Origin of the sequence: Erysipelatoclostridium sp. MSK.7.34, from assembly GCF_019041935.1 — a bacterium.
GTDB lineage: Bacteria > Bacillota_I > Bacilli_A > Erysipelotrichales > Coprobacillaceae > Thomasclavelia > Thomasclavelia ramosa.
On record NZ_JAHPYJ010000013.1, the window covers coordinates 1 to 57,671 of the forward strand.

Genomic DNA, 57,671 nt, shown 5'->3' on the forward strand with positions numbered 1-57,671 from the left:
TTTGGTAGTTAATTTCATTCTACCATTGGAGGATCAGTTTACACAAAATTATTTACACTCGGACTAACTGCTTTCTATATATATTCTTTTCGTTCATCACGCGTATATTATCATAATAACGATTAATCTCTTCTAAATAAATCTCTTGTATATACTTTATCTTCTACATCATCTAAACAGCTGTCATACCTATTAGCAATAATAGCTTGTGATTGTTGTTTAAATTCGTTTAAATTATTTACTACTCTACTTCCAAAGAAAGTTTCACCATCTTTTAAAGTTGGCTCATAAATAATAACTTCAGCACCTTTTGCTTTAATACGTTTCATTACACCTTGAATTGATGATTGTCTAAAGTTATCACTATTAGATTTCATAGTTAATCTATATACACCAATAACTACATTATGTTCTTTTGATTCATCCCATGAGTCATTAGCTTCATATGCTCCAGCAATTTCTAATACTCTATCAGCGATGAAATCTTTTCTGGTTCTATTACTAGCAACTATCGCACTCATCATTTCTTGAGGAACATCCTGATAGTTAGCTACTAATTGTTTAGTATCCTTTGGTAAACAATAACCACCATATCCAAATGATGGATTATTATAATGAGAACCAATTCTAGGATCTAGACATACACCATTAATAATATTTTGGGTATCTAATCCTTTCATTTCTGCATATGTATCTAATTCATTAAAGTATGACACTCTTAAAGCTAAATATGTATTAGCGAATAGTTTAACTGCCTCTGCTTCTGTATATCCCATAATTAATGTATCGATATCTTCTTTAATAGCGCCTTCTTGTAGTAAACCTGCAAAAGTGTTTGCAGCTTCTACTAATCTAGGATCATTCATATCTGTTCCAACAATAATTCTAGATGGATAAAGATTATCATATAACGCTTTTGATTCTCTTAAAAATTCAGGAGAGAAGATAATATTCTTAGATCCTGTTTTTTCTCTAATACTTTGAGTATATCCTACAGGGATAGTACTCTTAATAATCATGACAGCTTCTGGGTTATATTCTATGACTAATTTGATTACTGCTTCCACTGCACTAGTATCAAAGAAGTTCTTCTTTGAATCATAGTTTGTAGGAGCTGCAATTACAACAAAATCTGCATCTTTATATGCTGCTTCTGCATCCAATGTAGCTGTCAGATTCAGTTCTTTTTCCCTTAAGTATTTCTCAATATACTCATCATGAATCGGACTGATTCTTTTATTAATCTTCTCAACTTTCTCTGGAATAATATCTACTGCCATTACCTCATGATTTTGAGATAAAAGTGTGGCAATAGATAATCCCACATATCCTGTTCCTGCTACTGCTATCTTCATTTTAATCTCCTATTGTCATTTATATCTTATGTTTACTCATTTATAGTTTTTAAATATTTCTTAAATCGTCTCTTTCTTGACATATACTTACTTTTAAAATTTGTTGCTTGTGAAATGTGCTTCCCATTTCAGCTATAACAAGAATTTTCTACAATAGATAGTGTTTCTTATCATATCATTTTATTATATTTTCCAAATCCATTAAATAAATTTTCTTATTAAATGTTTATCTTTCTGTCTCGATTCATTAATAATATGCCATTCAGAAAAGCCCAACTTTTCATACATATGTAATGCTGAACTATTTTCTGAATCCGCATACAAATGTACTTCCAACATTCCCGCGCTTTTCGCTTTTTTTAGAAAGCCCTGTACAGCTACTTTTCCGTATCCCTTATTGGAATACTCTGGGAGCACCGCTACTACCGAGATGTATCCACGTCGATTTTGCAGGTCATTTGCGTATCCCGCACACATTGCAACAATCCGATTCTGTTCTTTAACATAGGAAATCGTTCCATATTTTTCCAGTTTTGAAGAAAGAACAGAAAGTGATTCTTTGTCTGATAGCGAAATCGGGAAAAGATTATCAATTCGTGTCAGAAATTGATAGAGTTCTGTGCCCCCCCCCGAAAGATTTTCGAGTTTTTTTAGCATATAGTACGAAGTATCCGAAGCATCACCAATCACTTTATATCCGAACTTGCTGTACAATTTTCGAGCTACCAAATTATGCTTTCTTACTTCAAGTTTCACATAATTCATTTTATTCTTAATTGCATAATCTTCAAATTCAGATAGTAGCGAAGATGCCAATCTTTTTCCTTGATATTCTTCTGCCACTGCAAGCATCGACAGATAGACTGTCCGTGTCGTTTCATCATTAAAATATCCTGCAATGATGGATATAGGCTTCCCCATATCATAATGAATCCATACCTTCCCATATTGTGCCAGTTTTTCGGAATACTGAGAGATATTAATTTTTCTGTCTGTCAGTGATGGCACCAATCTCTTCTCCAAACGTATAACCGCTTCTTCTACGGCTTCTTTATTAGAAGCTTCAGTCAGTCTAATTCCATTCATATAATCGAAAAACAGGGGGGTTCCGCCCGTATGGATAAAGAGTATTTTCTTACCAACTATTTTATTTTTCTTGATATACTCTCGCATTCCCCAGAATGCCTTACCTGTATATGTTGGATCTAGCGGCATTCCATTACAAGTCAATTGTTGATGAATGGTCTTTTCAATCTGACGATTATACGTGCCATAACCATTGCACAAATATTCGTCCTGCACATTTATTTCGCCGTAATCAATTTTCTGAACTCTAGTACTGAAGCACTCTAATGAATTCTTTAAAACACTCGTTTCCTGCATAGAACTTCTTGCAACCGAAATACCAACGATTTTCTCGTCCCCTCCATGTATTGCCTTGCCTGCAAGGAGTCCCCCTTGAGTCATACCCGTTCCTGTCGCTAAAAAAATATAATCAAATTGTGCCTTTATATCTTCATAAACTTTCACATACGCTAACAGCGGTATGTGCTCGTTTCCTTTTCCCGTTGAATCGCCATAAATATAATATGGATTTAGGCCTTTATCTCGTAGTTCCTTAAGCACTCGTTCGACAGATGCTTTTACATTTGTTTTTCGACAATAATGGAACTCAGCATTACACGCCAATGCCATCTTACTGTTATATGTATCAATGTGTGTGCCATCTTCATCTGCTGGAGATATGATATGACATGGAATTTCAAGCTGATAGCAGAGATTTGCCAATGCTCTACTCAAATTAGACCTTGAATTTCCATATCCTACAATACAATCCTTGCCTTGATTTTTCATATCTGCAATAAATTCCAAAGCGATTCTCACTTTATTTCCACCAAACGAAAATGGAAGCAAATCATCTCTCTTGATATAAATCTTATTATCTTTATCTGGAATTTGAACAACCGGTGTTTTATATTGCATCAGCTTAAACTCATCCTGCATACTTATCCCCTTCCATTTTATATTTCTGTAATGTAAATTTCTTTATATCCTGTAATACCTGTTCTAGCAGAGATGGTTTCTTTATCTACAGGCTCACCCTTGGCCCATTCAACAATTGCTTTCGGCAAATTACAACCGCCCATGTGCGAAAACGGATATCCGCCACCAAATCTAGCGTTCATTTCCAAAACATATGGAACACCATTTACCAAGAATATATCACAATCCATATTAGCAATGTGTTTTGTAATTTTTCCCAGACGAACTAATGTCTCCTTGATGCTTGGTTCATCAACTAATTGTGCAATATCGGTTTCTCCGGATCGCATGGCCAACTTCTTTCTTATAATCACATTCTGTGTTTCTCCGTTCAGATCATTGATTATATCTGCTCCATATTCCTGACCTATTAGGCATTCCTGATAAATGACCTTATCATTAGTCACTGCAGACTCATATTTTAAATATGAATTTGCTATATCTTCATTTGCTTTCTTTGTCAAATAGCGCAGATCTTCTTCGTCATAAGCAATTGCAACTGAGATAGAACCACATCCATATCGTGGTTTCACTACAACCGGATACGACAATTTTCTCTCCGAAATCTTTTCAATAACCTCATTCATATCCAAAAAAGACATAGGCGCATGAAAACCATTATCTATCAGAAATTTATAAGTTTTCCACTTGTCATTGCATACTTCTATAATGATTGGATCTGATACAATTACCTTAGTACCGATTTTCTCAAACTGCTTTTTATGCTTTGCCAGCATAAGAAGATCAATATCAAATAGCGAAATAACAATATCAATTCTATTTTCTTTACAATACTCCAACAAAAACAGAATATAGTTGCTATCGTAAATCAATGGCGAAATAACCTTTTCATCTGCATATTTGAATGTAATAGATTTATCATCTGAATTACAAACAAAAACTTTTCCATCATTTCCGAGTACTTCTTTAAAATATTTAACCAAATAGGCACGTCTACCTACAGATGTTAGCATAACATTCATTCTTATTACATTACCTCCAAATTACATCACAAATTCTATCCACTTCTTCCAAAGCCAAATCCGCATACAAAGGAAGTGTCAAAACCCTCAACGCTATGTGTTGTGCAATCGGTGTTTTTTCCGTACCTGCAGTCGGATAGTTACGATAACACTCAAAACTATTCGTTAACGGATAGAAATATTTTCTTGCTCCAATACCAACTTCCGCCAGTTTTTCAAATACTTCATTTCTAGTGTACTTATAACCATCAAAAACAACTGGAAAGTAGGCATAGTTACTTTCCACATCCTTCTGGATAGTAGAAAGTTTGATACCTTCCACCCCCTCCAACCGACTTCTGTAGTGTTCTACTATTTTCTTACGCTTCTCAATTTCGGTATTCAAATGTTTCAGGTTACAAATTCCCATCGCCGCCTGAAATTCATTCATCTTTGCATTTCCACCAACAAACTCCACAGCCTCTGGTCCATGAATACCAAAATTTTTCATATCGTTCAAAAGCTGCACCCACGCATCATTCTTAAAGCACACACAGCCACCCTCAATAGTATTAAACACCTTTGTAGCATGGAAGCTAAACATAGAAGCTTCGCCAAAACAAGCTGAGGATATCCCTTTATATTTTACAGCAAAAGCGTGTGCAGCATCATAGATGACTTTTAAGCCATATTTTTTAGCAATACGGTCTATTTCTTCCACATCACACATATTGCCATAGACATGTACCGGAACAATGGCAACAGTATTATCTGTAATCAACTTTTCAAGTTTCTGCGTATCAATCGTATAGTCATCTTCTTTAATATCACAAAAAACAGGGACTAATCCATTTCTTACAATGGCGTGTGTCGTTGATGCAAAGGTAAACGGAGTAGTAATTACTTCCCCGCCTTTCGGAAGATTTAGTGCCGCAATCGCATTTTCCAATGCTAGATGCCCATTTGTATACAATGCTACATGTGGAATGTCCAGATATTTCTCTAGCTCTTTCTGCAACTCTTTGTGTTTGCTCCCCATATTAGTAAGCCAATGACTATCCCAAATATCTTTGATTTCATCACAATATTCATCAAAAGGCGGCATAGAAGATCTTGTAACCAGTATATTATTCATATGTATTTCCCTCTCTTTATTTATCACTAAAATCTGCTAACAACTTATTCCAATTCTTTATTCTTTCTTCTGTCGAAATAATACATAAATCAGAAGTATAATTTGCCGGATATTTCATTGGCTTTGAAAATTCTTCAAAAGAAATCTTTCCTATATCCGAAATTTTTTTATAATCATTATTTTCACTTTCAAGTGCCTTCGCAATTACACCATTTTCGTTTAAATATACAGTTTTATTAAAAAATAATATTATCCCTAAATTTCCTAATGCATAAGATGTATATCCATCAAAAATCGCAATATCTATTGTCGACAGAAACTCCGCATATTCTGAGAATTTCATGAATTGCTTTATAATCACGATATTTCCCTTAGAATTTTCTTTCACATAATTTTCTACATTTTGAATGTATTTTTTTTCTCCATATGATAAAGGGATAAATATATCAAAGTTTTCTGAATTATATTTACTCAGCCGTTTTAAAATCTCTATATGATTATTTTCTTCTGTACCTCTATGACCTAATAATACTCTTTTCTTATATCTTTTATTAATATCATTTTCTATGTCTAACTTTTGTTTAAGTTTGTTTACTGTATCATAATATTCATTAGATGCATATGATAAACGATAATACTTTGTATCCTTTTTTAATATTCTGGATAAATCAATAATATCTGTTATATTCGCAATTCCTATTGCAGCAAATTCAGAAAAACTCTTTTTTAATATATATTTTTTTACTTTGAGTTTTAAACTTTCTCCAAATGTTTTCGAATTTTCATCATATTGCAGTATTCTCATACCTCCCCAATATCTATAAACAACTTTATTTTTTATCTTCTTAGGAGTTAATAAAATCCTATACAATTCTTCACCGCTATGTGAAATAATCAGATGGCAATGTTTATAATATACTTTATATAAATTTTTATTCGATTCATCTAATAACACATTAGAATACTGTTTCAAATCATCAAAAACATTTTTATACGGTGTAACAAATAAATGCTGATTTATTTCAAATCCATTTTCAGGATTTGAAATAAAATCTAACAGCAACTTACTAAATTTTGTATCATGTCCATACATTAAATGTATATACTTATAGTAGAATTTTTTATTATTTCTCATATCTAATCCTTTATTCTTTCTTCTTATTCAACAATCCTCTAATTATTCCACAGCAATAATCAAAAGATTCAATCTTGAATATAGCAGCTCCCGCAATATAAATTATTCCTCCCAACGGAATCTGTATAAACAAACTAATTATAGGTGATAATTCTAACCAATTAATACTACATACCACAATCCCCATAACTCCTGCTAATAATATATTGGGGAATAAATCTCTTAATTGATCTCGTGTTCCATAATTTAAATATTTTTTATTCGGAAAAGAATTAATAAATAAATTTAATATCGTGCAAACCAACATAGAAAAAGCAATATATATTGGACCAAACCACATTGACACAAGTAATCCAACTAAGCCTATAACAATTTCCAGTATGTCAATTATTAAAAATACTCCACTTTTACCTATGGCTTTTATAGCATTTAGATTTGCTGTTTGGATTGGTGCAAACAAATACATAATGCAAAACATCTGCAAATATGGTACACATGCTATCCATTTATCTGTAAGTATTAACAAGACAACTGATTTGCTTACACACGCCATGCCCACCATTAAAGGAGCCAAAATAAAACTTCCAGTTCGTATCGAACGCCGTGTCATGTTTCTTACTTCAGTAATTTCATCTTGAGCTGCTGACATAGCCGAAAAAACAACATTATCGATTGCTGTATTCAAATTTTGAACTATAATCTGAGGGAAACGATTTCCCTGATTATAGCAGGCAAGATCTGATGATGAATACATTTTTCCTATTATTAACTGTCGGCATTCATTATATATATTATTAATTAAAGATACTAACAATAATTTATATCCATAAGACAACAACCCTTTTAATCGTTTCCAAGAAAAAAGAAGTTTTGGTCTCCATTTTACAGTAAACCAAAGTATTATTGTATCCATCAATAAATTAGTTATATTCTGAATAATGAGTGCCCACGCTCCCTTTCCCAATATAGCTAAGGCAATTCCAATAATACTTGCAGTTAATGTGCCACCTAATGTGGAAAAAAAGAACTTTTTAAACATCATATTTTTGGAAACATAAGCCTGTTGAACATTTTTTATACCAGAAATAATTAAGGTCAAACTAAGCACTCTAATCATCGGAACAATCTCTGGCTTATTATAAAATCTTGAAATAGCTGGTGCTGATACGAACATTATTATGTATAACAAACAACATATCAAAACATTAAAATAAAATACTGATGAGAAATCTACATCATCTGCATTTTTCTTTTGTATTAATGAATTCGCTAACCCACTGTCCACAAAAACATTCAAAACTGCTGTAAAAATTGTTATTAATGCAACTGTTCCATATGCTTCTGGGTCTAATAACCTTGCTAAAATTAAAGAAACAACAAGAGTTACTCCTTGCGCCCCAAATCGCTCAAGCAATCTCCACATTAAATTTGTATATACTGTTTTTGATTTATTCTTCATTGTCAAACCTCTTGTCTTTTCTTAATGATATTGATATTACCAATACTGTTGCTACCCAGAACTTACCCTCAACTAAGTAACTTCCAGAAATAACATATCGTGCCAACATGGATATTATAATAAAAATCATCACTTCTCTTTTTTCTGGTTTCGAAGTTAAAATTCCCTTTAATAATAGTAATGCATATGTGCCTATCAATATAGATCCAATAATCCATCCAAAACTCATTATTAATTCATAAAATATATTATGAGGATAAGCGAATCCTGCACAATACTGTCTATCACCAAAAAATCCACTTATTTCTAATCCCATGGTTGACATTCTGTTCAAACAAGCTTGGTAAAGAATATCTCTGGTATTTGATTCTAAAAGTTGTCCTGATAATAGATTCTTTAAAAGATAAGAATCTTTAAACGCATCCATCTTCACAAGCATTTCTGCAATCGCGTTTATATTACTACTTATTATCCAAACAATTAAAAGAAGAATTATTAAACTAATAATTTTTAATGATAATGTTAAATCATTTCTTAAGATTTCAAAAACAATAATATACACAAATGCAAATCCAACAGCAGCACGTGCACCAAAAACTAAAATCGACACCATTCCAGCAGCAAAAAAAATGCAAGCTATTAACTTTTCCTTAAATTCTTTTTTTATACGTGCAGTTCTATAAAAATTACATACAAATGGAAGTAACGCATATGAAAATCCCATATATACTAAATACTTTTCATAATCCAGAAATAATAATATAAATACAGCTAAAAATATCGCTATCTTTCCCGGTTTAATCAAAGCCTCAAAGAAAAGATCCCACCGTCTTATTTTTCTAATCGAAAATATAGCCAACAAGATAAAAAATAAATACACTATTAGCATTTCTTGTGATATTAATTCTGCTCTAGTGTTTTCAAACCAGAAATAATTCACTCCAAAAGGAAATAACACTAAAAAATACAGTATTATGTCATTTAATATTTCATGTACTGTCACAATTTTAATAAGCTTAATAATAATAACAATTAACGACAATCCATAAAGTGCCATTGTAATAACCGATGAACCGGACATTCCAAATTGTTGAACAATGACGCTCAAAAAATCAATTAATATCGGCATCAACAAAATAAAACCTAAGTTATCTAAATGAATTTTTTGTTTATAATCATCATATGTTAATACGTCCATTAACTACCTCCTCAATAACTTAAGTGCCCCTCTTTTTTCAACCTCTATTTTAAATCTCATAATTATTAAAGCCATCTTTATATGATTTTTTCTTATTAACATCAGTACTATACGTTGGTACCGTCCTAATGTATTTGGAATATCAATATCTAAAACCTCCGCTTTTTCTACTTGCTTTCTTATCCATGGAATTCTGTCAATTGACTTCATATGCATTTTAGGAGAGTATGACATCTCAAGTGATTTTATCACATTACAAATGTATTCATGTTCAATTATCGTTTTCGTTTTCTTATCTTTTTTATTCCAAGTCAATATCGTTTCTTTTTTAGTATTATATAATCCCATTACAGCATCAATATAATCCACTGGATACTTATCCCACTCTTTTTTCAAATCATTCAAATTATGAATATATAGAATTGGTTGAATAAAATGTATATTATTGCAAAAACACATATATCGACTTATAAATCCCTCATCTTGGTGGCGTCTTAAAGGTGGATACTCAATAGAATGCATTTTTATTAGAGACAAATCAAAAAATTTATTCCATGGTGCTCCTTGAATTCCGTACTTTCTTGTTGAGGCAACATAATTGGAATAATCTTGCCGAACATCCTCCCCCTTCTTTTCCATTTCAGGATACTGTTTCAAAAGTACTGTATTACCATTTTTATCTAAACTTTTATATCCAAAAACAACTAAATCATATTTTCCTTTTTGCATTCCAGCTACTAACATAGATATTGCATTTTCTTCAAGTTGATCATCAGCATCTGGAAAATATATATACTGTCCTTTTGCATTTTCAATTCCTGTATTTCGTGCCGGCCCTGATCCTCTATTTTCTGTATGATATACACGAATTCTATTATCTTTATCTTTTAGTTTATTACATTTCTCAAGACTATTATCTTTTGACCCATCATCAACTAATAATATTTCAATATTAGCATAATCCTGCTTTAATAATGAATTGACACATATCTCTATACTATTTCCCATGTTATACACAGGCACAACAATACTTACTAATTCTTCCATTACATTTTTTTCCTTTTTATAAATTTCCTATATTCTTTATTTTCCGCTGCTTCAAATGCTTCTCTTTTTTTCATAGCATAACATTTTCCTTTAACTTCTAAACTATTCCAATTTCCTATTTTTTTGCAGGATTTCCACCTATAATTATATTTTCTTCATTAAAACTGTTACACACTACACTTCCACTCGCAACAATTATATTATTAGCTAATGTTACCCCATACAGCACTGTTACATTTTGCCCTAGGAAACAATTATTTCCAATTTCAACATACCCAAATAAATTGGCATATCTTGTATCTATTTTCGATATGCTATTATCATGTGTAACAAAAGTCACATTTCCTGCAATTGTAACATTATCCCCTATGGAGATTAAATATGGTTCGGAAGTCATAATATTGCAACATATATTACACCCTCCCCCAATTTTCATCCCAGAACTTCTAAAGTATCTACTAATTACTTCCTTATCATTCCTTTTTAGTTTATACAAAAGCTTTGCGCCAAAATATCCTATATTTTTCATAATGCTCCTACTATACACTACTTTTTATTATCTTTTACATATCTGAATAATTTTCAGAAAGGTTTTCTTTAGTGCTAATCCACACGCTTTCGGACTTTTCAATACTGCTTTACAATACCCTAACCCCTGACATTTTTCTCCATTCTTCAGGCATACATAGCCCAATTCATACTTATGCATTGCGTAAATACATTTTCTTTCTTTTTCGCTTAGCGAATCCATCACAGGCTTTATAGATCTAAAAAAAGCTTTTTTATATTGTATTAACTTTTGAGCGTCTGGTCTGTTTTGTGTATCTGAAACGTCCACACAATGCAAATATTGATTTACTTCTTTTAATTTATATTTTGATGTAAAGTCTACTAAAAGCTGCAAATCTTGATGTCTCAACAAGTTTTCATCAAAATATCTAGTTGTATCAAAATAGTCATGTCTCATAAGCAATGTGCCAGTTGCAACATCTGACATAAGATTTAATATATCTTTATAAATATATCCGTCTCTATATTTCTTTGTTTTTCCTATAACATTTCCATTCTGATCATACAATGTAAACTTGCATGACACCGCTCCCCAACTATCATCAAGAGACTTTAGTTCTTTTACCTGTTCTTCCAGTTTATTCAGTTCCCACCAGTCATCATCATCCAAAAAAGCAATATACTGTCCTCTTGCCTGGCGAATACCTACATTTCTTGCAACTGCGCCATTAATATGCTTATCCTGAAGAATCAGACGGAATCTTTCATCATTCGAATATTTCTCTACTCTTTTTTTCAACAATTCCGTATATTCATCAAATGGCTCATTATCATTTACTAGTAGCAATTCTAAATTTTTATATGTTTGATTCAATACACTGTCTATTGCTCTGAGTAATTTTTCTGAACGTTTGTAAGTCGGCATAATAACACTGACAAGACCTTCTACATAATTCATGATACTTTTTTCCTCGCAAATGTTCTAAATACCCAACCTCTTAGCTTGTTAGGCATTAATTTTTGAATAATCAATCTCTTAGCTACATTTTTTATATATGTCGAATGATTAATCATCTTATTCTTCAACATATAATCCTGAAGTCCTTTTTCACTCTCAAAATACTTTGAGCCTCCACGCCTCTGATACATTTCCTCTCCAACACGAACGTTAACCAACACACTTCCTGTATTTGCAAATATAGCTCCATTTAGCCACATACGAATCCACAAATAATAATCTTCATTCCAAAACCAATCCTGATATCCTCCTGCATTTTGTACTGCTGTTTTTTTATACATGACAGATACATGGTTCATTGCACAACGTTCTTTCATATATTCTCTTATTGCTTCATTAGATACTGGAACTAAACGTTGACCAATAATATTATTTTCTTCTCCGATAAATTCTGTAATATTTCCACCTACAATATCTATTTCAGGATTTACTTGAAAATATCTTAATTGTTCTTCAAAACGGGTAGGCAAAGAAACGTCATCACTATCCATTCGTGCAATCAATTCAAATGTTGCATTTTCAACTGCAATTTTTAGTGCATTTCCTAATCCACCATTTTTTTTCAAACGAATAATCTTGAAAATGTCATATTTATTTTCATACTTACTTATAACCTCATTTAGCGAATCACTTACTGAACCGTCAACAACCAGTACAATTTCATTTGGTGTAATTGTTTGATTTTCGGTAATACTATTAAGTGCCCTATCAAAAAAAATAGGATTATCACTCTTATATACTGAAATAGCTACTGAAAAAGGTACATGATGAATTTTATCTATTTCAATATTGTCTTCCACATCCACTTCTCCTTTTAGTATTTTTTTCGCTTTTGTATGTTTTTCAATATATTCTTCTCGATCTACTTTTCCACTTTTTAGCAAATAATCACCTAAATCTTCTGCTGTTGCCATATCTCCATCTGTAATTCCTTCTTGCTTAATAAACGCAGTTTTTACAGTTTTTAATATAATGCTAAAATCTTTTAACAATGTCACATTTTCTATATACTTCAAATCCCAGTTCAATTTATCTTCCCACTTAATCGCATTTCGTCCATTTACCTGAGCTAAGCCACTCAACCCAGGTTTTGCAGTATGACGCATACGTTGTTCCTTTGTCATAAATGTAAGATCTCTGACCAACTGCGGACGTGGTCCGCAAATCGAAAGTGTCCCATTTAAAATATTAAAAGCCTCTGGAAGTTCGTCAAGACTTGTACTTCTAAGCCACTTACCAAATGAAGTTAAACGTACTTCATCTGGTAAAAGCTCTCCGTTTTCATCTCTTTCGTCTGTCATAGTACGAAATTTGTACATTTTAAAAATAGTTTCTTTTCCATCTTCTCCAATCAACCCTGGACGATCCTGCGTGAACAACACTGGGCTTCCCAGTTTGAATTTGACAAGAATTGCAACACCTATATACAACGGACTAAAACATATAATTGCTACAGACGCACAAACAACATCTATCGCTCTTTTAACATATTTTTCATAAAATCCCATTTTACGTGTCGGAATCGCTTCTATATTTTCAGCTTTATAAGTTGTTTTTTTCGCCTTCTTTTTCATAATCCAAGTTACTATCGCTGTTCCACCAATAATAGATGATGCTATAATTCCAACTATTTTTTTCTTTGACACAATAATCTCTCCCACAATATATTTCTATTCAAAGCAAGCTCTAATCACTTCAATAATTCTATCCTGCTGCTCTACTATCATTTTATTATCACTCGGCAGACATAAGCCTCTTGTAAAAATATCCATTCCTACATCAGCTACACCACCTGCAATGTAAGCATTTGATCTGGCACGTCCATTTCCATCTCTGACAACAAATGGATTCAAACGATAAATCGGCTGCATATGCATTGGTTTCCAAATCGGACGTCCTTCAGCATTAATAGATGTAATCGCCTCTAATATTTCAGTTGGACAACTTTTACCTGGCTCACTAATATATAACACACCACTATCATTGCTTACTTGCTTACACATCGCTTCCTTGTTGATTAATAAACAACTCAACCAAAAGTTTGGCTCCATAATATCTTCAATATATGGATTCATTTTTACCGGTAAATCTTTTAAACCTTCTTTATATCTTTCATAGATCGCTTTTTTTTGTGCAATGTGTTCATCAAGATACTTATATTGCCCTCTAACAACACCTGCTATTACATTTGACATTCGATAGTTATAACCAATTTCTTCATGCTGATACCATGGCGCATTTTCCCTTGACTGTGTTGACCATTTCCTTACTTTGTTTGCCGCTTCTAAATCATCAGTTAATAACATACCACCTGCTGATCCCGTAATAATTTTATTACCATTAAAGCTGATAATATTATATTTTCCAAATGTACCTGTTTGTTGCCCTTTATATGTAGCCCCTAATGATTCGGCTGCATCTTCAATTAATACTGCATTATGCTTATCACAAATATCTTTAATTTCATCTAACTTACTTGGCGTTCCATATAAATTTGCAATAACAACTACTTTGACTTCTGAATAAATTTCAAATGCTTTTTCTAACGCTTTTGGATCCATATTCCAAGTTTCATATTCACTATCAATAAACACTGGTATACCACCCTCATAAACTACTGGATTAACAGTTGCAGCAAATGTCATATCAGAGCAGAATACTTTCTTTCCTTCTAACGCACCATATCCAACCTTTGGCATACCATATACTTTGATACCCGCCAGTTTCATGGCTAAATGAAGTGCAGCAGTCCCCGCTGATAAAGCAACTGCATATTTACTTCCAATCTTTTCACAGGTAAGTTTTTCTACTTCATTGATATTTACCCCAACAGTAGACATCCAGTTAGTTTCATAAGCCTCTTTTACATATTCTAATTCTTCACCATGCATTGTTGGTGAAGATAACCATACCTTATTGTCAAAAGGTTTAAATTTCATGTTTTTTTCATCTCCCTCATCAAAATAATTTGAGTAACCAAAAAAGAACTCTTTATAGAAAAAGTCCTAATCTTAATATTAATTTCCCCTCCATAATAAAAAACTGCTTTATGCAGTTAAATTGTACAAAAAAAGAATATAGTTCCCCCCTACCCCAAGTAGAAGAAACTATATTCAAATTATTAAAATGTGCGGTAAACCAGCTACATTTATTAAATTTTACTTTTTATTTCAAGCCCAGCTAAGATATGTCGATTTAAAAACTCGATATCTAAAACCGCTATTCTGTTGTGCTTATCAATCTTAACAATATGATCTTGATAATGAATTAATGGTCCATATATAACTTTAGCTTTATTATCTTCTATAAATGCTTGGGACATTTCTAAGATACCTTCGCTATTGAGTAGTTTATTAAACATCTCGATTTCTTCATCTCTTAAAGCTGTAACTCCATCATCTTTAAGCTGCTTAATCAAACCATCTCTCTGTTCCCCTAATTCATATAACAGATTATCAAAATCACTTTGCTTCATTTCACTTCTAACAAAAATATATCCTGGAAATAACATTTTTAATGTATTTCCTTTAATATCTCGACGATAGTATTCAATCTTTGGAATAAAAGCATCAAGACCTTTTCTTCTTAGAACTGAACACAACTTATTTTCTTTTGCAACTAATGCAAATAATACATACCAGTTATCTTTCATAACAACTCCTATGTTTTACTTGTAACTTCCAAAGGAACTTTCATTGTTTTACCAAAAACATCACCAATAAAAGCAACTCTTTTATGACGATCAATTTTCTTAATCATTTCCTCTTTACCAACTAATGGTCCTTTTTGAACTATTAACTTAGAATCAGTAATAGTTCCCATTGAACGGGTTATTAAATGATCATCATTAAATAACGATTCTAAAAGTTCTTTTTCATTATTGGCTAATGATAAAACTTTTTGTTCATCACTTTGCATAATTCTCATCGTAGAATCCATATCTTTTTCTAAACTTTCAATAATCTGATAAAACTCCTGTGAATTAAATTCACTTTCAATAAAGATATAATTAGGAAACATCGGCACTTCTGCAAATACCTTCTTTCCATCTTTTTTCATTAACTTTTCAATTTTTGGTACAAAAGCAGTCATCTCAGGATGATTATTAAAATAAAGTAAAAGATCATTGATCTTATTATCATTTGCAAAAATAATATACCAATTCATCATAATCCTCCTTACAATATAAACTAACTTTTGGTCACAAAACTGTCTTATATTAAAGTACTCTACGAACAAAAAAATTCTATAGTTACGTAAGCATTTTATCATTATCGAACAAAAAATGATAGGATAAATTGTCAAAAAACACCGATAAAACTAAATTATAAATTTATTTACCAAATAATTAATGTTTTAAATAGATTTAAGTACTATTTCTAGTCATTTTTTTGGTCAAAAGAATCTAAAAGAAAGAAGAGTATAATATATGCCAAGAAGAGGAGAAAATATTTTTAGAAGAAAAGATGGCAGATGGGAAGCCCGATATGTTAAAGCAATAAGTACTAATAATAAAAAACTATATGGAAGTGTTTATGCTAGCACATATACTGAAGTAAAACAAAAAAGAAATAATATTTGTAATTCTTTAAACAAAGAAAAAGTAAATAAACAAAATATTAATTATCAGGTCTTAGGATATTATATAGTTGAATGGTTAAATGTATATCGGATTAAATTCAAAGTTCCCACCTATGTTAAATATTATAATACAATTTATAATTATTTATTACCTTATTTTAAGGAAATAAGAGTAGATCAATTAAGTACAAAACACATTGAATTATTTACTGCTTCATTATTAAAAGAAGGAAAAAATGGTAAACCACTGTCACCTAAGACAGTAAAAGATATTCTTTCTTTGTTTAAATCTATTATAAGATATATTGAATCCGAACATAATATTAATATAAATACTAAAATAATTTATCCTAAAAAACAAAGAGAAAAAGAAAAAGTACTATCTAAAGAAGAATTTATGAATTTAAATCAAATTTTACTAAAAGATATTGATCCATGTAAATTTGGGGTTTTAGTAGCTATGCAACTGGACTTAGAATCGGTGAATTATGCGCTTTGAAATGGAAAGATATTTCTTTAAATGAAAACTACATATTTGTCAATAAAACAATGCAAAGAATTAAAAATATTTATAGTGATTCCCCAAAAACAATAATAATCGAGGAAGCACCAAAAAGTTCTACTTCAAGTAGAAAGATTCCTATCCCTGGTAATCTTATTTCGCTATTTAGAATATTTCACAGTAGTGATGATTGTTATTTATTAACAGGTAGAGCAGATAGGTTTGTTGAACCACGATCTTTAGAACGAAAATTTAGAAACTATATTAAAACTGCCGGAATTAAAAAAGCTAATTTTCATATGCTAAGACACACCTTTGCGACTATGTGCATTGAAGGTGGTTTTGAAATTAAATGTCTTAGTGAAATTTTAGGTCATAGCGGTTCACAAATTACTTTAGATCGTTATGTTCATTCTTCGTTTGATCTAAAAAAAAGCTGGATCGATAAATTCTCAAATCAAAATATTACTTGTCATTAATTATGACCAAATAAAAAAGTGCTGATCCTTACGCACTTTTTTTTATAAATCGTAGAGTACTTTACTCTACGATTTTTTATTATTTTATTTGATTGACCATCAGACACATGGTGAAAAATAAGACTTGGATAAATCCAAAATTTGTGATAGTTTCTCCATATTGATTGGGAATGATTTTGTTATATATTTACTTACTTTTTCCATGATTGATTTACCTGTGTTTCTATGATTGAATCGCCATTCCTGTTCATGCAAAAATAACGGTAATGAACCTTTGGTCACACCATGATATATTCCTGTTATATTGTTCTTAATATTTCCTGATATGATATTTAGCCATTTTAATCGGTGATTATCTTCATCATAGTTTATTTTCTCTGATTTTAATGTTATGTCTTTTGATAAATCTGAAAATGTTGTTTTTCCATCTGTATTTAATATTCTTTCCTTTGATGCTTTTGCCTTCATATGGAAAAATTTGTTTATGAATTCTTTGTTATCTACGGGTATAACTGCTAATTTGATAAATCTAGGGTATTTATTTTCTTTATCTGTTGATAAAATCATGAAAACTGGCTGCTGTTCAGTTGCCATTCCTCGGTTTATTTGATGTTTTAGCTCCAATGTAAAGAGTATCTGCTTCATAAAACATACTATCAAGTATTCTTTCACTGTTGGATAAAGTCATTAAAACTCTGCATTTTTTGCATAATTTTAATGCAGTCTTATAATTGACATCTAATTCAGAAGCGAGTTCTACCGCTGAACAGCCTTTATTTGCAGAAAAGAAAAGGTACAATCCTAAGATTAGTTTGAACAAAGGAAGTTTATTATCCTGGAAAATAGTACCAGCAAATAAATAGTGTTGATGACCGCAATCAGCACACTCAAAAAGGGTTCTTTTTTCATTGAAGTAGTAATGAGTACAGCCACATTTATCGCAATAGAAACCAGTAGGCCATTTAATATTAAAGAAATATTGAACACAAGCTAAATGATCATGACTGTATTTATTAATAAGATCGATCATAGAATCCTTTTTAGGTTTACGTTTTATATGAGACATAGTTATCACCTCAAGGATATGATACCAAAGAAAAAGATAATATGAGTTATATCAAAGGTTTTTAACTCCGTTTTTTAAGGAGCTAAAATGAAATTTTCTATTTTTTATAAAAATATTTTTAATCATGTGTCATGTGGTCAATCAAATTATTTTAAACATTCATGATTATTTTATTCATATAAATAAAAAATATTGAATTTAATAGTCTCATCTTAAAGCAAAATACTAAAATATGATGCATTAAATAAAAAATATATTAATATTTTTCTATGATTAAATTAATTATTTGATAAAATATAAGTAGATATAATAGCGGGGTGATAAAAATGGAATTAACAAAAGAAATATTATTTGGTATTTTAGACGCTTATGCTTATGAAATTGTATTTGTCGATAGAAACCATATCGTTCAATATATGAATAAAACTGCTAAGCAAAGATATGGCAATAGAGTTAAAATCGGTAACAGCCTTTTTAATTGTCATAATGAAAATTAAAAAGAAAAAATAGAAAATTTTTTAAATAGAGCTGATGCTGGTGAAAATGAGATGTTTGAAGTTCTTAATGGAAAAACTGGAGAGCGGGAATTCTTTGTACCAGTAAGAAATGCTTCTGGAACGGTTATTGGTTATTTTGAAAGACACGAAGCCTTTTGGACTGAAGAAAATCCAGCTGCCCCAATAACTGAATATTGGAAATCAAAAAAATAATCAATTCCAATATAATTATATTTAGAGTCGATTGAGGACTTTTAATTTTTTCTTTTACTTATTGTCTCCTAATGACGATCGATAACTTAATAAGCTTAATATATTTACAATCAAAGGTATAACTTAAAGAAAATTCTTTAAAATTATACCTTTATTTCTTATATTTATAATTTATTTAAAAATAAAACACCTATATAACGGTGCTTTATTTCAATAATACGCGATCCGTATATTCTTGAGAAGAAGTAGAATACAAATGAATCAAGCCCTCTACGGTCATTTCTTCTCTTTCTTTGCCTTCAATCATTGCAATGATTTGTCCATCTTTCATAATCATTGTTTTATTACCATATTTCAAGGCATCCTCCATATTATGAGTAATCATCAGTGTAGTAATCTGATGCTCTTCAACAATTTTTTGTGATAATTCTAAAACCTTTAATGCCGTTTTTGGATCTAAAGCAGCTGTATGCTCGTCCAATAACAATAAATCTGGAGTTACTAAAGTTGCCATTAATAACGTCAATGCTTGTCGCTGTCCTCCAGACAACAATCCAACTTTAGAATCTAATCGTTCTTCCAAACCTAACTCTAATTCCATCAGTGCCTTTTTAAACTCTTCACGATGACGATGAGACATTAGACTTAAACTAAAATGTTTACCTCTTTGATTTGACAAATGAAGATTTTCTTCAATTGTCATATTTGGGGCTGTACCCTTTAAAGGATCTTGAAACAATCTTCCAATCCCTTTTGAGCGCTTGTACTCAGGCTCAAAAGTAATATCACGACCATTTAAAATAATATTTCCTCGTTTTGTATCAACTGCTCCAGAAATAGCTTGAAATAAAGTTGATTTACCAGCACCATTACTTCCAATGATTGTAACAAAATCCCCTTTATCAAGTGCAAGATTAATATTATTAAGGGCGACTTTTTCATTAACTGTACCTTCATTAAAAACAACTGATACATCCTTTAATTCTAACATTAATTGCGCCCCCTTTTCTTACTTCTAAATGCTCCATTAGTTGAAGCAATTGCCACAATAACAAGAACTGCTGATAACAGCTTTAAATATCCTGAAGGAAGTCCCAGCTGTAGAGCAACTGTTAGGACTGCACGATAGAAAATTGCTCCAAATACAACTGCAACTAACTGAAAAATAATTTTTTCTTTCTTTATAAATGTTGTTCCGACAATAATACTAGCTAAGCCAATTACCATCATTCCTGTTCCACTGCTAATATCTGCAAAGCTTTGATGTTGGGCAAATACAGCACCACTCATAGCGACTAAACCATTTGCTAATGCTAAACCTAAAATCTTCATTTTATCAGTATCAATAGAGCTTGCTCGAACCATATCTTCATTATCACCACAGGCTCTAAGTGATAATCCTAGCTGAGTTCTTAAGAAAAAATCTAAAATCACACAAATAACAATTACAATCAAATATATTAAAATAATTTTCCCATAAGGATCAAATGCAGTAAAACTGCTAAAAATAGTATTATTACCAAACAGTGATAAATTAGGAGTATCATTCATAATTGCTAAATTAATTGAATATAATCCAGTCATTGTTAAAATCCCAGATAAAAGCGGCATAATTTTGAATTTTGTAATTAATAGACCAGTAACTACCCCAGCTGCTGCACCAATCACAAATGAACCTATTAATCCTACATATGGCATTGAATTAATCGTAAACATCCCGCTAACAGCACATCCCAAAGCGAAACTTCCATCAACCGTTAAATCTGGCAAATTTAACACTTTATAACTGATATATAAACCAAGTGAGAGAATGGCAAAAATTCCTCCTAACTCCAGTGCTCCTAAAATAACCGTCTGATTCATAAAACTACTCCTTTATTTCTACATATGCTTTATCATTTTTAATTTCATTAGGCAAAGTAATACCTAATTGTTTTAATACTTTTGTATTTACATAAACACTTAAATTTTCTTTAAATACTTTAACTGGAATATTTTCCACTTTTTCACCTTTTAAGATTTTATCAACCATATTTGCAGTTTCTTTTCCAAGATCTTCGTAATTAATTCCAACACTTAAAAAACCACCATCTTGAACCATTGAATCAGCGCCTACATATAAAGGTACTTTTGCTTTAGCACAAGCAGGTCCTACCATATCCATTGCATTTGCTACAGTATTATCATTTGGAGCAAAGACTGCATCACATTTACTAGTTAATACATCAATTGCACTTTGCACTTCATTTACTCCAGTAACAGTTGTTTCAATCATTTCAATTCCTTTATCATCACAAAAAGCTTTTGCTTTAGCAATATTAGTAACTGAATTTACTTCACCTTTATTATAAATGACTCCTATTTTTTTCAAATCCGGATTAACTTGTAAAGCTCTTTCTAAAATCATTTCAACTTGAATCTCATCACTCGTTCCCGTAATATTTTTATCTGGTTTTTCAAGAGATGTAGTTAAACCAGCTTTAATTGGATCAGTTACCGCTGCAAAAACAACTGGTGTATCAGTTGACATTTCAGCTGCTGTTTGAGCTACAGGAGTTGCGATTGCAACTACACAATCTTTTTTACTAGATTTAAAATCTTGAATAATCGACGGAGCTGTGTTCATATCTCCTTGAGCATTTTTAAAAGTATACTTAATATTTTCACCTTCTTTATATCCCAAAGCCTCCATCTGTTCATCAAAAGCATCTTTAATTGTATTTAATGATGTATGTTCAACATATTGAATAATCGCTACCTCTTTTACATCACCATTACTACTGCTATTTCCGCATCCTGTTAAAGCTGTCATTGTTAAAGCTGATACTGCCATTAATTTAAATAGTTTATTAATTCTCATTTTTATGTTCCCCTTTTTCTTTATAGTTTTTATCTTTTAAATTATAAAGAGCTACACCATCGCTTATCTAATCTCATTTTTCTTCCCCTTTCGAAATCACATTTAAACAAAAAACACCTGTCCTAAAAGGACAGATGTTAAAATCTGCTATACCACCTTATGGTCTTTGTCAAATGCTATCACATTTTTGCTTTGTAACGTAAGCTAACGTCAAAAGATACTCAAATTACTTCTTTCCCCTTTGCCTTCATGGGTCCATTTACCAAAGTCGCATCTCTATCTAGCTTCCACCACCCTAGACTCTCTACAAGCGCGTTCGATGTTTTATCTCCCAATCACAAGTTTATCTATGAATAAAATCTATCACACATATTTCTCTTTGTCAATACGATTGAATGCAAAAGCAGACTAATTATTAGTTTTAATCTGATATAGTTTCTCTAATTCATTAATCATTTGAATTGATGTAAACCTTTTTTATTTCCTAAAAGAAGACTGGCTTTAAAAAGATAATAAAAGAATTAAACTTAAATTCCTTTCCTAAAAACATCTCAAGAGAATATTTTAAATAGACTTTTAAAAGTATTTTTAATAAATCAAGAATAAGATAAAAATTTAATGAAATAGTTGATTAAAATATAATTTATTAAAGTCTATGTATCAAATATGATAAAAAATCGACTTAAACAGTTTAAAGATCAGCTTAATTATTTCAATCACATTTACTATCTAAGACTTTTGTCAGTATAGATTTACACCTATACTATTATAATGCCTTCGATATCTGTCATCACTATTCAGTAAATATTCTACCAAATAGCAATTAACCTATAATTACAAAAAGCTCTAACGGGCAGTGCTATTACAATTAGAAAAAATATATTATTAGAACAAAAAAGTCTTCAGAATATGGATCAGATCATGAATATTATTCCCTTATTCCGTTAGAAATAACGAAACTAGAAAACTTCAAGCTTTAATAACTTATTTGGATTGCATATAAAAATACAGTGTTTTAGCAACTTACAATCAGTTAATAAGCACTGTATTTTATTTGCGACTATTAAAAGTTTGACTAATCTCCAAAAATTCACGTTTTCCTATTATATAATCATAATAAACTTCCTGCGGTGAAGTACCTGCAAAAATCTTACAAACTCCACAATTTTCACAGTCCCCATTTTTACATGCAAAAAGCTTGTTAAGATAGTTTTCTCGTTCACTTTTAGTAGTTTCTTTAATCAATTTAGCCATTTTCCTATCTCCTTAATTCAATTATAGCAAAAGCACGCAATTAATTCGCGTGCTTTGCTCTATAAAACGGCTATTAAATAACGTAAATAGATTTTTTTGAACAAATTTGCTTGTTTAAAATATGCATTTGTTTTATCTTGATAAAACTGCTCTACTATTTCAAGTTCTTCAATAGATATTTGATGTTGTGAAAAACGAGCTTTATCAATTATTGTCTTTATCTCATCACAATTAATTTTCAATTTAGTTAAATAGTAATAATAATAACAGACTTTTTGATTACTATTAGCAGCTCCTTTAAACATTCGTTTTTTACGAATTCTTGCTTGAAATAAAACTATAAAGATAAAGATCATCCCTCCTGCTAAATAATAAATATAAACAGGAATTTGAAAACTATCATTTTGAGAAATTTGTTGAATATTCGGTTTTTCTGGCTCCACTGGCTGTGGTGTTTTATCACCTTGGTTAGGTGCAGGAGTAATTGTATCAGTTGGTGTATTCGGATTTTCACTACTTGTTGGAGTCGCTTCAATTGGTATCCAGCCCAAATATTCATCATAAATTTCAACCCAAGCATGAGCATTACTATCCCTAACTATCAATTTACCAGCATTGTTCTTACTTCCCGGCACTTGATAGCCAACAACAAAACGTGCGGGATATCCCCTACTTCTTAACATTAATGCTAATGTTGAAGCATAGTGAACACAATACCCTTTCTTATTAGTATTTAAAAAATAATCAACAACATCCACATTATCAGGTGTATTTCCCGGTCTCAAGGTATAAGAAGTATTAGCCGCTAAAGCATTTGTACACTGTGTAATATAATTGAAAATATTACCATTATCAATAACATTATGCTGCTTTAAAAAATTCTCAATAATCGATTTTGTTTCCTCAGGAACTGATGTTAATTTTTCATCATCTTCATTCCCTTGTCCAAAATATTCATCGTAGTAGTCCTGTGTTCCATTACGCTCGGCTATTTCCTTTAATAATTCTCCTTTGGCTTTATAATCGATCGTTGATAATAGAGCATTAAAATCATCATTAGGTATAATCATCTCATATGTTTGAGGGTTTTTACCCTCATAGTGGTCACCATAATATGTCATATCGTCATTAATGATAAAGTATGGTGTATAATTACGTTGACTATAACCACTGATTTGATTAACTTCAATAACTTGACGAGAAGTCTTTGTAATATTTGCAATCTTCTCTAGGTTATTTTTAAACCATTCTGTTTCAACGCGACTATGAGAAGTCCCCCATTTACCATCTTCATACAAGTCATAAGCAATTCCTCGAATCTTGAAATTATTTAAAGTCACTTCACCAGCAATTGTAAAATCTAATGAGTTACGATAATGACGATCCCCTTGGCTATTGACATTGTATTCCTCTTTTATATTTCCAGGAGTTGAAATTGGTGTTCTGGCATTATCAAACAAACTATACTTTGAAGGACGATATGTACTTATTGGAAATGATATATATGTTATTGCCATGGCAACTACACTAATGATAATCATTGGTATTTTTAATATAGCCCCTTTTTGCAAAGCACCAATCAATAAAATCAAAACATATAAAACATAACATGCTAGAAAATACCATGGTGGTGTAATCGTAAATAATAATTCAATAAAAACACCTGGTAATAAAGCCAAAATAGCTAATGTATATTTTTGTTTATCAATTGCAATTACAGCTGATAAAAATAATGGGATAAAAATCAGCAAAAAAGCTAAGATACAAATTTGGGGATCATCATAAAAAATATACGTACTTTCAAAATTAAAATCATATACAGAAACTTCACGATACTTATAAATAATAATTGAAGTTATGTATGTTAAACAATCCATCGTACTAGGAATCAATAATAAGATTCCATCAGCAATAATACTCCCGATAACAAACTTCTTTTTACCTTGAATATAATTAAATCCCAAATATATTAACAAACCTACTATAATACAAGAAATAAAAATAAAATGATTGTTCGAACTAAAATTAAAAGAATAAACTAACGAGCCTACTGAACCAATAATTCCTAATAAATAAATTAATAACTTCATCAGCGGCCACCTTCCACTTTCATGATTCCATTATAGCTAATAACAAACTCATAATTATGTTTAGAAATATCTGACTGATACTCTTTATTCCATAACAAATATTTAAACATTTCGTCATATTCTTGAATACTTTTAATTTCCTTATTTGATAATAGAAAGCCAATTTGTCGTTTTAATAAAAAACCACAAAAGGTATCAAGATAACCAAAAACTAAATCATTATGATCATCATTGTCATCAAAACTAACATACAGATTAATTACTTCACCTACTAACATCGCATTATCTTTAACTAAAATATCTTGATAACGGGCACTAAGTTTCCAGTGAATATTTTTCAACTGATCCCCCTCTTGATATTTGTGAATATCATATATTTCTGTAGGATCATCTCCTTTACGATTCACAGCATAAACTTCGTCACCAACTCGTGGTAGTTGATGTGCGTACTCTTTGAAATCTAATTCTACCCTCTTTGGATAAATAGTAATTGGTATCTCATAATGGCATCTCTTTTTTATGCAAAATAGATTTAGACAATCGTATTGGTAGTATGTATTAATAATAAAATTTCTTCCCCCACAATGTTTAAATACTAAAGTTAATCCGTCTTGATTTCCCTTGATCAAATACTTTTGATCCTCAACAACAAACCTTATTGCTCCAAGCCCTAAATTATCCTTAATTATTTTAATCTTTACAAAGTCATCTTGAATAACTTTTTGATTCAAAATAGCAAAATCCAGCTTAGTAAATTTAAAACTCATAACTAAATAAAAAAGTGATAAAACTGGTAAAATCAGAATCAATAAAAGAAAATAATATGAAAAATATCCAACAAAAGCAATATAGAAAAATACCCCAAATCCAATTAATAACAAATAAGCAAGACGATAGCGAAACATAACTACTTATATGCAATTGGTGCAATCTTCATCATGATATCTTCCATAATTATTTGAAAATTTTCACGATTCTTTTTAACACTTGGCATTAAGAAAATCCGATGATTTAGGGTTTCATATAAGTTTTCGTTAATATCTTCAACAATAACATAGTCCCGACCATTTAAATATGCACTAGCTTGAGCCGCTTTCATCAATGCAATCGAAGCACGAGGAGAAGCCCCTAATTCAATTTTTTCATGAATTCTTGTCTGTTGAACGATTTGAACAATATATTTCACTAAACTTTCATCTAAATGAATTTTAGTAACTGCTTCTTGCATCATGAGCAATTCCTGAGGCGATAAAACTGGGTTGATTGAATTAATTGGATTTCCACTTTTTTTTCGATTTATAATTTCAATCTCACTCATTTCATCAGGATAACCTAATGATAAACGCATCATAAAACGATCCAACTGAGAATCTGGTAACATTTGTGTTCCAGCACTTCCAAACGGATTTTGTGTTGCAATAACAATAAACGGCTTAGCAGTTGGATAAGTTAACCCATCAACACTAATCATTCCTTCTTCCATAACCTGCAATAGTGCTGATTGTGTTTTACTTGACGTCCGATTAATTTCATCAGCCAAAAAGATATTTGTAAATAGCGGTCCTTTTTTAAAAGTCATTTCTTTTGTTTCAAAATCATAAACAGAATACCCTAATAAATCACTTGGTAAAACATCAGAGGTTAATTGAACCCGCTGATAATCTAACTGTATTGCCTTTGTTAAAGCAACCGCTAAATTAGTTTTCCCGACCCCAGGAATATCTTCAAGTAGAATATGTCCATTAGCTAATAGAGCAATAACTACTTTTTTTAAAACATCATCTTTTCCTAATACAGCCTTTTTTACTTCATTAATCAATAGTTCTAATTTTTCATTCATAGTCCCTCTCCTTATATTTCTACTACAATATCTAAACTAAACCCTAAGTTAATGCCATTACTATAAGACTATTTTATCATATTATTAGATTATTTAATTATTAATTTGTCTTAACAAAAAAATATCTCACCTTCACCACATCAAAAAAGCAACAGATGCAACTGTTGCCCATTATTATCTTTATGCGAATAGTTTCTCCCATAATCCAAATAGAAAAATAAAAATAACAATTAGGGGGAGAATCCAACTAATGTAAAATTTGGCTTTTTCAGGAAAATGCAAGCCCTCACCGGCATTAGCCTCGGTCATAAACTTCTTCCAACCCCAACCTAGACGCCGAGTACAGAAAAACAAAAATACAAGTGATCCTAATGGCATAATTACATTAGAAACTAAAAAGTCTAATAAATCTAAAACTGCACTCCCCGGTCCAAATGGCTGAAATCCGGATAAAACACTATATCCAACTGCACAAGGAATACTACCAAAAACAATAATAATAAAATTTAAAATGACACTTTTCTTCCTTGACCAATTTAATAGATCCATTGAAAATGAAACAATATTTTCAAATACGGCAATAATCGTAGAGAGAGCCGCAAAATTCATAAAAACAAAAAACAAGGTACCCCAAATTTGACCATTTTCCATAACATTAAAAATATTTGGCAGTGTCACAAAAACTAATCCCGGTCCACTTCCTGCATCCACCCCAAAAGACATACAAGCTGGAAAAATAATCAATCCTGCCATTGTTGCAACAAAAGTATCTAGCGCTAAAACACGTAACCCTTCGCCAGTTAAAGAATGTTCTCTACCAATATAACTACCAAAAATAGCCATTCCCCCCATTCCAATACTCAAAGTAAAAAATGCTTGTCCCATTGCACCATAAACAGCATTAAAGATTCCATTTTCCATCAATAAATTAAAATCTGGAACTAAGTAAAATTCAACTCCTTTTATTGCACCGTCTAAACTCAAAGACTTCACAACTAATAAGAGCATCACTCCTAGCAATAATCCCATCATTACTTTCGTTACTTTTTCAACACCTCGTTGAAGACCAACAGCACAAATTCCACAGCCGATCACAACAATCAAGATCATCCAAAAAATACTAGCTTGTGGATCTGCTTGAAGACTGACAAAAACATTGTTGACTTCACTTGGATTTAGTCCAATAAAATCACCATTCAACATTTTAACAAAATAGGCTAGCATCCAGCCGGCAATAGTCGTATAAAACATTACTAACAAATAATTTCCCACCATTGCGACATACGAAAATATGTGCCATTTTTGTCCTTTCTTTTCTAAAACATGAAAACTTTTAGCAATACTCTTTTGAGAAGCGCGTCCAACTGAGTATTCCATTACAATGATTGGTAAACCTAATATGATTAGGAAAAATAAATAGACTAATACAAATGCCCCTCCACCGTATTTTCCAACCATATACGGAAAACGCCAAATATTTCCTAATCCAATCGCACATCCAGCAGATAATAAAATAAAACCTAGACGTGATGATAATCTTTCTCTGTTCATCAAATTGTCTCCTTTTTAAAACAATGTCTTAATTGTAAAGGAAATCATAAAATCCGTCAATCAATAAGAAAAAGTTATGATAACGATTTAATTTATCATAACTTAAATATAATAATTATTTTTTCTTTACCGGAATCCAAATTTCTGAATAATAATTTTCATCATGATTGCCTCGTGGATAGTCCTCACACGGTGTATACATTTCAATATTATAATGCTCAGCAACTTCGTATGTATCATTATTTGGTAACCATTCAGAAAAAATCTTTGTATTCACTTCTTGCAATGATTTAGGTACAGCACCATGACAAGCAAATACTGCCCATGTTAATTGTGGAATTTCACAAACTTCATACCCATCTGGAATTTCACTGTCCAAAACATACTCATCAGCAATCAAATATTTAAATCCTTCATCTTTTTCATCTTCAATGCAAACCCCGTATACACCACACACTTTTTTATCAGCGGACTGCATATGCTCTCCCCAAAATTTAGGAATCTCATTAAATGCACAATCAAAATCAAACCTTCTTGCCTTACCTAAGACTGTAAATACTTCTTTTTCAATAATTTTGTAATCCATGGTTGAACCACCTTTCAAAGTAAACTGTATTTTTAACGGAGCAAAAGATTTAATCATCAATTGCTCTTTTCTTGCGACAGTCGGAGTAACTCCGTGAAATCGAGTGAATGCTTTAGTAAAACTATCTGGTGAATCATAACCATATTCTAATGCAATTTCAATAATCTTCTTATTCGTAGTAATGACCTCACTACCGGCTAGTGATAATCTTCGATAACGAATATACTCTGCAACACTAAAACCACATAGAATTCTAAATGCTTTTTGAAAATAAAAACTTGAAACATATGCTTCATTTGCAACATCTACAATCTTAATATCTTCTTTAAGATGCTCTTCAATGTATTTTAAAGCGTTACTAATTCTATCAGTCCAATTCATTGTGTTTCTCCTTTGTCAAATCAATCATAACAAATCTTCAATCCTAACATCCCGACATTTCTTGCTCACTTTTGTCTAGTTGATTCATATACATATTATAGTGAATTATTTCATAATCAATGAAATATTTAGAAGATTATTTGGCGATAATTTATCTAATGATTAAATTTAACTATTTTTTTATCATTTTCTAACAAAACATAGGGGTAAAATTGATAAATTTGTGATATAATTAACCGTCGAAAGAAGGTGTTTTTATGTCCCCTGTGCCCGAGCGATTGTGCGCTAAGAAAAAGAAAATAAAATAGAGAAACAGGAGGCATAAACATGAACCTCCTGTAAGTGGAGGTTATTATGTTAGAATTTTACAAAACTTTTGGAACTGAAACAAAAAAGATCGATAAACCAGAACCAGGCAGCTGGATCAGCGCTATTGCTCCAACTGAAGAAGAAAAAAACTATTTGATTGAAGAAATGGGAATTCTACCGGAATTTGTTAAATCTTCATTAGATGCTGAAGAAAGCTCGCATATCGACTATGACGAAGATTATAATCAGACTCTAGTAATCGTTGACTATCCTAGTGCTGAAGAAGTAGAAGATGGTTACGATAAAAATATGTTACAATATACGACATTGCCCTTAGGTATTGTGATCATGAAAGGATACGTTGTTACCATTTCCTTATATGAAAACTTAAATATCGATGATATGGCACAAGGTCGGATCAAAGGTGTCAATACTGATTTAAAAACAAGATTTTTATTACTATTATTATTACGAATTTCTCAACGATATTTAATTTATCTGCGCCAAATTGATCGGATCTCTTCTCGAACTGAACAAAGATTACACAAATCAATGCAAAATAAAGAATTGATTCAAATGTTAGGACTAGAAAAATCATTAGTATATTTTTCTACCTCATTAAAAACGGACGAAATAACATTAAATAAAATTATGCGTGGGAAAGCTATTAAATTATATGATGAAGATCAAGACCTATTAGATGACGTTTTGATTGAAATCCATCAGGCAATTGAAATGTGTAATATCTATTCAAATATTTTATCAGGAACAATGGATGCATTTGCTTCAGTTATTTCCAATAACCTGAATATTGTTATGAAAGTATTAACAGTTATTACGATCGTTATGGCTATTCCAAATATTATTTTCAGTTTTTATGGAATGAATGTTGCAGGTTTACCATTTCCACAATGGTGGTTCCCAACGGGACTAGCAATAGTTGCCTGTATTATCGCCACAATTATTTTCATCAAAAAAGATATGTTTCATTAAATAAATTCTAGATTATATGTATTTATAATCTAGTTTTTTATACTTGTTAAACATAAATGTACTATAATATAACTATGGGGTGATATTAATGGAAATTAGAACACTACAATATTTTCTTACCATCGCAAGGGAAGAAAGTATTTCTGGGGCAGCTGAATATCTACATGTAACGCAGCCAACATTATCAAGACAAATGAAAGAGTTAGAAGAAGAATTAGGAAAACAATTATTTATCCGGGGAAAACGTCGTATTACTTTGACTGATGAAGGCATGATCTTAAGAAAACGGGCAGAAGAAATTCTTGGACTTGTTGAAAGGGCAGAAGCTGAAGTCAAAGCTAATGAAGAACTATTAACAGGTGATATTTATCTAGGATGTGGTGAGAGTGAAGGAATGCGTCCGATTGCCAAGACAATTGCAACGATGTTGGAAAAATACCCTCATGTAAAATTTCATTTGCATAGTGGAAAAGCTGAAGAGGTAATGGAAAAAATTGATGCTGGAGTTCTAGATTTTGGAATCGTTATTGAGCCTGTTGATTTAAATAAGTACGATTATTTAAGGCTTCCTTATAGCAATGCTTGGGGGATTTTAATGAAGCGGGATAGTACTCTAGCATCACTTGACAAAATAACCCCTGATGATCTACGTGGAAAACCTCTTCTTTGTTCAAATCAAGGGATGGTAAAAAATGAATTAGCTGGATGGATTGGTGGAAATCAAAGGAAATTAAATATTGTAGGAACTTATAATTTATTATTTAATGCATCTTTAATAGTTGAAGAAGGAAATTTATATGCTTTATGCTTAGATAAAATTTTTAATTCTAATAATAGTTCATTATGCTTTAGACCACTTGAACCAAAATTAGAAGCGAATATGCTAATAATTTGGAAAAAATACCAACTCTTTACCAAAAGTGCTGAAACATTTTTAAATATGATAAAAGATAATATTACATAAAGATAAAAAGAGAACTAAAATTGTTATTTCTCTTTTTACAATAAATTATTTTTTCGTTTCGCAATAATGTCACTTATATCAAATGGTGTTTCATCTTTAGGTAATGATCATACATCTAAAAATGGAACATCTGCAACTGACCTTATTGGAAATTCAGACTTCGCTGTAACATTCTTCATTTTACATTCAATCACTCCGATATATATTGGGAGTATCGTCTTTCTACTTTCCAAAAGGACAATTTCACGATGGTTGCAGGTGGATAATAAATTATATCCTTTTTTAATTTTGTAATCATCATTACCATCAATTAACTTGATAGTTCCTTTAGCAATTATTGAACGATAATCATGATAACGCCCTTTATACTTGTGGTCTGGAAAATCATGAAACAAACCAAATTCAATACACAACAAATAAGATATTATTCAAAAAAATCTAAATTATTTTCCTAAATAAAAATCGACTATTAAACTTTAAAATTAAAAGCCTATTCAGTCGATTCGTAAATCCTATTCAATCTAAATAATTTGGAAAATATAAAATTTTAAATATGACGTTTCTTCCATTGTCCATAAAATTGGATGGTCTGGGTTTTGTTGAGTAACTGATACTTGTTTAAGGGTTACTCCAGCCTCATGCGCTGATTCACGAAGCATCTTTTCAAAATTATCAGTCTCCATAAAACGTGAACAACTACATGTAATTAAGTATCCACCTCTGCCTAATAATTTCATTGCTTTCATATTGATTTTCTTATAACCATTATAAGCATGATCTACCGTTCTTCTCGATTTCGTAAAAGCAGGTGGATCTAAAACAATAATATCAAACTGTCCCTTTTTACATTTATCTAGATAGTCAAAAACATCATCTTTTACAAAAGAAATACATCCTTGTAAATTATTTAGTTTAGCATTAGCATATCCCTGATCAAGAGCAGTTTGTGATACATCTACTGCAACCACTTCTTTAGCTTTACCATAAGCCGCATTTAATGCAAAGCCCCCAGTATGACTAAAGCAATCCAAAACTTTTTTTCCATACACTATATTTCTAAGTAAAACACGATTTGCTTTTTGATCTAAAAAGTAACCTGTTTTTTGACCATTTTCAACATCAACACTTAAATTGATTCCATTTTCATTAATAATCGTCGTTGTCGGTAAATTAATATTTCTCCAATATCCTTTTTCTAAAGGCAGTCCTTCTTTTACTCTAACCTTAATATCATTTCTTTCATAGATACCTTTAACATCTTGCCCATCTTCTGTTAAAACCTCTAGTAATATTTCATAGATCATATCTTTGATTTTATCTAATCCGTATGAACTAATTTGGCAAACTAAAATATCATTATAGCGATCAACTGTTAATCCCGGCAGTTCATCTGCTTCTCCAAAAACCAAACGACAATTAGTTAAATTTTCTTTTTCTACTGTCTTGCGAAAGTCATAAGCAAATTGTATTCTTCGCTTAAAAAAGTTTCGATCAAATATTTCATTTATATCTTTAGATAAAATTCTTACCGTAATGTGACTATTTTTAGAAATAAAACCTGTTCCAAGGTAACGGCCAGTAGTAGTAATGATATCTACCAACGCTCCATTTTCAATTGTTTCATCAATATTAACAGCATTATTTCTATACATCCACATCTGACCTTTATCAAGCCATTTTTCTCCTTCTTCAGATATAATGACCTTAGGATATTTTCTTTTCATTAATGTACCTCTCTTATAAATATTTTCTTCTTCACTATTCTACTATAGTTCGATTTCATAAACAAATATATTTCTTATTTATCAATAGATTCTTCGATATTAATCACTAAATATCCAATACTTAATGATTTTCATTATTAATTCAGTGTTTTTATAATTTAGATATGATAGAATTAATAAAATAATAATATTTTAGGGAGGTGGTCATGATGATTCTAGGTTATGTTTGCCGTAGAGTCGAAGGCACTGTGCTTCGTACAGAGTCTGTTAATCAATAGGCTAGGCGATCAGAGTATAATGCTCTAGCTGTGCGAAGCGATTAGAAACAATCGCCTGATCCTATTAATCTTAGGCTCTGTTTATTTTAAATAAATTTATAAAATAAAGGAGCAAATATACAATGATTGAAATAGGAATGCATAAAATTTATAAAAATTTTGGTTATAAACAAGTATTAAAAGATATTAATTTTGAGATTTTAACTGGTGATCGTGTGGGAATTGTAGGCAAAAATGGTAGTGGCAAATCTACACTGTTTAAAATGATCATGAAAAAAGAATTCCCTGATACAGGAAATATTACTATTCGCAAACAAGCTACTATTGGCTATTTAGAACAAATTCCAACAATCAGTGATAATGATATAACAGTAAAAGATATGCTGATGTCATCTTTTTTCGAAATTCATGCTATTGAACAACGAATGCGAGCACTTGAACAAGATATGATGCATAATAATGTCGATGAAGCGATATTAAACAAATATGCTAAAATACAAGATCAATACATAGCCCTGGGCGGCTATGAAGTTGAAGAAAAACTAAACAAAGTCATTACCGGCTTTAAATTGCATAGTATTTTAGATAAGCCGTTTGCTATCTTGAGCGGTGGTCAAAAAACAATTATTAATTTAGCCCAATTAATTTTAACTGAACCTGATATCTTATTATTAGATGAACCAACTAATCATTTAGATATTACAATGTTAGAATGGCTAGAAAATTATTTAAATAAGTATCGTGGGACTATTGTGATTATTTCACATGATCGCTATTTTTTGGATCGAGTAACTAATAAAACTATTCTTTTAGATAACAGTGAAAATCGTTTATTCCACGGTAATTACTCATACACCTTAAAAGAACAAGAAAGATTATTATTACAAGAATTTGAACAATACAAAACTCAACAGAAGAAAATCGAAGCAATAAAAGCTTCTATCAAGCGTTATCGAGATTGGGGTAATCAAGGTGATAATGAAAAATTCTTTAAAAAAGCCAAAGAATTAGAAAAACGTTTAGAAAAGATAGAAATCCTCGATAAACCACAATTAGAAAAAAAGAAACTGCCACTTAACTTTTTGGGTGAACGCAGTAGCAAAGAAGTGCTTAAAGTCATTGATTTTGGAATATCTTTTAATAATCTATCTTTATTTTCAAAAGTGAATTTTACACTTTATTATCAGGAAAAAACAGTCCTACTAGGAAATAATGGTTCAGGTAAAACATCATTTATTAAAGCTCTTCTTGGAAACCTTAATAATTATCAAGGTGAGTTAAAAATGGCGGAAACAGTCTTAATTGGATATATACCTCAAGAAATAAATTTTATCAATAACAATGATTCAATTCTTCAAACATTTTGTCATGAATATCCTTGTTTGGAAGGTGAGGCTAGAGGGATTCTAGCTAAATATTCTTTTTATCAAGATCAGGTTTTCAAACGAGTAGGAAACTTATCTGGTGGTGAAAAAGTATTATTAAAAATGGCTATTTTAATGCAACATAAAGTCAACTTATTAATTTTAGATGAACCAACTAATCATATTGATATTGAAACTCGTGAAATTTTAGAAGATGCACTTTCAAATTATTCAGGAACATTATTATTTGTATCACACGATCGTTATTTCATCGACAAACTAGCTCAACGTAAATTAGTTATCGAAAATAATACAATCAACAGTGTTTATTGTGACTACAAATAAACTATAAAAAAGGACGACTAATGAAGTGAATCTCCCTTATTTGGACATGATAGGGAAGGTTCATTTCTTAACATCCTCCTTTTTTTGTTATTCTTCTCTAACTACCGCTAAATAAATTATTTACTTATTCATACCAGCTAAATAAGCTACAATCACAATCTAATAATTCAATTTCTTTCATTTCATCATTTGTTAATTCAAAATCAAAAATCTCCCAATTTTCCTTTATTCTATCTTTATGGATCGATTTAGGTATAATCGCAATACCTTTTTGATTTAAAAATCTTAAAGCAACCTGAGCTGTTGATTTACGATGTGATTTAGCTATTTTTTCTAATATTAAATTGCCAAAGATATTATTTTTTCCACATGCCAGTGGTGACCACGCTTCAAGCTTGATTCCATATTGGTTCATATCTTTTTGAAAAACTTTTCTTTGATGAAAAATATGTGCTTCAACTTGATTGACCATAGGAATTATTGTACATGAACTAATAACAGTATTAAAATCATGAATAAAAAAATTTGATAAGCCAATCGCTTTTAACTTGCCGGCCTTATAATAATCTTCCATCGCTCGATATGTTTCTGTTATATTTCCAGATGGCCAATGAAACAACATTAAATCAATGTATTTTGTCTGTAATTTATTTAATGCTTCATCAATATACTGACATGCTTGACGATAACTATCAGCCCCATATATCTTAGTTGTTAGAAAGATTTCAGCTCTCGAAATACCTGAATCTATAAGCGCCTCTCCAACTTCTCTTTCATTACCATAGTTCCTTGCGGTATCAATATGTCGATACCCAATTGCTAAAGCATCTAAGACACATTGCTTTGTCATTAATAATGGAATTTGGTATACACCAAAGCCTATACTTGGCATTTTAATACCATTATTTAATTGTATATATTCCATATTCAATCTTTCTCCTAATTTTTAATTTATATTCTTATCAAAAGGTCAAATGGACTATTATTTATCTTAAAGCTCCTCTAAATCAATAAGAAAGCACGCTTATTTTAAGCAATAAAAATAACAACCAAAGTATAGACGATCAGTGTAATAATCATAAAGATAGAAACAAAGGCACTTGTAAATGAGGCATCATCTTCATCTTTATATAATGGGGCAATAACAGGCATCAATCCAAATCCAGTGGGACACATAAAATAGATAATTGGAGCCATCATAAAAGTCTTATCGGCCATTTGGGCAGGAAATAAAATAAAGAATCCCGCAATAACCATCGCATAATAAACAATTTTAATTCCCATTAACTTAAGAATCGGTACTAATGTTTTTTTATCAACATTTAAATCATAGCCTAAAATAAATAAAATCATTGAAACGATCGGTGTTGTGGCTTGTGATAATGTTCCTGTAATCATTTCACCAAATTGCGATGCTATCAGTAAATCATAAATCCCCGTAAAATTCAAAACAAGACCGACAATCACAGCAATAACAAAAGAATTTGTAAAAATACTTTTAATCATCTCTTTCATCGAAGAACCTGTTGCCGCTTCTTTAGCTATTAAAACTGGAAAAACAATAAAAGCAATAACTGTTCCAGCAATATCAAAAATAACAGTATTACTAGATTTTCCAACAATAGAAAGATATAACGGTAATGCCACATTTCCTCCCTCTACTACTGTAAGTAAATAAGGTGAAAAATGAGCATATTTCTTGCCCGCAAGTGGTGCAAGTAATTTACCTGCAACTAAAGCTAGAAGGTAAACACCAAAAACATAACCAATAATTTTAATATGGTCTGTTTCAATCGTTGCTGTACACATCAAATTAAGGACTAAAATAGGAAATAAAATTTTAAATATTATTGCATTAGCTCCATTTTTCTGTTCAAGTGTGATCCATCCCTTTACTCGTGCGATAAAGCCTAGTGCCAGCATAAAAAATACTGGAAATAACGTTGTTAAAGCTGCCATAATAATCTCCCTTCATTTATATAATTTCTTCTTTATGAGTTAAATTTTCCCATATACCGGAAATACACTAAACTCTCCATAATTTTTAATTTTATTAATATTTTTTAAAAGCATCATATCTTCATCACTGATAATAAAATCTAAATCCGCATTATTTTGCATATGTCCTGGATCAGCAGTTTTAGGTAGTGGTAAGGTATCTAACTGTAAACAATACTTAATACACAATTGAGGAATTGTAACCCCATATTTATCAGCAATTAATTTAACTTCATTATTTTTTAACATTTCTCCATGACCTACTGGTGAATAAGCTTCAACTAAAATATCATGTGCTTGACAATAATTAATTATATCAAATGGGGTATTAGAAATATGTGCCAAAATTTGATTAACCGCAGGTTTTATTTCACAATTATTTAAAATGTTTTCAATATCTACGATTTCAAAATTTGATAAACCGATTGCTCTAATTTTCCCCATTTTATAAAACTCTTCCAGTGCTTTCCAAACATCTATATTTTCTTTAAAATAATGATTTTCTTCTCTGAATTTTGTCCATGGTTGTGGTGCATGAATGATCATTAAATCAATATATTCAAGCTCTAATCTCTTTAATGAATCAATAATAGATCGTCTCGCTTCTTCATATGTTTTAAAATCTGCTTGAATCTTTGTTGTTATAAAAAGATTCTCTCGCTCAACACCACAAGTTTTAATTCCAATTCCAACACCATTTTCATTCTCATATCCTTGGGCAGTATCGATATGGCGATACCCTAGTTTAACAGCTTTCTTTACTGCATCAGCTACTTTATTATCAGCAATTTCCCAAGTTCCTAACCCTAATTTAGGTATTTCTACCCCATTATTTAATTTATAATTTTCCTTTAAGATCATAATTTTTCCTCCATTATTTTTTATCAAATATTCCTGCCTGATTGAGTGTTCTAGTTAAATAATCTAAACAATATAATTTCTCTTGACCATCTCGAATCTTTAATAATAATTCAGCTCTTTGGCTTAATAAAATATTTTTACTTTTTTGAAAATATTCTGAGTTAATACTTTCAATAAATTCATTGATTTTTTCCGTATCCATACCAGCATCGAGCAGTGCTATAACAATTTCTTTTTCACTAATTTTCTGCACATTCAATTTAACCATCTCCTTTCAAGCCGTTTTATTCTACACTTATAATTATCCAATAAAAGCCATGAAAATACAAATACTTATATTTTATGGTTTTCCATGCTTTTTATTTATGCAAAAAACTGTATCGTCATCTTTATATGACAATACAGTTAATCATTACTTATAAAATTAAATACTCAATTAATCTAAATCTTGACCATTACTTTGTATTACTTTTTGATACCAATAGAAAGAATCTTTAGGACTACGTTTCATCGTTCCAGTTCCATCATCATGTTTATCAACATAGATAAAACCATAACGTTTTCTCATTTCACCAGTGCCTGCCGAAACTAGATCGATACAGCCCCAAGTCGTATATGCAATTAAATCAACACCATTATTAATTGCTTTATCCATAGCCAAGATATGATCTCGATAATAATCGATACGATAATCATCATGGATTGTTCCATCTTCCTCAACTGTATCAAAAGCTCCTAAACCATTTTCTACAACCATCAACGGCCTTTGATAACGATCATAAATCATTTCAAGATAATATTGTAATCCATCTGGATCAAACGCCCATCCCCAATCAGAATATTGAAGATATTCATTTCGTGCTCCTGTTGTAAAGTTTCCACCTACTGCATCAGCAATCTCATGAGTTGTAATCAAAGAAGACATATAATAAGAGAAAGTATACATATCAACAGTACCTTCTTTTAAATCGATTAAATCTTGTTCTGTAATATCTAATTTAACATTATGTTCATCCCATAAACGTTTAGCATAAGTCGGATATTTACCAAAACATTGGACATCACCGCAATAGAAGATTGATTTTTCCCATTGATGACGATTTGCTAAAACATCCTTAGGATCACATGTTGCTGGATAACTTGTAATACCGCAAATCATACAACCAATCTTATTTTCGGAATCAATTTCATGACCTATCTTAACCGCATGAGCACTTGCAACAAATTGATGATGTAAATGTTGATAAGCACGTTGATAATCCTCTTCTTTAGCCTCATAGAATAAACCTAATCCCATGATTGTATTATTAATTTCATTAAAAGTTAACCAATATTTAACTAAACCTTTAAACTCTGTAAAAACTGTTCGTGCATAATGATCAAAAAACTTGATCAATTTTCTATTTGACCATCCTCCATATTTTTCAATTAAATATAAAGGTGTATCAAAATGCCAAATTGTAACTAAAGGCTCAATATTATATTTTCTTAATTCCTTGAAAACACTACGATAAAATTCGATTCCCTTTTGATTAGGGGTCTCTTCATCACCATGAGGAAATAGTCTTGACCATGAAATAGACATTCTAAAAGTTTTAAAACCCATTTCCGCAAACATCTTAATATCTTCTTTATAATGATGATAAAAATCAATACCATCATGGTTAGGGTATAAACATTCATCTAAACAAGCAAAATGGGCTCCTTCAGGTAATTGAACCTGCCCTTCACTAGTAACGATCTTACAATGTTTACCATCCTTGTCAATATAAGTAACCTGTCTACTTTCTTTAACTGATCCTCCTGTAGTAACATCTGTTAAAGCAGGACCACGTCCATCTTCATTCCAGGCTCCTTCACATTGGTTCGCAGCAGTAGCTCCGCCCCATAAAAAATTCTTTGGAAAACTCATTTTTTCTCCTCCTTTATTTATCTTTTCTATAATTATCTCACAATTTAAAAAAACTACAAATGCTTATATTATATATATTATTATACCTTTTCTTTATGGTATAATTTTTTAAATGGAGGTGCAATATTAATGGAAATACGTATTTTAAAATACTTTCTTGCAGTAGCTCAAGAAGAAAGTATCACAAAAGCCGCTGAAATTTTACACACTACCCAGCCAAATTTATCCCGTCAATTAAATATGCTTGAAGCAGAGGTTGGAAAAAAATTATTTGAAAGAGGTAGCCGAAAAGTTACTCTAACAGAAGAAGGGATGTTTCTTAGAAAACGAGCGAAAGAAATAATTGATTTAACTGAACGAACTGAATCAGAACTTAGCACCTATGGGGAAACAACATCCGGTGATATCTATATTGGCGCCCCAGAAACTTATGTAATGCATTCAATTGCTGAAATTTTTAAAAGGATGCACATCCAATACCCTAATATTAAGTATCATATTTTTAGCGGAAGTACTTTAGAAGTTTCAGAACAGTTAAATAAAGGTCTCCTAGACTTTGCCATCTTAATTGAACCAATCGATCTAGAAAAATATAATTATCTTAAGTTACCATATACAGATACTTGGGGTGTACTGATGCGAAGAGATAGTCCATTAGCAAAACTAAATGCAATCACTCCAGAAGATATCAAAGACGAACCTATTTTCCTTGCCCATCAACAATCAAGTGCAAACGTATTATCAGGCTGGTTTAAAGAATATTATCGTAATCTAAATGTGATTGGCAGCTTTAATCTTATCACTACCCCAGCAATGATCGTAGAAAGTGGTTTAGGCTATGTTTTTACATTTGATAAATTAATTAATACAACCGGTGATTGTAACCTCTGCTTCCGACCATTAGAACCAAATTTTGAAACTGGATTTTATCTTGTCTGGAAAAAATATCAAATTTTCAGCCGTTCTGCTAAAATGTTTTTAGAGGAACTGCAAAAAGTTCTATTTTAATTAATTATTCACAAAGAAAGCTAACAAAGCAGCACTCTGTTAGCTTTTTAATATGAGCTTACCAATATCCATATACTAGATTATTCTTCTAATTCATAATTAATATGTTCTAATGTCATTTGCAGCTTTTCTTTTTTATTATCATTGTTATAATTAAGATAATGTGAATATAAGATATCAACCACGATCAAGGCGGGAATTTGGGGTGAGATTTTATCAGAAATAGCTAAATTTTTTAACCCCCCAATCAAGATCAGTTCATCATAATAAGAACGATATTCATATACCCGAGCAGCAGATAACATAATTGTTTTAGCTCCTTTTTCTTTTGCTTCTCGTAATCCTTCTATAACTTCTTCGGTTTTTCCACTTACACTGATTCCAATCACTAATGATTCTTGATTTACTCGGGTAATATTCATCCGAATAGAATGTGATTCTGCTAAATAATCAACATCTAATCCTAATCTCATAAACCTTAATTTAAATTCTCTTGCAACAACTGACGATGAGCCAATTCCATAAATATAAACTCGATTATATTCATCCAGCATCTTAGCTATTCTAACCATTTGGTCATTATCAATCAATGAATAAGTTTTCTCTAAAACTTTTTGATAAGAGTTTAAAACTTGTTTAGTTAATAAATCTAAATGCCGGCTTGATTGGTGAGAATCTTGATAAGCAAATAGAAATTGTCGATATCCACTAAACCCTAACTTTTTAGCAAACCGTGATAAGGATGCTTCAGATACATATAATCTTTGAGAAACCGCTTTTGATGATAAATCTTCATCTTCAACTTGATCAATGAAATAATTAGCAATATTTTTTTCCACATTCGTTAGTTCTTCATAAGCTGATTCAATAATTGGAATCACACTTCTATTATAAGATAACACCTAACCCCTCCTTTACTATACAAATGATTATAGCATAAAAAGGAAACTTACGTTTCCTATAACTTAATTTCCATTCCAATTTCAAACATCCGTTTCCACGGCATATATATTTTTGTTATATTAAAAGGATAGCGCTGACTAAGATGAAGATGTCCAAAATTAGTCTGTAACTTCTTTTTAATAATATTCTCTACATCCGTTTGTTGATCTTTAAAATCATAATAAGATAATCCTTTATGTGGTAAATCATTTTCGACAACTTCTTTTCTAACTATTGCTTGATAAAAAACATCTTCGATAAGACGATAACATAAATTATTAATTACGTTTTCCTGACCAATAAAAGCTTGAGATAAAGTTGTTCCTAAGGAATTACAATTTGTATTCCATCCTGCATAGCTTACTAATTGATCTAAAATATTTAGCTCATCTAAATATTCAATTAATTGTAGATCACCACCATTACTAAAAGCACTGTCGCATAACGCCACATGATAACCACTATTTATATAATCTTGAATTTGTTCAGCAAAAGCCAATAAATAACGATAACTTGTATAAGTTACATCTAAATCATTTTTATCAATAAAAGCTTCTTGCATGATCTTACCTGGCGAATTTATCGCTAAAACCACATCAGCATCTTGAGGATTGTTGACCAGCTTAGCTTTACATACGCGTACATGTGATTTTAGACTTTCATACATTGGTCGATCTTCATATTTAGGAATAATCATTGGTCCTAATACCGAAGCGTAAAAAGGATAAACTTTTGGTTCTAAATGATAGTATTCATGATAAGCACGTGCTAATAATGACAGACCTACTTCGTCAGCTCCAGGATAGATCATTACTTTCTGATCTAATCTTTTTTCCTTTAAAGCATTAATAACGATTTTTTGGGATATTGCAGTATATCCATAAGGTGACGAGTCATCTTGTGGAATAACCAGAAAATCAAGATAGCCAGCTTCAAGAAAATCAATAACCTTTAAATTAATCTTAGTATTAAACAAACGACGCTGCTCATAATCAGTTATAATTTCCTGAGGAATATCAATACCGAGAAGTTCATCTTTTTCTTTTTGATTTAACCCATGTCTTTTTTTTAGATCAAGAAGATATTTTCTTCGAAAAAGAGCAAAGCCGTAACTTTCATAATAATCAGGTTCTTCTTCACTCGAATTATAACTTGGTGCACGCATAATACAATGATAAGCATATATTTTTATTTGAGGTTTCAACTGTTTTAGATATTTAATTAGTTCTAAACGTTGAAGCGCATCTGTTTCACTCAAATAGTGTAATCGTGATGGAATCAATCCACCATATACGATCATATCTATCGAGATAATACAATTATCACATCCTTCAATATTTTCATCGATAAATTGTTTAAAATATTCCACCTGAGCCGGCTTCTTTTTATGACCTAAAAAACTTTTATCCGGTTCAACTAATTCGATTTGTTGATTTGACTGGGCAATCATTAAAGGAAAATTATAATTGCATGGTCGTTCATCTAAAGGAATAAATAATGTTTTCATTTTATCTGTCCTCTTTATTTATTTTTATTATATCTTTTAACGCTTCTAAAATACTTTCTTTTTGAGCACAGGGAAATTGACAAGGCTTATTTGCAACCAAGTAACCCTTTTTAGCAATTGGAAACATATCAAAGTCATTTGGGGAATCGCCTATTGCATATACTTCACTTTTAGGATATAGCATTTTTACGGCATTTCCTTTTGAGGCATCTTTATGCATGATTTCCAAAGATGTTGAAGAAGTCATCACTGCTTTTGTCTTTTGGTATGTTGTATTTATATATGTTTCTATTGAGCGAAGTTTATCTTCAGTACCAATAACAAGAAACAAAACTGCTGGCTGATACAGTATAAGTTTATCAAAATCTTTACAAATGATATGGGAATCATATAATTCACTAGGGAAAGCTGGATCTCTTTCACTTTTCCAATAACGATTAGATACTGTATTTAACTCGATTCGAATATCTTCTTTTTGAATCTCCTTATAGATATTTATAGCTTCTTGTTTATCAATCAAGGTAGCTATCAATTGTTGTCCTTTCATACAAACCGCACCGTTTTGAGAAATACGATGCTCTATTTTAAGTTTGTATTGTTCTTCTATTTTTAAAATATCATGATCTAACCGACCTGTACATATTGCTAATGTCCATCCCATTTGTTGGAGAGAATCAAGACAATTCAATGTCTCGGTTCCTCCAATGATTTCATTATTGGCACCTAAAAGTGTACCGTCTAGATCAAAAACAATAACTTTATTCTTCAATACTCTCAATTCCTTCTTTATTCATAACTTTTACAAATGGGATATAGATAAGAACAGATACTACCAAAATAAGTAGACCAATGACCCCTGACATAATATCTCCTCCAGTAGCTAGAAACGCACTGATTACTGGTGGTGTCGTCCAAGGGATCAATACGTAAGTATGAGCCATAATACCAATTTGTGTAGCTAACGCTCCAATTCCTAAACCAGCAAGAGTTGTTAAAATCATTGGAATGATCAAGATAGGATTCATAACAACAGGTAATCCAAACATCAGCGGTTCTGAAATATTAAATAATGCTGGTACAAAACCTAATTTTCCAATCACCTTATAATCATCTCTTTTAGAAACTATAAAAATAGCAATTACAAGCGCTAACATATTACCAGCGCCACCCATAAATGCAACGGAATCAATAAATGGTTTAGTAATAATTTCGGTAGCTGCTGTTCCACTTGTAATAGCAGCTTCATTGATTGCTAGACTTGCCAAATAGATTGGTTCTAAGATTGGATTAAAAATATATGCCGAATGAATTCCAAAGCCCCATAAAAGCATATACAAAACATAAATAACAATCAATCCGACCGGTGATGAAACAATTGCAGTAAAAGGTGTTTGAATCCAGTTAAAAATCAAATCATTAAGCGGCGCCCCTATTGCATCGGTTATAATTCTCAGGATTGCAAAAATAATAACCGTTAAAGCTACAGGAATAATTGCATTAAATGATCTAGCAATTCCAGTAGGTACACTTTCCGGCATTTTAATAACCAGTGCTTTGAACCCAAGCAAAAATCTCATTAATTCAACTGAAATCAAGGCAGAAATAAATGCTGTAAACATCCCAGCTGCCCCTAAATAATAAGTAGTCACATATTCACCAATTTTTGCATCACTTACAAATGGTGTTAGACATAAAAAGCAAACAACTGCTGTTGCTCCAGCAACCGAAGTATCCATTTTATATTCATTAGCTAAAGCTTTAGCAGTAGTAAAAACTAGCAAAATTGCCATAATTGACATTGAGGCTGAACTAATTACACTACCGATTTTAGCAAAATCATTACATGGTGCTCCAAACCATTGATCAAAGTAATGCCCCTCACCTACAAATACACTATTGATCAATGTAAATAAAGACGCAGTAATTACTAGCGGCATGATTGAAACAAAACCATCCCTAATTGCTGTCAAATAACGATTTTTAGAAAGTTTCTCAGCAATCGGCAATAACACATTAGACAATTTATCCATCATAATCTCTTTCCTCCCTTATCTTGAAATCTCATCTACAAATTTCTTTGTAATTAACTGTGGTCTTGTAATCATTGATCCTACAACCACACTATAACAACCTAATTCTAATGCCCTTTTTACTTTAGAAGGAGTATCTATATTTCCCTCACCAATCACAGGATGCTTAACATTCTTCACTATCTCTCTAATAATTTTAAAATCATTAGCATCAATTCGACTATTTTGGCTTTGTGGTGTGTATCCGACTAAAGTTGTTCCAATAAAATCAAATCCAATATTATCAGCATGGATTGCCTCTTCCACAGTGGAGCAATCAGCCATAAACAATTGATGAGGATTTTTTGCTTTTACCTCCTTAAAAAATTCAGTAATTGTTTGATTATGAGGTCTTAACTGCATTGTCGCATCCATCGCAATAATATCTACCCCTTCTGCCACTAGAGCATCCACCTCTTTCATCGTTGTAGTAATATAAATATCTGTATCCTCATAATCTTTCTTGATGATACCAATAATTGGCAAATCCACTTCCTTTTTAATTTCATGGATATCTTGAACACTATTTGCTCTTATTCCTTTTGCTCCCCCCATCTTTGCAGCAAGTGCCATTTTTGACATGATCAATGATGAATGCAGCGGTTCATCTTCTAATGCCTGACATGAAACGATCAAACTATTTTGAATCCTCTTCATTAAATCTCTCCTCCTTGTTTATAACTTTAATGGCTTTTATTTTATTAAGCAATATATTCACTTGCTTTAGTAATTACTTTCATTTTTATTTTTTATTCCAACTTATTTTTAATGTTTTTGAAAGTACTTTTAAAATAAAAATTAAAAAAATGGCTTATTCAGCCATTTAATTCCAATCTTTATATATTTATAATCTCTATTTTTTTAATAATCTTGTAAGAGTATTTTTATCTAGCAGATTCACAGTTTCAAATTCCCCATGATAAAACACTGCCCAATTATTAAAAACACAAGGTAAATCTTTAGCTTTTTGTAAAGTATCAACTTGAATCATCAGAATAGGTACATTATTAATCTCACAATACTGTTTGACTATTTCAAGACTTTGATAAACAAAAGGGCATTGCATATCATAATAAATAGTTAGTTCTTTATTTTCAATCTTTTGCTTTTTAGCCTTTTGAGTAAATCGAGGGAAAGTTCCATCAAAAGACAACGCTAATAGTTCATATCCATCATCAGTAGTATCAACGACCTCAAAGCCATTACTTTTAGCAAATGACTGATCTGTAAGCCAATGTTTTTGTTTTTTTGAACCTAGTAAACAGACACCTGATTTTCCTTTTGCTTTAGCATCCGCCAAACAATAATCCATCAGTGACTTACCATACCCTTTGCCTTTATAGCTTCCCATAACCCACAAGCAATATATGTAGAAATAATTATCACCAACAATAGGAACCCATGCTTTTTCCAATGGGGCATATTCAATAAAAACAGTACCCCTTTCATTCAATTTTCTAAAAACATGTCCTTCATTTAAGCGTTTTGAAAGCCATTGGCGCTTTGCATCTATTCCAGGATGAAACTTTTTACTCCGTATAATACAACATAAGTGTTCATTAAAAACATTTTCTGTCGTTATATTAATAAATTCATCATCCATATTTTACCCCCTTAGTTTTATTATCAGAACACTAAACTTTCTCATTTATTGGCGATCTTATAATACCATTCCTTGTAATAAGACAATATTGTAAAAATTCATCTAATGGTACTGCCTTAGCATAATAGTAGCCTTGATAAATCTTACATCCAGCTTCTTTTAATACATTAATCTGTTCCTCTGTTTCAACAAATTCTGCAACTACACTAAAATTTAACCGCTTGGCTATTTGAGTAATACTCATAATAATTTCGCGTGTTCTGTCATTTTCCAATAGATGCTGTACCAAACTACCATCCAACTTAACTTCATCAAATATATTTTCCTGCAAATAAGTTATTGAACTGTGTCCCATTCCAAAATCATCTATACTCAACTTAATCCCACTATCTCGCAATTCTAATATGCGCTTTGTAATAATATTAGTAGTATTCAATAAAGCTCGTTCAGTAACCTCAAAAACCAGTTCTATATATTGCAAATGATACTTATTAATAATTTTAAGTACGTTAGAAACAAAATCAGCATCCTCCAGCTGCTTTGGAGAAATATTGATTGACAAATTCATCTTCATCGCTAATCTATCTATCTGCTCAGCATCTTGACAAGCCTTTTCTATAATATATAAACCTAGTTCATTCAAAAAACCACCTTGGTAAGCCAAAGAAATCAATAATGAAGGTGCAACAAAACCACAAACTGGATGATTCCATCGCAACAACGCTTCTACACCATATACTTGTTCCTCCGCAGTCATTTGTACCTGATAATATAATTGCAGCTGATGTAAATACATCGCATTACGCAAATCCATAGCAAGTGTTTTGGCGGGAAAATGATAGTGATAATGATCTGATAAAAAAACGGGGATACTACCATTTTGTTCTCCTTCAATCATATCATTTTCTAAGGCAAGAATAGATTCTTCAAATTCTTTACTTTGGATCTGCTCACTATACTTTACAAATGGAATATAAAGCATTGTTCCGATAATAATATTAAATATTTGGAGAAAACTACCTGCGATAGATCCCGTTGCCTGATATCCACTTAAAATAATCGGAACTGTCCATTCAACCGATTGACTTATATACGGAACTATACCAGTTGACATTGCAATACTACTGATTATTGTTAAAACTAACGGTATCAAAATAAAAGGAATCAGCATAATAGGATTAAAAATAACAGGAAAACCAAAAATAACAATTTCATTAATGTTGAAAAAAACAGATATACCTGCAACCTTCGCAAGTTTCTTATTATTACTTTTTTTAGCAGCAATAAAGATTGCTAAAATTAAACATAATGCTGTTCCACAACCGCCAATAAAAACAAATATATCTAGAAATGTTTTTGAAAATAATTCTGTTGGTAATTGACCATTTTGTATTAACGCTTGATTAATTTGTACTCCCGGCTCAAACAACTGCTTAGCAACCATATCCAGTGTATTAGTCCCATGTATTCCAAAAAACCATAAAAAATGTACAAAAAATACATATAACAAGGTCCCAATAATTCCATTACCAAACCAGCTAAACAAATATATAAAGAAATATGAGCCAAAATTAACAATATTGATATCACCTAATAAACCTTTCATAATCTGCCCAGCACTCGTAAATATAATAATGATAAAGACTATCGGGAAAATTCCTTGTATTGCTCGATTAAAAATATAATTTGTCCCTACCGTATACAATTTTTCTAAATGATTTACAAGGTGCATTCCCTTTTTTAACATCGCACAAGTTAAAAGGGTTATGCACATTGCCGTAAAGACCCAGTCAGATTGAAAAATATATGTCTTTTCATGCAATCCGCCACAAAAAGAAAGGTATGAAATTATTGCTGTAATAGGATAAAAAAAGACATCATCTTGACCATTTAATTTTCCGTATGAAAGTGAGATAGTAATAATTAAAATTAACGCAATAGAACCTAAGGAACAGTTATAAATAATGCTTAATCCGTCTTTTAAGCCTCCATCTAGAAAAGCCGCTAAAAAGACTTGATAATCGGGGATTGGAAAGCTATTAAACAACAAAGCAAAAGAGCCAAGAATGAGGAATGGTATTGCTAGCATTAATCCGTGTTTAATTGCCAAAATATAAATCGAGTCATAAAATTGCCGTCTTGTTTTCTTAACTTTCATATTCCCATCCCTCTACTTAATTACTACCGTAAGACATAAAATCAATATATTATAATCTATCAAATAACAATAAATCTGTTGTCCCAAACTAGTTAAATAGACCTGAATTATTTTTACAAAGTAATTACCAGGCACATCCCCTTATCTAATCCATAATTATTCTTTTAGTTTTTCTCTCTTATTTAAAAAATGTGCTTATTAAAATTTTCAATCATGAGCCAGTATTGTCTAACTCCTTTATTCACTTAAACTAATATTTTCTTTCATCTATACATTAATTTTTTGTTCTATTTATCTACCATTTCTATAATTATATCAAGTAGCAAAAATTTAGTAAATGACCTTCACTAAATAAACCATTAAAAATAGAACAATAAAAAATTTAAGAATAGTATAAATATTAATTTGATTCTTATAGCATAAACAATAATTATTATAAATCAATATCTATTTTATATGGATCGTCAATAAGTATGTAATTCATCTTACTTTTTTGGGCAAGTTTAGAAAACTGAGCATTATCCTTCAACACACTATTCAGAGTACAATTTTCATCATCTAGACGATTTTCAATGACATTACCATATTTTTTGATGTCATCAAAATGATTTCTAATATAATTTTCACGCATTATAAGACAATAATACCTTATATTATCCAAATATTTTTTTGTGAAATTTTTCTTCCAGTCAAAAGGAATATAACATCCTTCAATAATAAGGCTTTGCTTATTTTCAATAACGGTCTTAATCATTTCACAAACAATTGGCCATAAATATTTAGTTAGAGCATCATTATCACTCATAGGTGTTAATTCAGTGTTTCCGCTACGAATTAGCCCCATTTTCAGATGATCATGGAAATTTATACTTTTCAAGCAGCTTTTGAGCAAGCGCTGTCTTACCTGTATGCGAAGCTCCTGTGATTAAGACTATCATCTTTATCCATCCCTTTTTTTAAAATGAACACTCATACAAGAACATTTCTGTATGATTATTTTTAGCAATTATTTTTTCATACGATGAATACACTGTTATACTTGTAAATCCTATATCCTGTAAATGTTGTTCTAGTTCACCCAATTCATATAAATGTGTCTGAAAATCCATAATTTCTTGTTGCAACAGTTCTGCTCCTTTATATAGTTCATAAATACTTGGAGAAAACTGGGTATGCGTTTTTTCATCGTAATAGTTTTTATTTTTAAGAATCAAATCATACCTTTCTTTAGTCTTTATAGCTATTGCAGTCCGATAATCAGAATCATCAGGACATCTATTCGCTACTGTATCAACTGCAAAAACAAATTTGCCACCTTTTTTTAACAACCACTTCATTTTTTTCAAAATTTTTCTACATAATACCATATCTGTAAATAATGATACAGAACCAGAAGAAATAAAGATGTAATCATATTTTTCTACAGTATCATACTCCAGTATATCACTTTGAAACACTTTAGCATTAGGTGACTTTTCCTTTAATTTTGCAAGCATTTCTTTAGATAAGTCTATTCCCTTAATATCATATCCTCTTTCTAGAAATGGAACTAAAAATCTTCCACTACCACATAAAGGTTCTAAAATTGACATATCTTTTCTAGTATAAGATAGATAAAAATCTAATTCGTCTTCTGGTGCATCCTTATGCAAGATCTCATACATTTCTGTACACAAACTACCATAATAATTTTTCATATCTATATCCCCATAATTTATACTTCTTAATTCTATAATACTATATTTAATTCCAAACAATAATTTATTTCGTCTAATTTTCTAAAAAATATTTTCATATAAAAGTTACTAACAGATTTTTAAATTAATGCTATATATTTTCTTTTAAGACTTATCTCTTAACCTCGAACTCTATTTTGAATATCATATCTTCACTTACCAAATCATAATCTATCATTTGTATTTCCATAAAATATATTTTTTACAAAGATAAATCAGCTAAAAAAGATTAACATTTAATCCTTTTCACTTTTACCTCAACCATCAATTTCTTAATACTCAGTTTAGATATTATTAAGACATAATAGCCCATAAAAAAAGAATAATCTTATTGATCTAATAATATTACTCTTTCTTGAATTAGCTTTTCTAATTGTTTTAAACGTTTATTTGATAATTTATATTTTGTTTTTCTATCAAACTTATAATTTATTAACTTTCCAAGTTTATTTTTGCCTGTTTGACATTAGTGATTCAACAAATCCTATAAAATTTTGATAGGTTGCTGGAAGACGAGTTGAAACATAAGTATTTATGTCTTTAAAATCACTGTCCATTGCATAACTATAAGTTCTTGATAATAATCATCTCCAATATTTTTATAATAATCTATAACTGCTTCGATACTACCAGTTTTAACTAATCTACCAATAGGGGTAAATGAAATATCTTGACTTATAAAGCATCGCCTTGCCTTTTTAATTTTGCAAGCATACCATTAGTTGTAAACTCAGGTGATAAACGGAAGGAAGATCTAGTATAGCTTCCTTACCTAGTAAATGTAATAGAAGCAATTTTTGTATTAAATGAATTTATATATAGATTTTTATCACTAAATATATCTAGATAATCTTCTTTAACAAACCAATAACTATTATTAAGTCATAATCCTTGACATATTTCAATAATTCCTTTTGTATCTTTTTCGTTTAAACCTAGTAGTTTGATACATATGCTCTATTTCTTAGAATAGTTCTTTTCTCCAAACATCGTTTGTATAATCCAATGAAAAATACAATGAATCATTATCAAATTAGTTTAAAATATAATTCATGAGAAACACATTCTTTTTATATAAAAAAACGAATAGATTGGTTATCTATTCGGTCAATTGCTTTATTGGTGGAGGTGAGGGGAATCGAACCCCTGTCCAAGCATAATCCCTCCAAAGCGTCTACAGTTTATCTCATTGAATTAATTTAATTAGGCTACAATCAATGAGCAATTTTCCACCTAACGAGCTTATGAGATTTTCGAAGTATTTAGCTAAGCAATAAATACCCTTATCCTATGAGTTTATGATACCAGTTAAATAGCTATAGGCACGCTAAATAGTGGCAGCTTTCATGTCTATGTCGACTAAGCGAAAGCGTAATTAGTTTGTCTGTTTCCAGTTATTTGTTTGTGCATTTAACGAATGCCTTCGACTGCAGCTAAGGTCAGACATACACCTGTCGAACCCAGGACACCCCCAGATCAGTAATTCTTAAGAGCTTTTTCAATTTCTCTTTTAGAATCTCTTTCTTTTAAATCTTGGCGCTTGTCGTATAATTTCTTACCGCGAGCAATTCCAATCTCCAATTTTACTTTACTTCCTGTATTAAAGTATAACTTAGTTGGTACAACTGTCAAGCCATCTTCTTTTAATTTATTTGAAATTTTTAAAATTTCTTTTTTATGAAGTAATAGTTTTCGATTACGTAACGGCTCATGATTAAATTGATTACCATGGCTATAAGGAGAAATGTGCATATTTTCAATATAAGCTTCATTATCTTTAATTCTTACAAAAGCATCTTTAAGATTTACATTACCTAAACGGACCGATTTAATTTCTGTTCCTTTTAGTTCAATCCCTGCTTCATATGTATCTAAGATAAAATAATCATGATAAGCTTTCTTGTTATTTGATACAATTTTCATGCCCATTTCCCCTTTCTGATTAATTAAGCGCGACGCTTAGATTTACCCTTTTTAGAGCGTTTAAAATGATTATTTGTAAAACGTGGTTCTTCATGACGCTTTTTACGACGATCATTCCGTTTTCGATTGTTTTTACGATCATTATCTTTGCGCTTATTTATTATAACAGTTTTTGTTGTCTTTTTGTTGGATTTCATGCCAACAATTTCAAAATCTACTGATTTATCTTTTTTAGATGCACTTGATACTCGAACTTTAACTCGATCAGACATCTTAAACACCTTGCCTGTTCGCTGACCAATATAACGAAGATTCTTCTCATCAAAGAAATAAAAATCATCAGTCAAATCAGTTACATGGACTAACCCATCAATTGTATTATCAAGTTCAACAAAGAAACCAAAATTAGTAACTGAACTAATAATTCCTTCAAATTCCTCACCAATTTGTTTTTCCATAAACTCCGCAATTTTCATATCATCAACTTCACGTTCAATCATAATCGCTTCACGTTCACGAGCCGAAGTTTGTAGTGCTATTTCAGGCATCAATTCTTGATAATGCATGATAGTACGACGATCTAAACGATTTTCGAACATGTACTTTCTAATTAAACGATGAACGATTAAATCTGGATAACGTCTAATTGGTGAAGTAAAATGTGTATAATATTCATCAGCTAATCCAAAGTGTCCTAGACACTGTTCATCATAACGCGCTTTTTGCATACAACGCAATAATAAAGTTGCAATAATTGTATGTTCCGGAGTATCCTTACTAACTTCTATGATATTGCTTAATTCACCCGGATAAACATTTTCTAATGAACCTTTGATTGTATAGCCTAAAGTTTTAGCAATTCCACTAAATTGTAATAACTTTTTCGGTTTAGGATTTTCATGAACCCGATAAATGAACGGCAGCTCTAACCATTTAAAATGCTCTGCAACTGTTTCATTTGCCAATAACATAAATTCTTCAATAATACGATCACTTGCCCCACGTTCTCTCAATACAACATCAGTAGTATTACCTTTACTATCAACTAGTACTTTTGCTTCTTTAACATCAAAATCAATCGCACCACGTCTAGCTTTTTTCGCTTGAAGAATCATTGCTAATTCCTGCATTAAGAAAAATAAATCTTTGACATGACTATACTGTAACTGAAGCGTCTGATCACCATCAAGAATTTTATTTACATTAGTATAAGTCATCCGTTCTGTCGAATTAATTACTGCTGGAACAATATCATGTTCTACAACCTCACCATTTTCATCAATTTCCATAAAACAAGAAATTGTGAAACGATCAACATGCGGGTTTAATGAACAAATGCCGTTTGATAACTTATGTGGCAGCATTGGGATAACACGATCAGCTAAATAAATTGATGTTCCACGTGCAAATGCTTCTTTATCAAGCGGTGATTCTTCTGTAACATAATAAGAAACATCGGCAATATGCACCCCTAAATGATAATGACCATTATCTAATTTTTTTAATGAAATACCATCATCTAAGTCTTTGGCGTCATCACCATCAATAGTAACAACGACCTCATCACGCAAATCAATCCGTTGACCAATATCAATTCCTTCCAAACTATCAGGAATATTCTCTATTTGATCATAGACAGCTTGAGGAAACTCAACTGGCGCATCGTGTTCATATACTATCGATAAGATATCAATCCCAGGATCATTGCGATGCCCTAAAATCTTTACAACATCACCTTTTAAAATCGGTTTATAAGTCTTAATTTCAACTTGAACTTTGTGTCCCGGCATCGCTCCGTGTAAATGAGCGCGATCTACAAAAATCGGTTTATCGAACATCGGATCATCAACATCAACAAAGCAATCACGTTTTCCTTTTTTGATTTCACCAACTAATCTTGTCTGTCCTCTTTTTATAACCCTGATAACTCGCCCCTCAGGACGTTCCTCATCACTGTGCTTCTTTAATTCAACTAATACAGTATCCTTATTAAACGCATCCTTTAAGTCATCGGGACTAATAAAAATATCTTTCTCTTGATCTTCAACGACTACAAACCCAAAACCACGTTTATTAATCGTTAATGTTCCTAGAATCATGCCAAACTGATTTGGAAGATAATAATGATTATATTTATTTCTAACTACTTTACCTTCATCTTCCAACTCATTCATAAGTTTAACTAAGTTTACAAATTTATCACTTTTATTACAATTTAATTTAGCAGCGATCAAATCAATAGAACGCTCTAAATAATTTTCATCACTTAACAATTCCAAAATCTTTTCTTTCATTCATTCACCTCCCGATTCCAAAATAAAAATAGGACCTTAGCCCTATTATTTATGACATTCTTAGAATGATTGCAATAACGAAAAATGCAATTGCTAAACCAGTAGTAACTCTTGTCATCACTAAATCTGCACCACGTTCTTTTTGCTGTGCAAACAAGTTTGAGCTTTGACCAGTTAAAGCATTTACAATTCCATCAGATTTACCACTTTGTAATAGACATAATATAATAAGTGCTATTGAAATAACAACTAATAAAACATTTAGAATAGTCCCAAACATAATATACCTCCTATTAGATACTTTGATACATCGCTAGAACATAATAACATAATATTTTTAAAATTACAATGATTTCATCGACACTTTAATCAAATCTTCTTGACAGCTGCCTACTATATTCTTTTCTCTAATACAATTACTGGTAAATCACCATATTTAGAATTACCAATCTCATTAAATCCACACTTTTTCCAAAATACTAAACCAGCTTCATTCCTCACTAAACAAGCCAATTGGATCCGTTCACAACGTCGCTTAAATTTTTTTAAACAGTCATTAAACAGCCTCTTCCCCAATCCACAATTTTGTTTATCCTGATCAATTAAAAATAATCCAATCCATACACATTCATCATCATGAATCATCGAATAACGATAGCCATATTGATAATCGACTAATCCAACTAGTTCACCTTCTAAATAACATTTTTCTATATAATGATCTATTTCATCAAAACCGTCAGGACATCGCATCTCATTAATAAGATATTCTCTAGTAACTACCTGTCCTTCCAAAGAATAATAATTCTTTTGACGTAAATGAAATTCAATCAATTCATTATCAATATTCTCTACTTTTAAATAACTAAGCATTATCAACACCAACTACATAAAAACGATCATTATCTAAAACTAAAACTATATTTACACTTTTAGGTAATTCGTCAACCTTACGATTGAATTCCATTGAGATTAATACGTTATAATATTCATTATCATCTAGATCATCAATCACTACCTTAGATGGTGCAAAAGAAATAATTTCATAATTCTTAACTTCTAATTTTGGATACGTTTCTCTATATGTATAAAATGATTTTGAAGCAAATGAGCTAAATTCACTCTGCAAGCTTGGATAAATATAATCTAAACCACCAATTTCACCATCTTTTTTATCTTTTAAAGTAAAATAATCAACAGCAAAATAAGATGCTACTAATTGACATTCCTCGCTTGTTAAATTATTTTTATAAGCTTTATCAAGTCGAACATATATATCATTTAAAAGCTCATTTCCTTCCTCATGTATATACGGCGTCTCAACAGGAACCGTCGCAGGGTTATTTTTAGAAGCTCCTTCACGACTATAAAGAATATAAGTACCTGCTCCCCCAATTACTATGAGTAAACAACAAAGCATTACAACATGATCAATAACTTTTCGTTTTTCACTGCGATTAGCCCGATATCTTTCTAAGAATTTAATCTTAGGCAAGCGGTCGCTCTGAATAAAGACATTTGCTAATGTTAATACCGGTTTATACTTTTGACTTACCATACTTGTTGTTTCAATGAATAATTCAAAAATAAACATTAGAATGACAAACATTAAAGTTCCTAAAGTTGCATCATATAGATAAATATATGATGTTAAAGAGAACAAAAAAGTAACACCGTATAAAACTAAAACACTTTTACGATGCCCTAGTTTCAATTTGAACATTAAATTATGATGTAAATGCGCCCGATCAGCTTCACTAAATTTTTTATGATTAACTTTTCGTCGAATGATTGCAATCAACGTATCCATTATCGGAACCATCAAAACAACAATCGGTGCCCCTAAGGTAAAAAATGTCGATACATTATAACCAAAACCTAATAATGAAATAACAGAAATCATAAAACCAATATATAAAGC

General features: G+C 31.0%; 54 protein-coding genes and 1 other RNA gene (1 of these 55 running past the window's edge). 8 read left to right on the forward strand and 47 right to left on the reverse strand.

Annotated elements, in window-relative coordinates; genetic code table 11:
• Nucleotides 1-122: 122 nt before the first annotated feature.
• The 14 genes from KTF99_RS09850 to KTF99_RS09915 form a co-directional block, all read right to left on the reverse strand.
• Nucleotides 123-1,355 carry a nucleotide sugar dehydrogenase gene (locus KTF99_RS09850; protein ID WP_009010090.1) on the reverse strand — a complete coding sequence of 411 codons (1,233 nt, stop codon included), beginning with the start codon at nucleotides 1,353-1,355 and terminating at the stop codon, nucleotides 123-125.
• 201 nt (nucleotides 1,356-1,556) lie between these two features.
• Complete coding sequence (locus KTF99_RS09855; RefSeq protein WP_217215547.1) at nucleotides 1,557-3,359, reverse strand: GNAT family N-acetyltransferase; 1,803 nt, start codon at nucleotides 3,357-3,359, stop codon at nucleotides 1,557-1,559.
• A 17-nt stretch (nucleotides 3,360-3,376) separates the two neighbouring features.
• Nucleotides 3,377-4,372: an ATP-grasp domain-containing protein gene (locus tag KTF99_RS09860; protein WP_254210130.1), complete on the reverse strand. Its 996-nt coding sequence runs from the start codon at nucleotides 4,370-4,372 to the stop codon at nucleotides 3,377-3,379.
• A 19-nt stretch (nucleotides 4,373-4,391) separates the two neighbouring features.
• Entirely contained in the window at nucleotides 4,392-5,495 is a 1,104-nt protein-coding gene (locus KTF99_RS09865; protein ID WP_009010086.1) for a DegT/DnrJ/EryC1/StrS family aminotransferase, read from the reverse strand.
• Nucleotides 5,496-5,511: 16 nt separating this feature from the next.
• On the reverse strand, nucleotides 5,512-6,588 hold the full coding sequence (locus tag KTF99_RS09870; RefSeq protein WP_217215548.1) for a TDP-N-acetylfucosamine:lipid II N-acetylfucosaminyltransferase: 1,077 nt from the start codon (nucleotides 6,586-6,588) through the stop codon (nucleotides 5,512-5,514).
• 52 nt (nucleotides 6,589-6,640) lie between these two features.
• A complete protein-coding gene (locus tag KTF99_RS09875; RefSeq protein WP_009010084.1) occupies nucleotides 6,641-8,089 on the reverse strand; it encodes a lipopolysaccharide biosynthesis protein in 1,449 nt (482 codons plus the stop codon).
• Complete coding sequence (locus KTF99_RS09880) at nucleotides 8,079-9,287, reverse strand: hypothetical protein (RefSeq protein ID WP_009010083.1); 1,209 nt, start codon at nucleotides 9,285-9,287, stop codon at nucleotides 8,079-8,081. Before KTF99_RS09880 ends, KTF99_RS09875 begins: the two co-directional genes overlap by 11 nt.
• A 3-nt stretch (nucleotides 9,288-9,290) precedes the next feature.
• Nucleotides 9,291-10,334: a glycosyltransferase family 2 protein gene (locus KTF99_RS09885; protein ID WP_020994190.1), complete on the reverse strand. Its 1,044-nt coding sequence runs from the start codon at nucleotides 10,332-10,334 to the stop codon at nucleotides 9,291-9,293.
• A 115-nt stretch (nucleotides 10,335-10,449) separates the two neighbouring features.
• Nucleotides 10,450-10,863 (reverse strand): acyltransferase, encoded by a 414-nt coding sequence (locus tag KTF99_RS09890; protein ID WP_051397569.1) that lies wholly within the window; start codon nucleotides 10,861-10,863, stop codon nucleotides 10,450-10,452.
• Nucleotides 10,864-10,890: 27 nt separating this feature from the next.
• Entirely contained in the window at nucleotides 10,891-11,802 is a 912-nt protein-coding gene (locus tag KTF99_RS09895) for a glycosyltransferase family 2 protein (RefSeq protein ID WP_009009281.1), read from the reverse strand.
• Nucleotides 11,799-13,508 carry a sugar transferase gene (locus KTF99_RS17490; RefSeq protein ID WP_009009280.1) on the reverse strand — a complete coding sequence of 570 codons (1,710 nt, stop codon included), beginning with the start codon at nucleotides 13,506-13,508 and terminating at the stop codon, nucleotides 11,799-11,801. The genes KTF99_RS09895 and KTF99_RS17490 overlap by 4 nt, the downstream gene beginning before the upstream one ends.
• Nucleotides 13,509-13,532: 24 nt before the next feature.
• Nucleotides 13,533-14,801: a DegT/DnrJ/EryC1/StrS family aminotransferase gene (locus KTF99_RS09905; protein WP_009009279.1), complete on the reverse strand. Its 1,269-nt coding sequence runs from the start codon at nucleotides 14,799-14,801 to the stop codon at nucleotides 13,533-13,535.
• A gap of 212 nt (nucleotides 14,802-15,013) precedes the next feature.
• Complete coding sequence (locus tag KTF99_RS09910; RefSeq protein WP_003535892.1) at nucleotides 15,014-15,514, reverse strand: transcription termination/antitermination NusG family protein; 501 nt, start codon at nucleotides 15,512-15,514, stop codon at nucleotides 15,014-15,016.
• Nucleotides 15,515-15,522: 8 nt separating this feature from the next.
• Nucleotides 15,523-16,029 (reverse strand): transcription termination/antitermination NusG family protein, encoded by a 507-nt coding sequence (locus KTF99_RS09915; protein ID WP_008791227.1) that lies wholly within the window; start codon nucleotides 16,027-16,029, stop codon nucleotides 15,523-15,525.
• 262 nt (nucleotides 16,030-16,291) lie between these two features.
• On the opposite strand from KTF99_RS09915, the gene KTF99_RS17160 reads away from it, so the two are divergent.
• Nucleotides 16,292-16,942 (forward strand): phage integrase N-terminal SAM-like domain-containing protein, encoded by a 651-nt coding sequence (locus KTF99_RS17160; RefSeq protein ID WP_254210131.1) that lies wholly within the window; start codon nucleotides 16,292-16,294, stop codon nucleotides 16,940-16,942.
• Nucleotides 16,939-17,424, forward strand: a complete 486-nt coding sequence (locus KTF99_RS17165; protein ID WP_233524200.1) for a site-specific integrase — start codon at nucleotides 16,939-16,941, stop codon at nucleotides 17,422-17,424. The genes KTF99_RS17160 and KTF99_RS17165 overlap by 4 nt, the downstream gene beginning before the upstream one ends.
• A gap of 99 nt (nucleotides 17,425-17,523) precedes the next feature.
• Here the strand turns inward: KTF99_RS17165 and KTF99_RS09925 are convergent, their stop codons facing one another.
• Nucleotides 17,524-18,018: a transposase gene (locus KTF99_RS09925; RefSeq protein WP_020994187.1), complete on the reverse strand. Its 495-nt coding sequence runs from the start codon at nucleotides 18,016-18,018 to the stop codon at nucleotides 17,524-17,526.
• The gene (locus KTF99_RS09930) at nucleotides 18,008-18,490 is read right to left on the reverse strand and encodes a transposase (RefSeq protein WP_020994186.1); all 483 of its coding nucleotides are present in this window, start codon (nucleotides 18,488-18,490) and stop codon (nucleotides 18,008-18,010) included. The genes KTF99_RS09925 and KTF99_RS09930 overlap by 11 nt, the downstream gene beginning before the upstream one ends.
• 326 nt (nucleotides 18,491-18,816) lie before the next feature.
• Between KTF99_RS09930 and KTF99_RS17170 the strand changes: the two genes are divergently transcribed.
• Together KTF99_RS17170 and KTF99_RS17175 are read left to right on the forward strand one after the other, a co-directional pair.
• Nucleotides 18,817-18,987: a hypothetical protein gene (locus tag KTF99_RS17170; RefSeq protein ID WP_009009275.1), complete on the forward strand. Its 171-nt coding sequence runs from the start codon at nucleotides 18,817-18,819 to the stop codon at nucleotides 18,985-18,987.
• A 51-nt stretch (nucleotides 18,988-19,038) separates the two neighbouring features.
• Nucleotides 19,039-19,200, forward strand: coding sequence for a hypothetical protein (locus KTF99_RS17175; protein WP_009009274.1), 162 nt, complete (start codon nucleotides 19,039-19,041; stop codon nucleotides 19,198-19,200).
• 205 nt (nucleotides 19,201-19,405) lie between these two features.
• On the opposite strand, the gene KTF99_RS09940 is transcribed toward KTF99_RS17175, so the two are convergent.
• From KTF99_RS09940 to KTF99_RS09980, 9 genes are all read right to left on the reverse strand, one after another.
• Nucleotides 19,406-20,191, reverse strand: coding sequence for an ABC transporter ATP-binding protein (locus tag KTF99_RS09940; RefSeq protein ID WP_003535880.1), 786 nt, complete (start codon nucleotides 20,189-20,191; stop codon nucleotides 19,406-19,408).
• The gene (locus KTF99_RS09945) at nucleotides 20,191-21,063 is read right to left on the reverse strand and encodes an ABC transporter permease (protein ID WP_003535879.1); all 873 of its coding nucleotides are present in this window, start codon (nucleotides 21,061-21,063) and stop codon (nucleotides 20,191-20,193) included. Before KTF99_RS09945 ends, KTF99_RS09940 begins: the two co-directional genes overlap by 1 nt.
• A 4-nt stretch (nucleotides 21,064-21,067) precedes the next feature.
• Nucleotides 21,068-22,060 carry an ABC transporter substrate-binding protein gene (locus KTF99_RS09950; protein ID WP_003535878.1) on the reverse strand — a complete coding sequence of 331 codons (993 nt, stop codon included), beginning with the start codon at nucleotides 22,058-22,060 and terminating at the stop codon, nucleotides 21,068-21,070.
• A 1,050-nt stretch (nucleotides 22,061-23,110) separates the two neighbouring features.
• The gene (locus KTF99_RS09955; RefSeq protein WP_003535877.1) at nucleotides 23,111-23,314 is read right to left on the reverse strand and encodes a hypothetical protein; all 204 of its coding nucleotides are present in this window, start codon (nucleotides 23,312-23,314) and stop codon (nucleotides 23,111-23,113) included.
• A gap of 59 nt (nucleotides 23,315-23,373) precedes the next feature.
• Nucleotides 23,374-25,404 carry a transglutaminase-like domain-containing protein gene (locus KTF99_RS09960; protein WP_029480853.1) on the reverse strand — a complete coding sequence of 677 codons (2,031 nt, stop codon included), beginning with the start codon at nucleotides 25,402-25,404 and terminating at the stop codon, nucleotides 23,374-23,376.
• The gene (locus KTF99_RS09965; protein WP_008791222.1) at nucleotides 25,404-26,309 is read right to left on the reverse strand and encodes a DUF58 domain-containing protein; all 906 of its coding nucleotides are present in this window, start codon (nucleotides 26,307-26,309) and stop codon (nucleotides 25,404-25,406) included. The genes KTF99_RS09960 and KTF99_RS09965 overlap by 1 nt, the downstream gene beginning before the upstream one ends.
• A gap of 2 nt (nucleotides 26,310-26,311) precedes the next feature.
• Nucleotides 26,312-27,244 carry an AAA family ATPase gene (locus tag KTF99_RS09970; protein ID WP_003535868.1) on the reverse strand — a complete coding sequence of 311 codons (933 nt, stop codon included), beginning with the start codon at nucleotides 27,242-27,244 and terminating at the stop codon, nucleotides 26,312-26,314.
• 180 nt (nucleotides 27,245-27,424) lie between these two features.
• The gene (locus KTF99_RS09975) at nucleotides 27,425-28,795 is read right to left on the reverse strand and encodes a sodium-dependent transporter (RefSeq protein ID WP_118672161.1); all 1,371 of its coding nucleotides are present in this window, start codon (nucleotides 28,793-28,795) and stop codon (nucleotides 27,425-27,427) included.
• Nucleotides 28,796-28,910: 115 nt separating this feature from the next.
• A complete protein-coding gene (locus KTF99_RS09980) occupies nucleotides 28,911-29,762 on the reverse strand; it encodes an AraC family transcriptional regulator (RefSeq protein ID WP_029480857.1) in 852 nt (283 codons plus the stop codon).
• Between the two features lie 354 nt (nucleotides 29,763-30,116).
• Between KTF99_RS09980 and KTF99_RS09985 the strand changes: the two genes are divergently transcribed.
• Entirely contained in the window at nucleotides 30,117-31,064 is a 948-nt protein-coding gene (locus tag KTF99_RS09985; RefSeq protein WP_008791220.1) for a magnesium transporter CorA family protein, read from the forward strand.
• 88 nt (nucleotides 31,065-31,152) lie between these two features.
• Nucleotides 31,153-32,028, forward strand: a complete 876-nt coding sequence (locus KTF99_RS09990) for a LysR family transcriptional regulator (RefSeq protein ID WP_008791219.1) — start codon at nucleotides 31,153-31,155, stop codon at nucleotides 32,026-32,028.
• Between the two features lie 107 nt (nucleotides 32,029-32,135).
• On the opposite strand, the gene KTF99_RS09995 is transcribed toward KTF99_RS09990, so the two are convergent.
• On the reverse strand, nucleotides 32,136-32,444 hold the full coding sequence (locus KTF99_RS09995; protein WP_233524288.1) for a hypothetical protein: 309 nt from the start codon (nucleotides 32,442-32,444) through the stop codon (nucleotides 32,136-32,138).
• 105 nt (nucleotides 32,445-32,549) lie between these two features.
• A complete protein-coding gene (locus KTF99_RS10000) occupies nucleotides 32,550-33,752 on the reverse strand; it encodes a class I SAM-dependent rRNA methyltransferase (RefSeq protein ID WP_029480860.1) in 1,203 nt (400 codons plus the stop codon).
• A 400-nt stretch (nucleotides 33,753-34,152) separates the two neighbouring features.
• Between KTF99_RS10000 and abc-f the strand changes: the two genes are divergently transcribed.
• Entirely contained in the window at nucleotides 34,153-35,739 is a 1,587-nt protein-coding gene (gene abc-f / locus KTF99_RS10005) for a ribosomal protection-like ABC-F family protein (protein WP_008791216.1), read from the forward strand.
• A gap of 124 nt (nucleotides 35,740-35,863) precedes the next feature.
• Here the strand turns inward: abc-f and KTF99_RS10010 are convergent, their stop codons facing one another.
• From KTF99_RS10010 to KTF99_RS10030, 5 genes are all read right to left on the reverse strand, one after another.
• Nucleotides 35,864-36,664, reverse strand: coding sequence for an aldo/keto reductase (locus KTF99_RS10010; RefSeq protein WP_003535847.1), 801 nt, complete (start codon nucleotides 36,662-36,664; stop codon nucleotides 35,864-35,866).
• A 104-nt stretch (nucleotides 36,665-36,768) separates the two neighbouring features.
• Nucleotides 36,769-37,698, reverse strand: a complete 930-nt coding sequence (locus KTF99_RS10015) for an AEC family transporter (protein WP_003535845.1) — start codon at nucleotides 37,696-37,698, stop codon at nucleotides 36,769-36,771.
• 39 nt (nucleotides 37,699-37,737) lie between these two features.
• Complete coding sequence (locus KTF99_RS10020; RefSeq protein WP_009299925.1) at nucleotides 37,738-38,598, reverse strand: aldo/keto reductase; 861 nt, start codon at nucleotides 38,596-38,598, stop codon at nucleotides 37,738-37,740.
• 13 nt (nucleotides 38,599-38,611) lie between these two features.
• The gene (locus tag KTF99_RS10025) at nucleotides 38,612-38,866 is read right to left on the reverse strand and encodes a hypothetical protein (protein WP_003535840.1); all 255 of its coding nucleotides are present in this window, start codon (nucleotides 38,864-38,866) and stop codon (nucleotides 38,612-38,614) included.
• 168 nt (nucleotides 38,867-39,034) lie between these two features.
• The gene (locus tag KTF99_RS10030; RefSeq protein ID WP_003535839.1) at nucleotides 39,035-40,510 is read right to left on the reverse strand and encodes a family 1 glycosylhydrolase; all 1,476 of its coding nucleotides are present in this window, start codon (nucleotides 40,508-40,510) and stop codon (nucleotides 39,035-39,037) included.
• Nucleotides 40,511-40,639: 129 nt separating this feature from the next.
• Between KTF99_RS10030 and KTF99_RS10035 the strand changes: the two genes are divergently transcribed.
• Complete coding sequence (locus tag KTF99_RS10035) at nucleotides 40,640-41,518, forward strand: LysR family transcriptional regulator (protein ID WP_029480863.1); 879 nt, start codon at nucleotides 40,640-40,642, stop codon at nucleotides 41,516-41,518.
• Nucleotides 41,519-41,598: 80 nt separating this feature from the next.
• On the opposite strand, the gene KTF99_RS17530 is transcribed toward KTF99_RS10035, so the two are convergent.
• From KTF99_RS17530 to KTF99_RS10110, 15 genes are all read right to left on the reverse strand, one after another.
• Complete coding sequence (locus KTF99_RS17530) at nucleotides 41,599-42,420, reverse strand: MurR/RpiR family transcriptional regulator (RefSeq protein ID WP_009009267.1); 822 nt, start codon at nucleotides 42,418-42,420, stop codon at nucleotides 41,599-41,601.
• A 56-nt stretch (nucleotides 42,421-42,476) separates the two neighbouring features.
• Nucleotides 42,477-43,967: a DUF4127 family protein gene (locus tag KTF99_RS10045; protein WP_029480865.1), complete on the reverse strand. Its 1,491-nt coding sequence runs from the start codon at nucleotides 43,965-43,967 to the stop codon at nucleotides 42,477-42,479.
• A gap of 1 nt (nucleotide 43,968) precedes the next feature.
• Nucleotides 43,969-44,736 carry an HAD-IIB family hydrolase gene (locus KTF99_RS10050; protein WP_003535833.1) on the reverse strand — a complete coding sequence of 256 codons (768 nt, stop codon included), beginning with the start codon at nucleotides 44,734-44,736 and terminating at the stop codon, nucleotides 43,969-43,971.
• Complete coding sequence (locus KTF99_RS10055) at nucleotides 44,726-46,000, reverse strand: PTS sugar transporter subunit IIC (RefSeq protein ID WP_008791209.1); 1,275 nt, start codon at nucleotides 45,998-46,000, stop codon at nucleotides 44,726-44,728. Before KTF99_RS10055 ends, KTF99_RS10050 begins: the two co-directional genes overlap by 11 nt.
• Before the next feature lie 15 nt (nucleotides 46,001-46,015).
• The gene (locus KTF99_RS10060) at nucleotides 46,016-46,693 is read right to left on the reverse strand and encodes an N-acetylmannosamine-6-phosphate 2-epimerase (RefSeq protein ID WP_009009265.1); all 678 of its coding nucleotides are present in this window, start codon (nucleotides 46,691-46,693) and stop codon (nucleotides 46,016-46,018) included.
• Nucleotides 46,694-46,889: 196 nt separating this feature from the next.
• Nucleotides 46,890-47,639, reverse strand: a complete 750-nt coding sequence (locus KTF99_RS10065) for an N-acetyltransferase (protein ID WP_009009264.1) — start codon at nucleotides 47,637-47,639, stop codon at nucleotides 46,890-46,892.
• A gap of 31 nt (nucleotides 47,640-47,670) precedes the next feature.
• Nucleotides 47,671-49,797: an EAL domain-containing protein gene (locus KTF99_RS10070; RefSeq protein ID WP_029480868.1), complete on the reverse strand. Its 2,127-nt coding sequence runs from the start codon at nucleotides 49,795-49,797 to the stop codon at nucleotides 47,671-47,673.
• A 433-nt stretch (nucleotides 49,798-50,230) separates the two neighbouring features.
• Nucleotides 50,231-50,641 carry a hypothetical protein gene (locus KTF99_RS17190; protein ID WP_254210132.1) on the reverse strand — a complete coding sequence of 137 codons (411 nt, stop codon included), beginning with the start codon at nucleotides 50,639-50,641 and terminating at the stop codon, nucleotides 50,231-50,233.
• A gap of 112 nt (nucleotides 50,642-50,753) precedes the next feature.
• Complete coding sequence (locus KTF99_RS10080; RefSeq protein ID WP_008791204.1) at nucleotides 50,754-51,494, reverse strand: class I SAM-dependent methyltransferase; 741 nt, start codon at nucleotides 51,492-51,494, stop codon at nucleotides 50,754-50,756.
• A gap of 1,159 nt (nucleotides 51,495-52,653) precedes the next feature.
• Nucleotides 52,654-53,006, reverse strand: a transfer-messenger RNA (tmRNA) gene (ssrA, locus tag KTF99_RS10085).
• 3 nt (nucleotides 53,007-53,009) lie between these two features.
• Nucleotides 53,010-53,462, reverse strand: a complete 453-nt coding sequence (gene smpB, locus KTF99_RS10090) for an SsrA-binding protein SmpB (RefSeq protein ID WP_081723950.1) — start codon at nucleotides 53,460-53,462, stop codon at nucleotides 53,010-53,012.
• A gap of 17 nt (nucleotides 53,463-53,479) precedes the next feature.
• Nucleotides 53,480-55,750: a ribonuclease R gene (gene rnr / locus KTF99_RS10095; RefSeq protein ID WP_008791202.1), complete on the reverse strand. Its 2,271-nt coding sequence runs from the start codon at nucleotides 55,748-55,750 to the stop codon at nucleotides 53,480-53,482.
• Nucleotides 55,751-55,799: 49 nt separating this feature from the next.
• Nucleotides 55,800-56,030 (reverse strand): preprotein translocase subunit SecG, encoded by a 231-nt coding sequence (gene secG / locus KTF99_RS10100; RefSeq protein ID WP_003535816.1) that lies wholly within the window; start codon nucleotides 56,028-56,030, stop codon nucleotides 55,800-55,802.
• A 113-nt stretch (nucleotides 56,031-56,143) separates the two neighbouring features.
• A complete protein-coding gene (locus KTF99_RS10105) occupies nucleotides 56,144-56,623 on the reverse strand; it encodes a GNAT family N-acetyltransferase (protein ID WP_008791201.1) in 480 nt (159 codons plus the stop codon).
• On the reverse strand, nucleotides 56,616-57,671 hold the 3' portion of the coding sequence (locus KTF99_RS10110; RefSeq protein ID WP_003535811.1) for an MraY family glycosyltransferase. The gene runs 633 nt beyond the window's last position; the window shows 1,056 of its 1,689 coding nt (coding positions 634-1,689); its start codon lies beyond the right edge, outside the window; it ends in the stop codon at nucleotides 56,616-56,618. Before KTF99_RS10110 ends, KTF99_RS10105 begins: the two co-directional genes overlap by 8 nt.

Excerpts from the sequence above, each read along its gene's own strand:
- KTF99_RS09850 (WP_009010090.1), bottom strand. The coding sequence starts at position 1,355 with ATGAAGATAGCAGTAGCAGGAACAGGATATGTGGGATTATCTATTGCC.
- KTF99_RS09855 (WP_217215547.1), bottom strand. The coding sequence starts at position 3,359 with ATGCAGGATGAGTTTAAGCTGATGCAATATAAAACACCGGTTGTTCAA.
- KTF99_RS09860 (WP_254210130.1), bottom strand. The coding sequence starts at position 4,372 with ATGCTAACATCTGTAGGTAGACGTGCCTATTTGGTTAAATATTTTAAA.
- KTF99_RS09865 (WP_009010086.1), bottom strand. The coding sequence starts at position 5,495 with ATGAATAATATACTGGTTACAAGATCTTCTATGCCGCCTTTTGATGAA.
- KTF99_RS09870 (WP_217215548.1), bottom strand. The coding sequence starts at position 6,588 with ATGTATGGACATGATACAAAATTTAGTAAGTTGCTGTTAGATTTTATT.
- KTF99_RS09875 (WP_009010084.1), bottom strand. The coding sequence starts at position 8,089 with ATGAAGAATAAATCAAAAACAGTATATACAAATTTAATGTGGAGATTG.
- KTF99_RS09880 (WP_009010083.1), bottom strand. The coding sequence starts at position 9,287 with ATGGACGTATTAACATATGATGATTATAAACAAAAAATTCATTTAGAT.
- KTF99_RS09885 (WP_020994190.1), bottom strand. The coding sequence starts at position 10,334 with ATGGAAGAATTAGTAAGTATTGTTGTGCCTGTGTATAACATGGGAAAT.
- KTF99_RS09890 (WP_051397569.1), bottom strand. The coding sequence starts at position 10,863 with ATGAAAAATATAGGATATTTTGGCGCAAAGCTTTTGTATAAACTAAAA.
- KTF99_RS09895 (WP_009009281.1), bottom strand. The coding sequence starts at position 11,802 with ATGAATTATGTAGAAGGTCTTGTCAGTGTTATTATGCCGACTTACAAA.
- KTF99_RS09905 (WP_009009279.1), bottom strand. The coding sequence starts at position 14,801 with ATGAAATTTAAACCTTTTGACAATAAGGTATGGTTATCTTCACCAACA.
- KTF99_RS09910 (WP_003535892.1), bottom strand. The coding sequence starts at position 15,514 with ATGAAAGATAACTGGTATGTATTATTTGCATTAGTTGCAAAAGAAAAT.
- KTF99_RS09915 (WP_008791227.1), bottom strand. The coding sequence starts at position 16,029 with ATGAATTGGTATATTATTTTTGCAAATGATAATAAGATCAATGATCTT.
- KTF99_RS17160 (WP_254210131.1), top strand. The coding sequence starts at position 16,292 with ATGCCAAGAAGAGGAGAAAATATTTTTAGAAGAAAAGATGGCAGATGG.
- KTF99_RS09925 (WP_020994187.1), bottom strand. The coding sequence starts at position 18,018 with ATGGCAACTGAACAGCAGCCAGTTTTCATGATTTTATCAACAGATAAA.
- KTF99_RS09930 (WP_020994186.1), bottom strand. The coding sequence starts at position 18,490 with ATGTCTCATATAAAACGTAAACCTAAAAAGGATTCTATGATCGATCTT.
- KTF99_RS17170 (WP_009009275.1), top strand. The coding sequence starts at position 18,817 with ATGGAATTAACAAAAGAAATATTATTTGGTATTTTAGACGCTTATGCT.
- KTF99_RS17175 (WP_009009274.1), top strand. The coding sequence starts at position 19,039 with ATGTTTGAAGTTCTTAATGGAAAAACTGGAGAGCGGGAATTCTTTGTA.
- KTF99_RS09940 (WP_003535880.1), bottom strand. The coding sequence starts at position 20,191 with ATGTTAGAATTAAAGGATGTATCAGTTGTTTTTAATGAAGGTACAGTT.
- KTF99_RS09945 (WP_003535879.1), bottom strand. The coding sequence starts at position 21,063 with ATGAATCAGACGGTTATTTTAGGAGCACTGGAGTTAGGAGGAATTTTT.
- KTF99_RS09950 (WP_003535878.1), bottom strand. The coding sequence starts at position 22,060 with ATGAGAATTAATAAACTATTTAAATTAATGGCAGTATCAGCTTTAACA.
- KTF99_RS09955 (WP_003535877.1), bottom strand. The coding sequence starts at position 23,314 with ATGGCTAAATTGATTAAAGAAACTACTAAAAGTGAACGAGAAAACTAT.
- KTF99_RS09960 (WP_029480853.1), bottom strand. The coding sequence starts at position 25,404 with ATGAAGTTATTAATTTATTTATTAGGAATTATTGGTTCAGTAGGCTCG.
- KTF99_RS09965 (WP_008791222.1), bottom strand. The coding sequence starts at position 26,309 with ATGTTTCGCTATCGTCTTGCTTATTTGTTATTAATTGGATTTGGGGTA.
- KTF99_RS09970 (WP_003535868.1), bottom strand. The coding sequence starts at position 27,244 with ATGAATGAAAAATTAGAACTATTGATTAATGAAGTAAAAAAGGCTGTA.
- KTF99_RS09975 (WP_118672161.1), bottom strand. The coding sequence starts at position 28,795 with ATGAACAGAGAAAGATTATCATCACGTCTAGGTTTTATTTTATTATCT.
- KTF99_RS09980 (WP_029480857.1), bottom strand. The coding sequence starts at position 29,762 with ATGAATTGGACTGATAGAATTAGTAACGCTTTAAAATACATTGAAGAG.
- KTF99_RS09985 (WP_008791220.1), top strand. The coding sequence starts at position 30,117 with ATGTTAGAATTTTACAAAACTTTTGGAACTGAAACAAAAAAGATCGAT.
- KTF99_RS09990 (WP_008791219.1), top strand. The coding sequence starts at position 31,153 with ATGGAAATTAGAACACTACAATATTTTCTTACCATCGCAAGGGAAGAA.
- KTF99_RS10000 (WP_029480860.1), bottom strand. The coding sequence starts at position 33,752 with ATGAAAAGAAAATATCCTAAGGTCATTATATCTGAAGAAGGAGAAAAA.
- abc-f (WP_008791216.1), top strand. The coding sequence starts at position 34,153 with ATGATTGAAATAGGAATGCATAAAATTTATAAAAATTTTGGTTATAAA.
- KTF99_RS10010 (WP_003535847.1), bottom strand. The coding sequence starts at position 36,664 with ATGGAATATATACAATTAAATAATGGTATTAAAATGCCAAGTATAGGC.
- KTF99_RS10015 (WP_003535845.1), bottom strand. The coding sequence starts at position 37,698 with ATGGCAGCTTTAACAACGTTATTTCCAGTATTTTTTATGCTGGCACTA.
- KTF99_RS10020 (WP_009299925.1), bottom strand. The coding sequence starts at position 38,598 with ATGATCTTAAAGGAAAATTATAAATTAAATAATGGGGTAGAAATACCT.
- KTF99_RS10025 (WP_003535840.1), bottom strand. The coding sequence starts at position 38,866 with ATGGTTAAATTGAATGTGCAGAAAATTAGTGAAAAAGAAATTGTTATA.
- KTF99_RS10030 (WP_003535839.1), bottom strand. The coding sequence starts at position 40,510 with ATGAGTTTTCCAAAGAATTTTTTATGGGGCGGAGCTACTGCTGCGAAC.
- KTF99_RS10035 (WP_029480863.1), top strand. The coding sequence starts at position 40,640 with ATGGAAATACGTATTTTAAAATACTTTCTTGCAGTAGCTCAAGAAGAA.
- KTF99_RS10045 (WP_029480865.1), bottom strand. The coding sequence starts at position 43,967 with ATGAAAACATTATTTATTCCTTTAGATGAACGACCATGCAATTATAAT.
- KTF99_RS10055 (WP_008791209.1), bottom strand. The coding sequence starts at position 46,000 with ATGATGGATAAATTGTCTAATGTGTTATTGCCGATTGCTGAGAAACTT.
- KTF99_RS10060 (WP_009009265.1), bottom strand. The coding sequence starts at position 46,693 with ATGAAGAGGATTCAAAATAGTTTGATCGTTTCATGTCAGGCATTAGAA.
- KTF99_RS10065 (WP_009009264.1), bottom strand. The coding sequence starts at position 47,639 with ATGGATGATGAATTTATTAATATAACGACAGAAAATGTTTTTAATGAA.
- KTF99_RS10070 (WP_029480868.1), bottom strand. The coding sequence starts at position 49,797 with ATGAAAGTTAAGAAAACAAGACGGCAATTTTATGACTCGATTTATATT.
- KTF99_RS17190 (WP_254210132.1), bottom strand. The coding sequence starts at position 50,641 with ATGGGGCTAATTCGTAGCGGAAACACTGAATTAACACCTATGAGTGAT.
- KTF99_RS10080 (WP_008791204.1), bottom strand. The coding sequence starts at position 51,494 with ATGAAAAATTATTATGGTAGTTTGTGTACAGAAATGTATGAGATCTTG.
- smpB (WP_081723950.1), bottom strand. The coding sequence starts at position 53,462 with ATGGGCATGAAAATTGTATCAAATAACAAGAAAGCTTATCATGATTAT.
- rnr (WP_008791202.1), bottom strand. The coding sequence starts at position 55,750 with ATGAAAGAAAAGATTTTGGAATTGTTAAGTGATGAAAATTATTTAGAG.
- secG (WP_003535816.1), bottom strand. The coding sequence starts at position 56,030 with ATGTTTGGGACTATTCTAAATGTTTTATTAGTTGTTATTTCAATAGCA.
- KTF99_RS10105 (WP_008791201.1), bottom strand. The coding sequence starts at position 56,623 with ATGCTTAGTTATTTAAAAGTAGAGAATATTGATAATGAATTGATTGAA.